Raw genomic sequence first — 57,671 nt, forward strand, 5'->3', positions numbered from 1 at the left:
CTTCCCTGGCACTATAAGTGCCCTAAAGGGTTGTTCAAGACTAGAACGTTGATAGGCAGGGTGTGTAAGTGCTGCGAGGCATTGAGCTAACCTGTACTAATTGCCCGTGAGGCTTAACCATACAACACCCAAGGGGTTTTGATGGACTCGATATATACAGACAAACTTGAATGAGTTTAGAGAACGAAAACAGCTTTCCGAATTTTAAGAATTTGCTTGGCGACCATAGCGTTGCGGACCCACCTGATCCCATGCCGAACTCAGAAGTGAAACGCAGTAGCGCCGATGGTAGTGTGGGGYTTCCCCATGTGAGAGTAGGACATCGCCAGGCTTTAAATTAAATCTTTAGGTTGACCGACCTGGAGATATGGACGCTCACATAGTGAGTTGACCACTGCGGAGTGGTAGTTCAGTTGGTTAGAATACCGGCCTGTCACGCCGGGGGTCGCGGGTTCGAGTCCCGTCCACTCCGCCACTTATTTTAAAAAGCCCTAATCGAAAGATTAGGGCTTTTTTACGTTTGTCGTTTGGGAAAATGGTATCAATCTCTTGTGCGCATTTTTGCGACTTGGCCTCGGGACTTCAAAAAGCCATTCCAAGCACGACATACCTGAGAAACAATATCGTCATAATCCTTGAAACTTTGGTTTGCTAGATAGTGCTGTCTCAACCAACTCCAAACTTGTTCAATAGGGTTCAGTTCGGGAGGATAGGGGGGAAGTTTAATGATACTGACATTATTAAATTCATTGCCAATGTCATCGCTATGCCAACTTGCGCCATCCATTGTCACGACGGCATGGCGACTTTGTTCAGTGGCTTTCGATATCTGCTCTAGATGACTTATCATGATGTCTTTGTTAACCCAAGGAACGACAATGGCCTCACCCATTCCTTTTACTGGGCAGACAGAGCCAAATAAATAAGCGTATTCAAATTGCTGTTGTTTAACGACTCTAGGCCTTGTGCCACACTCTGCCCAAAGTTGAGTCGTTGTATTCTGTTGACCAAACCTAGCTTCGTCTTGAAACCAGACATCTACGCTCTCTCGCCCAACGTGACCGGGAATTTTAAGGATCGTTCTATTTGGGATTTTTTAAAATCGTCTTGGGCCTTCTGCGATTGCTTAGAGGGTTTTGAACGAGAAGTTATCCAAGAAAAACCCATATGCTCAAGCAGGAAATAGATCGAATTAGGATGGTAGTGTTTATCAAAATGCTCAAGAGCCAGCAATAGCATTTTAATTTGAATAGTTTCTGTTGGCTCACAAGTTTTTGAAATAAGTATTATCAAGGCTATCCATCAATCGTTATTACAATAATTTGGTAGCCTTAATTAAAGAATAAATTACAGTTAGTGAATGTTGTGGAGTGTTTAAATTTATTCACTGACATGATTTTTTACAAAAGATCCAATCTCCATTGCATAATCATTACACGTTATTTGTCTCTTCTTTTTTCGCTTTCTCTATTAGTGGTGTAATCGTTGATCCCTGAATTAGAATTGAGAAAACGACAACGGCATATGTCATGACAAGTAGAATCTCTTTAACATCTATCATTTTATCTGGAATGACCATTACGCCCGATGGAATGGATAGTGCCATTGCAAGCGCAAGCCCTCCTCTGAGTCCACCCCAAGTCAGTATTTTTATCGACCATCGATTGTAAGTTCGAAAGCGACGAAAGCCTAAGTATGATATCCACACACTCAAATAACGACTGACAAGAACAAGAGGGATAGCGAATATCATTAAGAGCCAATCCTCTTGGTGAAACTCAAAAAGTAGCATCGACATACCAATTAATAGAAATAACACGCCGTTTAAAAACTCATCGACGAGTTCCCAAAAGTGATCGAGATGTTCTTCACTCTCTTTCGAAAAACCAATGTAGCGCGTCCAGTTGCCGATCATAATTCCAGAGACAACCATAGCAAGCGGCCCTGAAACGTGTATAACATCGGCAAATACATAGCCAGCCGTTGGTATGCCTATAGTCAGTAGCAGCTCCATAGAGTGATCATTAGTAGAGCTGATGAGGTAGTGAAAAAGAAGACCTAAGGCGAAACCGTAGATTATGCCCCCCAGCCCTTCTTGGATAAACAGCATGGTGACACTGCTAGCTGTTGGCTGTTCTGTGCCAAAAGCAATAGTGAATAAAGTGACAAAAATAACCAAGCCAAAGCCATCATTGAACAGCGATTCGCCCTCGATCTGAGTTGATATCCGCTTTGGCGCATCAAGCTTTTTCACTATAGCTAACACAGCGATAGGGTCGGTTGGAGATATTAGTGATCCAAACAAGAGGCAGTAGACTAAGTCAAAATCAATTCCAATGAGTTGACAGAATGTATATAGAATGAAGCCAATGAAAAATGTGGAGAATAATGTAGCACCTAACGCTAATGTCGTGATTTCCCACTTTTGATCTTTTAGATTCGGAAGTTTTATCCCCAAACCTCCTGCAAATAATAGAAAGCCTAAAATGCCCTTAAGTAGGAAATCTTCAAAGTTGATGGTTGCCATCGTATCTGTGGCGACTTCTGTTAATTGAAACCAATCATTTTGTCCTGCAATAATGATAAGCAAAGATAACATTAGAGCGCCAGCTGTTATGGCAATGGTGGTTTGCATCTTTCCTATCTTGCTGTTTATAAAAGCAATCATCATCGCAGCAGCGGATAAAAAGCAAAGAGTGTAATAGACAGACATTCACGGACCTATTTGTAACAAAATATGACTAATATTTTCAGCGGATAAAGCCCAAATAGCAAACAGTTTTTGTTAATGCTCTGTGAAGTTATTAGTTTCTTCTGAACAAGAATAAAGGAGTTATAGACGTCTAGATTTCTACTTTTTCTGTGATAGGATGTTAGAACAACTAAAGGAATGAGGTGGTATTGTGGGAAGCAATATAAGAAAACAGATAGAAGCTCAACTTAAGCAGAGGATTTTGCTTATTGATGGTGGCATGGGAACTATGATCCAGGGCTACAAACTCGAAGAACAGGAGTATCGAGGGGAGCGTTTTTCTGAGTGGCATTGCGATCTGAAAGGAAATAATGACCTATTAGTACTTAGCCAACCTCAAATTATTAGTGAGATACATCATCAGTACCTAGAAGCTGGTGCTGATATTTTAGAAACTAATACCTTTAATGCGACGACCATTGCCATGGCTGACTATGACATGGAATCGCTGAGTCGAGACATTAACTTTGCTGCGGCTAAACTCGCTCGAACTGCAGCTGACGAATGGACTAAAAAGACACCTGATAAGCCGCGATACGTGGCAGGTGTATTAGGTCCAACTAACCGAACTTGTTCCATTTCGCCAGATGTGAACGATCCTGGCTACCGAAATGTATCTTTTGATGAATTAGTAGAAGCATACTCTGAATCGACGCTTGCCTTGATTGAGGGAGGGAGCGATCTCATCCTGATTGAAACTATATTTGATACTCTGAATGCTAAAGCATGTGCATTCGCGGTTGAAACGGTTTTTGATGAGTTAGGTTATTCGCTTCCTGTCATGATCTCAGGAACTATAACAGATGCATCTGGGCGTACTTTATCAGGACAAACTACAGAAGCTTTTTACAACGCACTAAGACATGTACGACCTATATCGTTCGGTTTGAACTGTGCTTTGGGGCCAGATGAACTTCGCCCTTATGTTGATGAATTGTCGCGTATTTCTGAATGTAGTGTTTCTGCTCACCCTAACGCAGGTCTCCCTAATGCATTTGGCGAATATGATTTGTCACCTGAAGACATGGCTGAACATGTCAAAGAGTGGGCTCAAAGTGGATTTTTGAACCTTATTGGTGGCTGTTGTGGCACAACGCCTGAACATATTCGTCAGATGGCTCAGGCTGTGGAAAATATTACGCCAAGAGCTTTGCCAGAGCTTCCTATTGCTTGTCGACTTTCTGGTTTAGAACCTTTAACTATTTCAAAAGAATCATTGTTTGTAAACGTTGGTGAGCGTACCAATGTGACGGGTTCTGCTCGCTTTAAACGTCTGATTAAAGAAGAACTTTATGATGAAGCCCTAAGTGTTGCGCAGGAACAAGTTGAAAATGGTGCCCAAATTATCGATATCAACATGGATGAAGGAATGCTTGATGCCGAAGCGTGTATGGTTCGCTTCCTTAATTTATGTGCTTCTGAGCCCGAGATATCCAAAGTCCCAGTGATGGTTGATTCCTCTAAATGGGAAGTGATTGAAGCCGGACTTAAATGCATTCAGGGTAAAGGTATTGTTAACTCGATCTCTCTTAAAGAGGGCAAAGAAAAGTTTGTAGAGCAAGCCAAGCTCGTTCGTCGCTATGGTGCTGCTGTGATTGTGATGGCATTTGATGAAGTTGGGCAGGCCGATACTCGTGAACGTAAAATAGAAATTTGTACTAACGCCTATAACATTCTTGTCGATGAGGTTGGCTTTCCACCTGAAGACATTATATTCGATCCCAATATCTTTGCCGTTGCGACAGGGATTGATGAGCATAATAACTATGCGGTCGATTTCATTGAAGCGGTCGGTGATATCAAACGAACACTTCCTCATGCCATGATCTCTGGTGGTGTTTCAAACGTCTCATTTTCATTCCGCGGTAATAATTACGTTCGTGAAGCTATCCATGCTGTTTTTCTATATCACTGTTTTAAAAATGGTATGGATATGGGAATTGTTAACGCAGGCCAGCTTGAGATTTACGACAATGTCCCTGAAGATTTACGCGAAGCAGTTGAAGATGTAGTCCTAAATAGAAGAGATGACTCTACAGAACGCCTATTAGATATCGCGACAGAATATTTGGAACGGGCTGTTGGAAAAGTTGAAGATAAGTCAGCACTTGAATGGCGAACTTGGCCTGTAGAGAAACGTTTAGAACACTCTTTAGTCAAGGGTATCACTGATTTTATTGTCGAAGATACTGAAGAAGCCCGAACAAATGCGAGTCGTCCTATTGAAGTGATAGAAGGCCCATTAATGGATGGGATGAACGTGGTTGGTGACCTCTTTGGTGAAGGGAAAATGTTCCTCCCTCAAGTTGTGAAATCAGCACGAGTGATGAAGCAAGCCGTTGCTCACTTAGAGCCTTTTATCAATGCATCAAAAGAAGCGGGAAGCACGAATGGTAAAATTCTTCTCGCAACTGTAAAAGGAGATGTTCACGATATCGGTAAAAACATTGTAGGGGTTGTGCTGCAGTGTAATAACTATGAAATTATCGATTTAGGAGTAATGGTTCCTTGCGAAAAAATACTGAAGGTCGCCAAAGAAGAGAATGTCGATATCATCGGATTATCAGGTTTGATCACGCCTTCGCTTGATGAGATGGTACATGTGGCAAAAGAGATGGAACGACAGGGATTTGATTTGCCACTATTGATTGGTGGCGCGACAACGTCAAAAGCACACACTGCAGTTAAAATTGAACAGAACTACAATCAGCCAGTTGTCTATGTCAACAACGCTTCTCGTGCGGTTGGGGTTTGTACCTCTTTACTCTCTAATGAACTAAAACCAGCCTTCATTGAAAAACTTGATCTAGATTATGACCGAGTTCGAGACCAGCATAATCGCAAAACACCACGAACGAAACCTATTACCCTTGAAGAAGCAAGAGCGAATCGAGTTGAGATTGATTGGCAAGCTTATACACCGCCAGCGCCTAAAAAACCGGGAGTCCATATTTTTGATGATGTAGACATTGCCACACTGAAAGATTACATCGACTGGACGCCATTTTTTATGACGTGGTCATTGATGGGGAAATATCCTGCAATTCTTGATCATGAAGAAGTTGGTGAAGAAGCGAAGCGCTTGTATCAAGACGCGAATGAGTTACTTGATCGGGTAGAACGAGAAGGATTGCTCAAAGTTCGTGGTATGTGTGCACTTTTCCCTGCAAATAGTGTTGATGATGACATTGAAGTGTATTCAGATGAATCACGCACTGAAGTCTTAGATATCTTGCATAACTTACGTCAACAGACGGCTAAACCGAAAGGGTTTAACTACTGCCTGTCAGATTACATTGCACCAAAATCGAGTGGTAAAGCGGATTGGATTGGTGGTTTTGCGGTGACTGGAGGGATTGGGGAGCGTGAACTGGCTGACGATTATAAAGCTAAAGGCGATGATTATAATGCCATTATGATTCAAGCTGTGGCTGACCGTTTAGCTGAAGCTTTCGCTGAATATTTGCATGAGAAAGTACGTAAGGATATTTGGGGTTATGCGGTTGATGAGAATTTATCGAATGATGAATTGATCCGTGAAAAATACCAAGGTATCCGACCTGCTCCTGGTTATCCAGCATGTCCTGAACATACAGAAAAAGGGACATTATGGACGTTGATGAATGTAGAAGAAGCGATTGGTATGTCATTGACGTCTAGCTATGCAATGTGGCCGGGCGCGTCGGTTTCGGGGATGTATTTCTCACACCCTGATTCTCGCTATTTTGCGATTGCGCAGATCCAACAAGATCAAGTGGAAAGCTATGCCGATCGTAAAGGGTGGGATAAGTTGGAAGCCGAAAAATGGCTTGGGCCTAATATCAATTAGAAAAGTGTCTTAATAAAATGCCCGCTGATCATCAGCGGGCATTTTTGTTCGTGGTCGTATTAATTATGACTCTTCAAATAACTCTTGATGGAGTTTTTGAATGGCGCTTTTGGCAACCGACTCGTGGAGTAAGAAGCAAAGATTATGCGGGCTGGCACCGTAACAAATCATGCGTAAATTAAAGTCTTCCAGCGTGCTGAATACCTGTTTCGCGTATCCTTTACTTTCACTCATATTATTACCAATAAGAGCAACAAGGCAGAGGTTGTGCTCTACATCGACGGTGCACAGTGCTTCAAGTTCTTGTTTTACAATGCTTGGTAATTGAGGTGCTCCGCCTGCGGTATCTGTTTGATCAAGAGTGAGAGAGACACTTACTTCAGATGTGGTGATTAAATCAACAGAGATTTTATGCTTAGCTAGAATCTGGAAAACATCGGCCAGAAAGCCGTAAGCATGAAACATGTTTGGGCTGCGCAGTGTCACCATGGTTTGATTGCAGCGTAACGCGAGAGCTCTAAAAAGAGGTGCGCTGGCGACCTCTTGACGAATCCATGTCCCTCCTTTCTCTGGTTCTTTTGAGGATCCAACAAAAACGGGGATCTGGTGTCGCAATGCAGGTAATAAAGTTGAAGGGTGGAGGATTTTGGCCCCAAAATTGGCCATTTCAGAGGCTTCACTAAAACTAATTTCTGGAATTGGGGAGGCTTTTTGCGCAATACGAGGATCTGTAGTGTAGATACCTGGGACATCTGTCCAAATTTCTAAACCTGATGCTGAAACTGCTTCAGCAATAAGTGCGGCACTATAATCACTGCCTCCTCTTCCAAGTGTAGTAGTTTGGCCGTTTGAATCAGATCCAATGAAGCCTTGAGTGACAACAACATGTTCTTGGCAAAGAGGAGAGAGTTTCTTACTTGCAAGTGAGGAAATGATGTCTAATTGAGGTTCTGCTTTTCCAAACGCACTATCAGTTTTTAGTATTTCGCGAATATCAAACCTTACCGCATGAATTCCACGCTCTCGCATTAGTTGAGTCAAAATGTGCGTCGACATTAACTCGCCACAAGCAACAAGATTATCGGTGAGTCTCGCGGAAGGCTGAGATGCCGATTCTTCAGCCAAACTTGCAACATCACTCAATATGGTATCGATTGATGGTTTAATAGACGGAGCGTCAGTCAATTGCTCAAGTATTGCTTGGTGAATCTTATCAATTTTATTAATCAACTCTTGGCGACGTGTTGAATCGGTAACGCCATTCGCTAATTCAACTAATAGATTCGTCACGCCAGAACACGCACTGCTGACGATGAGTTTAGTGTTTGGGTTGTTTTCTACAACTGCAGCACAACGGTTCATTGCTTCAAAGTTAGCGACACTTGTTCCGCCAAATTTTGCAACGTTAAAGGAACCAGCTACATTCAATGTACTCACGATATATCTCCCACGACTTCCTGATAAATAATTACGGATTGGTAATCCAACATCCAATGTTTGAAGAGAGAATTGAGCAGAGGCAATAATAGAATAGAACACCTCAGAAGCTCCTCATCAGATAGAACTGATGACAGTCGAAGGGATTCAGCCCGTTCAACCGACAACTCAAAGCCACAACTTTGAATTACCTCGGCATTGCTCCCCATGAATGGTTTGTATTGGAGTTGAGGCTCCACAAAACATCTGCCTGGGCAATGCTCCTCTTCTGCTAGATAGCTTAGACATTGAACGTTTTTAGGGAAGAAAAGTCAATTACTATGCATAAAATAAATTTAACATTTTTGTGACACTGGTTTGACCTCATACTTGAGTCGAATTGTTGTTCGCTGAAAATTCGATTAACCTATTCACTCATATAGCCATTCGCAAGGAGCGTTTATGCCAATTCAAAGTTTTTTTCCACCACATCGAACATTGATGGGGCCGGGACCATCGGATATCTCACCGCAGGTCTTACAAGCGCTTAGTCGTCCAACTGTTGGTCATCTTGACCCACTTTTTATTCAAATGATGGATGAACTTAAACAACTACTAAAGTATGCCTTTCAGACTGAAAATGAGTTCACTATTGCTGTTTCAGCTCCAGGCAGTGCGGGCATGGAAGCTTGCTTTGTTAACCTCATCGAGCCAGGCGATAAAGTGATTGTTTGCCGCAATGGAGTGTTTGGCGAACGAATGCGTGAAAATGTGATCCGTTGTGGTGGTGAAGTAGTCCTAGTGGACGATGAATGGGGTAAACCCGTCTCCATTGGTAAAGTTGAGCAGGCATTATTTGAAAACCCGGATACGAAGATCCTCGCTTTTGTCCATGCAGAAACGTCCACAGGAGCATTGAGTGATGCTCAAGCGTTAGGTATGTTAGCAAAAGATTACGGTGCTTTAACGATTGTCGATGCTGTTACCTCTTTAGGTGGTGTGCCTTTGCTGGTGGATGAATGGCAGTTAGACGCGGTTTATTCAGGAAGCCAAAAGTGTCTGTCTTGTGTTCCTGGCCTATCCCCTCTGACTTTCTCTGCTAAAGCCATTGAAAAAATTGAATCGAGATCAACGCCGATTCAGAGTTGGTTTCTTGATCAAAGTTTAGTGTTGGGCTATTGGAGCGGAGAAGGAAAACGTAGCTATCACCACACTGCACCTGTCAACAGTTTGTATGCACTGCATGAAGCGTTAGTGTTACTCCAAAATGAAGGGCTTGAACAGGCTTGGAAGCGTCATAAACAGATGCATGAAAAACTGAAAAGTGGCCTTGAGCGACTGGGTTTCACCTTTGTGGTTGATGAAGCGAGCAGATTACCTCAGCTTAATGCCGTGTTTATCCCAGAAGGTATTGATGAAGCGGCGGTTCGAGGGCATTTATTGAATGAGTATAACCTTGAGATTGGTGCTGGCCTTGGCGCTTTGGCGGGTAAAGCTTGGCGAATTGGTTTGATGGGTTATGCAGCACGCAATGAAAATGTGTCGTTATGCTTACGAGCGTTAGAAGAGTCGCTGACTTAAGCTGTATTGAGTTAGTGCGATTTAAAATGGCGAGCTATTAACTCGCCATTTTTGTGTCTATTGTTTCGCTGCAGGAGATTGAGAGACGGCTGACGATGGCGGAGTGTATTGAACCTTCGAGAAGTCTTTATTTGGAAACAAGAAACGAGCTTCGGCCCTGACTTGCTCAGCTCTACTTGGGTCGCTAAGCCCCTGATAAGCCAAAATAAGATTGCTGTAGAAAGCTGGACGCGGCTTGGTTTTAATAATATCTAAAGACCAAGATACATATGGTTTTATCAAAGCTGAATCTTCTGTGTATAACCCAATATTGAGATAAGTGCTGTAAACATCCCAATCAAAACGGTCCTTCCAAACTACGGGGTTTGTGACTTGCTTTAAAATATCAGGATCTTTGGGAGCTGAACGTTCAAATTGAGTCAGTATGTAGTTAGTGTGCAAAGCACTGAGCATATAAAAACTGGTCAGAATTGGGATAACCAAGCTCAAGACTCTGAATAATGTTTTACTGATTACTGAAAAGGGCTGAGTTTTATATTTGGATACGCGTTGATCAACCCAAAAAATGAGAATAATGAAAATCAGCCAATGCGCGGCTGAATGGTAAAACGGATATTCTAGCTGGGAGTGCAATACAATGGGAATAAATAGTGCGAACAGTGCCAGCCTTGTGCCTCGTTTTGCCGTATAAATTCGTGACAACACAAGCATTGCGGCAAGTAAAATACCAATAACTGGAACAACGCCACCTTCGACACCCCATAATAATAGTTCATTATGAGGGTGATCCATCGCTGGCAGACCAGGAGCATAACCTTTGTTTAATTGATGCTGCCTTGCGGTATACAAAATATATTGAGATTCAAACTTACCATAGCCGTAACCAGTGAATGGCTTCTCTATCACCATATCGAGTGCTTGTGGAAACGTATAAGTTCTTGGTGTTTCTAAATCTGCTTTCGCGGTGACAAAATCGTCCGTGCCTTCCGATTGAATGAGCATTACACCGAGAGCGAGACCAATCAATACGGATATGCACCAACCAACGCAGCGTTTTAATGTGGAGAAGCGGTAAAGGTAGGGCAGAATACATATCGTTCCGAAAATTGCGCCTAACCAACCAGTTCTTGACGCCAGCGCAATGAGTAGAGGAACGGTTAAAGCAGGAACAATATAAAGCAGAGCGACTTCATTCAGTTTTTTGTTGTACTTGTGCGGCTGCGTAGTAATAAGGTAACCAGATAGAATCAGCCCTGTAGCCAGAAAACTGGCCATAACATTAGGTTGTTGGAAAATACCATATGGACGATTCGATAGAGTGTTATAACCAAAGATATTCCCCGGTTCTAACAGAAGGTATTGGTATAACCCAAAAATAGATTGGATCACGATAGCAAGAACGATAAGCCAGAGCAGTCGCTGTTTATGACGATTACTAAACATGAATTGCTGTAAGATCACAAAAAATACGAAGCCAGCCCAAAGGCCAAGTAAGCGATTACTAACACTTTCAATATTCGCATTGAGATAAAAGATAGGCACGGTTAGCAGAATGCAGCAAAAAAACAAGCCAATGGTTAGCTTTGAATACCTTAGGACTCGATTGGTCGCAAGTTGATAGAGCCCAATAGCGACGCTGAAACTAAACGCCATCCATGTAGTCGGGTTGAAAGAGAGTGCTAATCCCGAACCGCCAGGATTTGGCATGAAAAAATGCATTGCCAATAAGAAAACGACACCTAGGGAGAGTGTGAAGATACGGTTCAAAGGAGCATTGACCATTTTCGTTTCTAATTGTGTTCCGCCTACATGCAATGTGGCCATAATGCTTTTATTCCAATCAATAAGAAGAAACCAACCGTCGCTTACTTATTATTAAGATAAGCGACTATTGCTCTTACTTTACCGTTTTTTTCTATTTCAACATAGGCTTAAGAAAGCGTGCAGTGTGTGAACCTTCGACTAGGGCGACATTTTCAGGCGTGCCTTCTGCAACAATTTCTCCACCGCCTTGGCCGCCTTCAGGTCCAAGATCGACAACCCAGTCAGCAGTTTTTACCACATCTAAGTTATGCTCAATGACAACTACCGTATTACCTCGATCTCTAAGGCGATGTAAAACGGTCAATAGTTGTTGAATATCATGAAAATGAAGGCCTGTTGTTGGCTCATCAAGAATATAGAGTGTTTTGCCTGTATCTCGTTTAGAAAGTTCACGGGCTAGCTTGATACGCTGTGCTTCACCGCCTGACAGTGTCGTTGCTGCTTGGCCTAATCGAATGTAAGACAAGCCAACATCCATCAGCGTTTGCAGTTTACGAGCAATAACGGGTACAGGTTCAAAGAACTCGCGTGAATCTTCAACCGTCATATTGAGCACTTCATCGATGCTCTTTCCTTTATATCTAACTTCCAGAGTTTCTCGGTTATAGCGTTTACCGCTGCATATATCACAAGGAACATAGACATCAGGTAAAAAGTGCATCTCGACTTTGATGACACCATCACCCTGACATGCTTCGCAGCGACCACCGCGAACATTAAAACTGAATCGTCCTGGCTTATATCCTCGGGAACGTGATTCTTGAGTCCCTGCAAACAGTTCTCGAATTGGGGTAAAGATCCCCGTATAAGTCGCAGGGTTAGATCGAGGCGTTCTTCCTATCGGGCTTTGATCAATATCGATGACTTTGTCGAAGTGTTCCAGCCCTACTATTTTCTTATAAGGCGATGGAACAGCCGTTGTTGCGCCATTTAATTGCGTGTGGGCGATTTTAAAGAAAGTATCATTGATTAGCGTTGATTTACCTGAACCTGAAACACCAGTAATACAAGTGAATAAGCCAACTGGGATGGAGAGATCGACAGATTTTAGATTGTTCCCCGTAGCCCCTAAAAGTTGAACGGTTTTCTTAGGATCCATTGGTGTTCTTTCTACTGGTATAGGGATCTCTTTAACACCGCTGAGATATTGGCCTGTGAGAGAATTTGGGTTGGCAATGATCTCATCCATCGTGCCTTCTGCAACCACTTGTCCGCCATGAACACCAGCTCCAGGGCCGATATCAATGACATGATCAGCGCATCTAATTGCATCTTCATCATGCTCAACCACAATCACGGTATTACCTAGATCTCGTAAGTGAACCAGAGTTTTTAACAGACGTTCATTGTCTCGTTGATGTAGTCCAATAGAAGGTTCATCGAGAACATACATGACGCCCATTAATCCGGCACCAATTTGACTTGCAAGACGAATACGCTGTGCTTCACCACCTGATAGAGTTTCAGAGCTACGGGAAAGGTTCAGATAATTTAAACCGACATTAACTAAGAAATGCAGGCGGTCGTTGATCTCTTTCATCACCTTATCTGCAATTTGAGCTCGTTGGCCAGTGAGTGAAAGGTTTTGGAAAAAATCCATAGCTTCACTAATGCTCATCTCAACGATTTCCGGTAGGGGAGTATCATTTAAGAATACATTACGCGCTTCAACTCTTAAGCGAGTGCCATGACAGCTTGAGCATGACTTGGTGGAGATGTATTTCGCGAGATCTTCACGAACCGAGTTGGATTCAGTATCGCGATATCGGCGCTCAAGTGTATTGAGTATGCCTTCAAAAGGATGGCGTTTTACTCGAATATCGCCTCGATCGTTGATGTACTTAAACTCGACTTCAGTGCGACTGGAACCTGACAAAATAATATCGCGAGTTTTCTTTGGCAGGCTTTTAAATGGAGCAAAGAGATCAAAGCCAAAGTGTTCTGCGAGAGAGTTCAGCATTTGGAAGTAGTAATAGTTTTTCTGATCCCAACCTTTTATCGCACCTTCGGCAATACTTAAGCTGTCATCTAAGATCACCCTGCTAGGATCAAAATATTGTTGTACGCCTAATCCGTCACAAGTCGCACATGCCCCTGCGGGGTTATTAAAAGAGAATAAGCGGGGTTCAAGCTCTTGCATGCTATAACCGCATTGAGAGCAGGCAAAGTTAGCAGAGAAAACAATATCTTCTTGAGTATCGTCATCCATCCAAGACACGGCAACAATACCGCCAGAAAGCTCCAATGCTGTTTCGAAAGATTCCGCTAAACGTTGCTTAAGATCATCACGAACTTTAAAGCGATCAACGACCACTTCAATCGTATGCTTTTTATGGAGTTCCAGCGTTGGAGGATCGGTAAGATCACAAGTTTCACCATCGATACGAGCACGAATAAATCCTTGAGCAGCTAAGTTTTCCAATGTTTTTACATGCTCGCCTTTTCGTTCCTTAATGATAGGAGCAAGCAGCATCATTTTTGATCCTGATGGAAGCTCTAAAACCTTATCAACCATCTGACTGATGGTTTGTGCGGCAAGAGGTGTTTTGTGTTCCGGACAGCGAGGTTCACCAACACGAGCGTATAGAAGACGTAAGTAGTCATATACTTCGGTAATGGTACCGACAGTTGAACGAGGATTATGGCTGGTGGATTTCTGCTCGATAGAGATGGCAGGAGATAAGCCCTCAATATGATCGACATCCGGTTTTTCCATCAAAGAGAGAAATTGGCGAGCGTACGCAGACAAAGATTCAACATAGCGTCGCTGACCTTCCGCATACAAGGTATCAAAAGCGAGTGACGATTTACCCGATCCTGATAACCCAGTAATTACGATTAACTTATCTCGCGGAATAGTAAGATTAATATCTTTAAGGTTATGAGTGCGGGCGCCTCGAATTTCAATTTTGTCCATCTTGAATGCTCATGTAATACCAAGTGAAGCAAGTATTACATAGTGTGAGATTTGTGCAAAGTTTTACTGGATAAAAAAACAGTATCTAAAAACAAATAATGCGGCATAAAAGCCGCATTATTTAGAATCAAATGGAGAGGTTAATCTTCTTTTTTCGTCGAGTGTTTATCCAGCTCTACTTTTTGAATGTCTTTCTTATATTGATGTTCAAAACAGTAGTTGGTTGCTTCAATATAGCCTTCTACACTACCGCAATCAAATCGTTTACCTTTGAATTTGTAGGCAAGTACGCATCCAGCTTTCGCTTGCTTAAGTAGAGCGTCGGTGATTTGAATTTCGCCGCCTTTACCTGGTTCGGTTTGCTCAATCAATTCGAAAATATCTGGAGTTAAGATGTAGCGGCCAATAATTGCTAGGTTGCTTGGTGCGGTGCCTTGTTCTGGTTTTTCAACCATATCATCAACACGGAAAAGATCATCTTTGATCATTTCACCTGAGATCACACCATACTTGTGTGTTTCATCTTCTGGCACTTCTTGGACGGCAACGATAGAGCAACGGAACTGCTTATATAGCGCAACCATTTGAGCTAACACACCTTGATCTTCATTTACACAGAGATCATCAGCAAGCACGACAGCAAAAGGTTCATCGCCGACTAACTCACGGCCAGTCAGAATTGCATGTCCTAAGCCTTTCATTTCACGCTGACGGATGTAAGTGAAGTTTGCAGATTCGATCGTCTCACGAATATTAATTAACAGCTCTTCTTTGTTAGTGCCGCTAATCTGATGCTCTAATTCATAGTTTTTATCAAAATGATCCATGATCGAGTGCTTGCCACGTCCTGTAACAATACACATCCCCGTCATTCCTGCTTGTATTGCTTCTTCAACGCCATACTCAATGAGTGGTTTATTGACCACTGGCATCATCTCTTTAGGCATTGATTTTGTTGCAGGTAAAAAACGAGTGCCGTAACCCGCTGCCGGAAATAGGCATTTCTTGATCATGGTAAAACCCTTTATCTGTAAGATTATATATTTTGGCCAACTGTAGCATGAATTGATATCTGAAATATGACGCTATCTAGAATTTGCTAACTCATAAGTGAGAATCTTTAGCATGATAAAAGATTTTGGTTGGCCCAGGCTATAGCTTGGACTCTATTTCTAACCGAGAGCTTTTTAAATATTTGATAAACGTGTGACTTTACGGTGTATTCACTAATAAAAAGGTCATCTGCAATTTGAGTATTTGATGAACCAGACTGTAAGCAACGTAGAATTTGAAGCTCTCTTAACGTTAGATCGACAGAGACTGGAGTGGTGTGAGAATGAACCATATGGCGATAGTAGTGTAGAAGTTGACTGCTCACTTTTCTTGGTAACCAATTTTGACCATTGATAATTTCGCCAAGGCCTTGGGCTATTATTTTAGGATTATCATTTTTATAGAACACGCCCTTAAGGCTGCCAAAAGTGAGCAGCTCATCGGTCGTTAAGCGTTTCTCAACATTAATCAAAATAGTTTCGAAATTCTTGTTGGTTAATGGTAAACCCTGAACTTGTTGGGTAATTTGACGATGGGTTTGATAATCCAATAATAGAATCTTATGTTTATGGCTTTGAAAAGCTTCCATAAGCTCAATGGGGGAGATTCGTGGGATCGTCAACCTCAACTTCTGTGCTATGAGGTCAACATCTGGATGAATAAGTGTTGGCTCAAGGCATAGGAAGTAGATCGTTCTGGTGTAGCTGGTATTTTTCATAGGGAGCCTCCTGTTGACTTGTTTAAACAGTGGCACCTTTGATTTATGTGTTCTATTGCTTATATTCTGGTTTGCGTTAGGCTTCAAATTGATAAGTAACTAAGCGATTTGTTAGCAGGCAAAAAAGTAAGATTGCTCCGAAACTCAGCGACTTGATGGCGGCAAAATCAAATCAAACCGGGAAGTTTAAGCTTTGAGATTTGTCCTAGGGGTAAAGCGTGTTATTCTTGTGGGCTGAATTTTTAATACGTATGAATCTAGACGGAGCAAAACATGGCCAGCCGTGGAGTAAACAAAGTAATCTTAGTGGGCAACCTAGGTAATGACCCTGAAATTCGTTATATGCCAAATGGTAGTGCAGTAGCGAATATCACCATTGCAACGTCTGAATCATGGCGTGATAAAGCAACAGGCGAGCCGCGTGAAAAAACAGAATGGCACCGTGTTGCATTATTTGGAAAGCTTGCGGAAGTAGCAGGTGAGTACTTACGTAAAGGCTCACAGGTTTACATTGAAGGTCAATTACAGACTCGTAAATGGCAAGATCAAAGTGGACAAGACCGCTACACAACAGAAGTAGTTGTACAGGGCTTTAACGGCGTAATGCAAATGCTTGGTGGCCGTGGTCAAGGTGGCGCTCCTGCACAAGGTGGTCAGCAACAACAAGGTGGATGGGGACAGCCTCAGCAACCTCAACAACAGGCACCGCAGCAGCAAGCTCCACAAGCACAACAGCAACGTGCACCGCAGCAAGCGCCACAACAAGCTCAGCCTCAGTACAATGAGCCACCAATGGATTTCGATGACGACATTCCGTTCTAAACAGAACGGACGCTAAATCGTATTAGATAAAGTGGGTTCACCTGCATTTATGAAATAAAAAACCGCGCATGTCGCGGTTTTTTTCATTTTCTAGAGAGTTAGCGAATTCTGTTTCTAATTCATCGTTTACAATATTATTAAGATAATTATTTGTGTGGATTGATAATAAGTGAATAAAACAGGGATTCTGTATTCATGAGGTATACCCCTACTCTCAAGTTAAGTACTCGCTTAGTTGCTTTTGTGACGGTCATTGTGATCAGCGCAATGTTCATCCTGTTTATTGGTGGCACATTATCATTTAAACGTATTGGTCAGGATTATCTTAATCACTACCTTGAAGGTATTGTTGAGGTTGTAGATAAAGAGATGGAATCACCCGATGCTGCATATTCAATGCAGGGGTGGATGCCCAAAATGTTACAAGCATCTAATATTGTCGAGATGCAACTCTCCTCTTCTGCTGGTGTTGTTTACCGCTTTCGGGATACCTCCCCACAAGTCGCCGCCGATCGCCTCCATGAGCGTACATTTCAGTTGAAACGAAGCCCCGGTTATAGCATTACCTTTAAAGCGCTTCCTCCGTATCTTGGTCATAGTTATTCATTTGAAGCGATGTGGTCGATTACCTTAGCGGTGGGATTAGTTATATTTTGTCTGATCCGTGGCGTTCATTGGCTGAAAGCGCAGTTAGTAGGATCAGAGTTATTAGAAGAGAGAGGGCGAATGATCCTTGCGGGTCGTGTGGAAGAGCACGCAAAAGGTGACCATAAAGAGTGGCCTTATACTGCAAGCGAAGCTCTGGATGTTTTAATTGAAGAGTTGCAAGATGCTCGGCAAGAGCGCAGTCGTTTTGATACCTTTATTCGAACTCAAACCTTTTTAGACAAACTGACTGGAACGGCAAATAGAGTACTTTTTGACAGTAAGTTAGAATCAGCACTGCACGAGAGTGGCGCTCGTGGCGGGGTGCTACTCATTCGCATCGAGGAGTGGGAGCAGGTACTTGAAGAGAACGAAAAAGAGGTATGTGATAATTTTATTATTGACGTCGGTAACGTACTTTCAAATATTGTCCAGCGTTTCCCTGATGTTATATTTTCTCGTTATTACGATGCTGATTTTGCCATATTAATTCCGCAAAAAGGTCTGAAAGAGATCTCCGTTGTTGCATCGCAGTGTATTCGTCAGCTAGAAAAAATTACACCACCAGAGCCATTAGAAACTGAAAACTGGTGTCATATTGGCGTGTCTATGTACGTCGACGGTGAGCGACATAGCCAGATTATGGATGAAGCGGAAACCGCATTAAAAGGTGCTCAACTGCAACGAATTAATAACTGGAGTCGCTTTAAAAAGCAAACTCAGGTTGAAGAAGAGAGAGGAAGTGTTCGTTGGAGAACCCTGTTTGACAAAGCTTTGTTGCCTGAAAATCTTCATTTATTTAAGCAAGCTTGCTTTTTAAAATCAGATTCCGGTAAGCAGGAGTTGCTGCATCATGAAATTTATTCCCGTATCACCGATCCTGAAAAAGGGATAATTAAGACCTCTCGTTTTATTGCTGCAATCGAATTAGTGGGCTATGAACAGCAAATGGATCAAGCAGTTATTACCTCAATAGTCAATTTTTTGAAAGCGTCAAAGGACCCAGTATGCTACTCTATTAACCTGAATGTAGTTCCATTTTCAAATAAACAGTATTTCAAGTGGTTTAGATATGAGCTATTACAACTCCCGACAGAGTTACGAAGTTCATTGAGTTTTGAGTTTGCAGAAGGTCGGCTCGTAAAGCATTTAGATTATATGAGACCAGTTGTTAAAATGTTATCTGGTTTAGGGTGTAAAATCATCGTCGGCCAAGCGGGTCGAACGATTGTAAGCACTCACTATATTAAAGATCTCAATGTCGATTACCTTAAACTACATCGAAGCCTTATCAAGAAAATAGATCAAAGACATGAAAACCAACTCTTCGTTAGAAGTATGATTGGCGCTTGTGCTGACACCAATGCTCAAGTTATTGCCGTTGGCGTCGAAAATAAACAAGAGTGGCAAACATTAGGTGAGCTAGGTGTGCATGGATTACAAGGACGCTATGTTGGTGTTGAAGAGTCTTTAATGCCCGCTAAAAGCGTTAAAAATGACACGACAGTTAAACCTGGTAGACGAAATCGTTGGCGACAGAAGTAACAGTATTCGATATGAAATTAAAGTCCTTATTAGAAAAATTTAGACCTGCTGCAGTTAATGAAAATCAGCTCTTTGCTGTCATTCAACCTGATGCAATTTATTTCTCAGCAGGCTCAAGCTCTGCCGCATCAGCGATCATCCCAATTGAAGGTTCAAATTGGGAAGGGGCATTTGAAAAAGCGCTTAAGCAAGTTGAGTTATCTGATGCCCCATTAAATGTGGTACTTAATGCGAATCACTATCAAACCTATCAAATAGAAAAACCAGAACTTCCTAAAGAAGAGTGGCCTGTTGCACTGCCATTTTTATTGAAAGAGCTTATCACTGAGCGAGTTACAGATATTGTAACGGATGCCATTGCTCTACCGACTGGCAACAAAGTGCAAGCTTATGTGTTGTCTAAAAAGTTACTGGACCGCTTGCTTGCATTGATTAACGCAGCAGGAGGAACGCTCAATGCGGTACTCCCTGAAGATGAATTATGGGGACACTCTGCGGGTGAGCTAGAAAACTTCATGCTTTTGCAGCGAAGTAAAAAAGGCAACTTTAAGATAGGTGCTTTTGTTAATCAGACGGTCTGTTTCCAGCGAACGATTCGAAGTGTGGCTCCGACATTAACGGGAGCGGCTTCTAGTTCTCTTCAACTTGACGGTTTAGCTTTAGAGTTACAGCGTTCGATTGACTACTTGTCATCACAGCTGAAAGGTACTCAGCTCCATCAGTTAAAAGTATGTTGTGATGATGAAGATGAGGAGGAGCTTGCTCGAGAACTTAATGATCGCTTAAGTGCTAAGGTTTCTCGCCTTTTTGAGGGAGAACAAGAGCTATCTGGCCACATCATTGAGCGCATTGCAACTCAGCTAAAAGGGTTCTCTGTAAACCTTTATCCAACTCACCTCAAGCCGAAAAAAGAGTATTTCAGCCTTGCTAACGTTGTCGGAACTTGGTGTGTTATCTCCGCTATTATGCTTGGAACATATGGCTACTATCGCTATGAAATCTCAACGTTGGAAGTTGAACTCGCTCAACAGCAGCAGCAAGCCGCGCAACTCAATAAACAAACCACTGAGCTTAAGAAGAAGCTTGAGCGTCATGTGCCGACACCCGAAAAAATCGCGGCTATTAATCGTTTAAAAGCTGAAATTTCTGCGAAACAAAGTTCTCTATCTGCGGTTGGAGAGTATGACCAATCGCAACAAGTTGGATACTCAGGAGTGATGAGCTCACTGGCAACATTAGGTCGCCGAGATATATCACTAAGTCATATTACCATTAATGCTAACACCCTAGATTTAAAAGGTGTCGCAAGAAATGCCAGCGTGATTCCAAACTGGATCAGTCAGTTCAAACATGAATTGAATTTGGTTGGACGTACCTTTGATAAACTTAAAATTGGTAGAAACGAACAAGATATTGTGACATTTGAATTGCATACTCGTGGAGGCACTAAATAGTGAAGCAACAATGGCTACTCCTAAACGATAAATTCATGGCGTTAAGCTCGCGTGAAAAGTGGTTGATTTTACTGTGTGGCGCGGTGGGTTTCTTCTTTGTGTTTCTGACTTTCCTAGTGGAACCTAGCCTCCAAGATTATAATAATTCAAAAAATCAGCTACGCCAGATAAAGCAAAACAATCAACTTGCTGAGAGTGAGTTAATGGTTTTAACTGCGAAATTAAGTAAAGATCCGGATCAAGATATTGATAAAGAATATCAAAGCTTAATTGTTCAAAGTCAGGAGCTCTCTCTTCAATTATCTGAAATTATAGAAAGCTTAGTTGCGCCAAGCCAAATGTCTCATTTATTGGAAAGTGTTTTAGTGAGTGGTAAAGATCTTAAGCTAATCTCGCTGGAATCACTAAATGCAGAACCAATTGTCAAAAATAACGATCAAAGTGAAGGCCATTACTCTGGCTACTTTGTACATCCTGTTCGGATAGAACTGACAGGAAACTATTTTGCGATAGAAAAGTATCTAAATGCTCTAGAAAACTTACCCGTAAAATATTACTGGAGACACTTTAACTACTCTGTAGAGAAGTACCCAGAAGCTCGTTTGATCTTAGAAGTTTACACATTGGGGACTAGGCAGGAGTTTATCGGTGGTTAAATCTATCATTGTATGTCTTATGGGCATTTCATTATCTGCTTTTGCTGCTCAAGATCCAACGGCTCCACTTGGTTGGATGGCACCAGCAGATAAGGTTGTTAAGAAAAAGAGGGTGCTCACATATCGTTTACCGACACTTCAAAGTATTGTGTGTAAAGATGAGGCTCCATGCTATGCCATCCTTAATGATCAAGTGGTCACTCAAGGAAATACAATTCGTGGTTACCGAGTGAAGCAGGTAAATGCAGAAGATGTCACTCTTCAACGTGGTAGCAAAACTTGGAAGTTAGAACTTTTCTCTCTAAATATTAAGCACTAAATATGAATCAGAACAAAAAAGGTTTGAGTGAGAATATGCGAAAAATCGTATTAGGAATTGTAGTGGCATCATTGGCTGGCTGTTCAATGGGGCATAGAGATCCTGTTGAAGTGAAACAAGCGCTGAATGAAGCGATTAATGAATCCAATAGTCGCAATTTGGAAGAGTTGCCTGATTCTGTTCAAGATGACCTCATGCCTGATCTGAATAACTCAGCGTTAGCGATTGGCGGACCAGTAAAACGTTTCCGAATTCAAGCTGATAATGTTGATGCCAAGGCCTTTTTTACTAGTTTAGTTAAGGGGACAGAGTTTAGTGCTGCTATTCACCCTAGCGTTAATGGCCGAATCACGGTAAACCTGACTGATGTCACACTGGATGAAGTGTTAAACGTTGTTCGCGATATGTATGGCTATGATGTTGAAAAGCAAGGCAAGGTACTTCAAGTATTTCCTGCTGGCCTGCGTTCAGTGACGATCCCTGTGGATTACTTGCAAATGAAACGTGCGGGTAGTTCATTAACTTCAATAAAAACAGGTTCAATTACTGAGAATGGCTCAAGTTCTTCTGGCAGTTCTTCTGATTCATCAAGCTCAGATTCATCAAGTTCAAGCTCAACAACAAGTGGTGGAACTGAAATTGAAACCACAAGTGAAAGCGATTTTTGGCCTCAGCTGGAAAAAGCCGTAGCTCAATTAATCGGTTCAGGTGACGGGCAAAGCGTGGTTGTTACACCGCAAGCCAGTGTGATCACCGTTCGCGCTTACCCTGATGAAATTCGTGAAGTGAGACAGTTCCTAAATATTTCACAACAGCGTTTGCACCGTCAGGTTATTCTGGAAACTAAAGTTCTAGAAGTCACGTTAAGTGATGGGTATCAGCAAGGTATCAACTGGAATAAGATGTTCTCTTCAAACGGGACAAATTACAGTATTGGTACCGGAACGATTACTAAGAATGCGGCCGGTTCAATTGTTCCTGGTGCTTTACCTGGTTTAGATTCTATTGGTTCTTTGTTAGGTGGGCAGTCAAACATTGTCGTTTCTAGCGGTAGCTTCGAAGCTGTATTGAGCTTTATGGATACTCAGGGTGATTTGAATGTGCTTTCTAGCCCGCGAGTCACGGCGGCTAATAATCAAAAAGCGGTGATCAAAGTCGGTACCGATCAATACTATGTGACCGAACTTTCGAGTAATGCGGGCAGTGGTGAGAACTCTCAGGCAGTACCTGAAGTCACGTTGACGCCATTCTTTTCTGGCATATCTTTAGATGTAACGCCGCAGATTGATGATAAAGGCAATGTGCTACTGCATGTACACCCCGCGGTTATAGATGTGGAAGAGGAAAATAAAGTGCTTAACCTCGGTGGCGACTTTAACGATATTCTTCTGCCGCTAGCAAAAAGTTCAATTCGTGAGTCAGATTCAGTGATCCGTGCTCGTGATGGTGATGTTGTGGTTATCGGCGGTTTAATGAAATCAGCCACTGTCGATCAAGTCTCGCAAGTTCCATTCTTAGGTGATATTCCAGCTCTTGGTCACCTATTTCGCAACACATCAAAAATTTCTAGAAAAACAGAGTTAGTGATCTTATTGAAACCGACAGTCGTCGGTGTTAATTCTTGGCAGAAAGAGCTAGAGCGTTCACGCGATTTACTTCAAGAATGGTTCCCTGACGAAGAATAACCCCTGTGTGGAGATATTATGTATCAGGCGCACTTTGGTTTTAGTTGTCAGCCATTTAGCCTAACCCCAAATACTGACCTGTTTTATGGTTTAGCACCTCACTATGAGGCGATTCAAACTGTAATATCGGCAGTCCAGATGGGGGAAGGTGTCATTAAGGTGACAGGTGAAGTCGGAACGGGAAAAACCATGGTTTGCCGCATGCTAGTCAATCATTTGCAAGAGCATGTGGCATTAATTTATTTACCTAATCCTATTCTGACTGGTAGTGAATTGCGTCAAGCGGTCGCAAAAGAGTTAGGGCTAGAGAAAGTGCCTGATGCCACTATCGTTGATGAAATCCAAACTAAATTGATAGATATTCACTCCAGCGGTCGTCGCGCGGTTGCGATTATAGATGAAGCTCAAGCACTGACTGATGAAACTCTTGAAACATTACGTTTGTTTGGCAATTTAGAAACCGAACAGAAAAAGCTACTGCAGTTGATCTTACTTGGACAACCTGAATTCGATGACCGATTATCTCAACATCACCTGAGGCAGTTTAGGCAACGAATTTCATTCAGTGCAAAACTTCGACCTCTTTCGCTTGATGAAACGGTCGCTTATATCGATCATCGTTTAGAAAAGTCATCAGGCAGTACATCGCTATTTAGCTTAAATCAAAAAAAAGCGGTTTGGCACTCTACTGGTGGTATTCCAAGATTAATTAATCAAATCTGCCATAAAGCGCTCATCTTGGCTTGTTGTGATCAAAGTAGTTCAACACAGAACCACCACCTATTTTCGGCGATGCATGACACCTTCGATGTGCTTAAGCCTAAGTTTAAAAACCCATTGATTTGGGGCTGGAGTAAATCATGAGTGCAATGAACAATGCGCTGTCAGAGTTAGCGAATAAAGACCAATCACTATCGGCTCCTATTGAGAAGGCTCAAGTCAATAAAGTGAAGTCGAGATCGCCTATTGTTTGGGTTGCGTTAGGCTTCTCTCTAAGCTTAGCGGTCGGTGGATGGGCGGTATCTCAGCAATCCGATATGATTGTGACTTCCGAAAATACGGTTAATCTGCGTGACGACTCTAAATCAGGGAAAGAGAGTGATATTCGCACATTAGCTGAAAAAAAAGTGGCTGATAAAAAAGAGTCTGATTTCACGCCTGTGACGCCAGAAAAAACGATTCAAGCTGTGACCATTTTCGAACCCGTCAATGACGAGAAAAAGAAATCGGTGAGCGTTTCATCTCAAAAGCCTATTCATGTCGCAAAAATTAATCAGCCTCAATCAGTAGAGAGTCAGTCGGCAAAGGTTCAGCTGGTAAATAGCCAAATAGCTGAGCGTAAGTCATCTCAACCGACTCGTGCTGTTAAAGCTAATGAGTCAACGAAAGAAACCAATGTGAAAACCGCCCCAACATCGGCAATGGTAGTGGAGCAAGTTGAGCTTACTCCTGAAGCTTTGGCTCAAAATGCGCTGAGTCGTGCTAAAAAATCGCTAGACAGTAACGATATGAATGGGGCTTTGAGTAACTATTCCGAAGTATTGCGCTATACGCCAAAAAATGAAGTTGCTCGTCAAAAATTAGCGGCCCTATATTACGGTAAAGGTGATGCGCGTAAAGCGTATGATATACTTCAGTATGGAATAAAATTGTCACCGGATAGTGAAGATCTACGTCTAGGGCTGAGTAAGTTGCTGATTAAAGAGAAACAGCCTGACGTGGCATTAAGCCCGCTGATTCATTTACCACCAAACCCTAGTATTCGCTATCTTGCAATGCGCGCAGCGTTAGGGCAAAAGTCTAAGCAAAGTGAAGTTACTTTAGAAAGCTATCAACAGCTTGTCGGCCTTGACCCTGAAAATGGTCGCTGGTGGTTAGGCTTGGCGATTCAACAAGAACGCAATATGGATTTTGACTCAGCGTTTAATTCATATCAACAAGCATTATCTCTTATTGGAATTTCAAAACAGTCTCAAAATTTTGTTCGTGATCGCATGAAAGTTCTGCGCACAATACAGGAGTCAACAAGTGCAAATTAAGTTAAGAAAAAGACTCGGTGACTTACTCGTTGAAGAGGGGATCATTACCGAGCAACAAGTTGAGCAAGCTCTGTCAGCGCAGCGAAGCACAGGTCAAAAGCTGGGTGATACATTAATCGAACTTGGTTTCTTATCTGAACAGCAGATGTTGATGTTCCTATCGCAACAGCTTGATTTACCGCTCATTGATTTGAGTCGAGCCGCGGTTGATATTGATGCAGTTCAATTACTACCAGAAGTGCATGCTCGACGATTACGTGCACTTGTTATTGGCCGAAACCAAGATACTTTACGGATTGCGATGAGTGATCCTGCGGATTTGTTTGCCCAAGAATCACTATTAGACCAACTTGGTCAGTATGGGCTGGAATTTGTCATAGCACCTGAAAGGCAGTTAGTTGAAGGCTTTGATCGCTACTATCGCCGAACAAAAGATATCGCATCCTTTGCCGAACAACTTCAAGCTGAGCACCAAGTTAATGAAGCCTTTGATTTTGATATCGGAGATGAAGACAGTGATGAAGTTACGGTTGTTAAACTAATTAACTCGCTGTTTGAAGATGCGATTCAAGTTGGGGCGTCAGATATACACATTGAGCCAGACTCTAACGTACTGCGCCTGCGTCAACGTATTGATGGTGTGCTCCATGAAACTTTATTAAATGAAGTGAATATCGCATCAGCGTTGGTGCTTCGTTTAAAACTGATGGCGAACTTAGATATTTCGGAGAAACGATTACCACAAGATGGCCGTTTTAATATCCGAGTGAAAGGCCAATCGGTAGATATCCGTATGTCGACGATGCCCGTTCAGTATGGTGAATCAGTGGTAATGCGTTTGCTTAACCAAACCTCTGGTTTACGTAAGTTAGAGGAGTCTGGTTTACCTGCCGATCTTCTGGCTCGTTTGCGGGATCAACTGCGTCGGCCACATGGCATGATTTTAGTAACAGGCCCGACGGGTTCAGGTAAAACGACAACGTTATATGGCGCACTGTCTGAGCTGAATGTTCCAGGCAAGAAAATCATTACAGCCGAAGATCCGGTTGAATATCGTCTTCCGAGGATCAACCAAGTTCAAGTGAACAGTAAGATCAATTTGAACTTCTCTACCGTACTTCGAACTTTTTTACGTCAAGATCCCGATATCATTCTAATTGGTGAGATGCGTGACCACGAGACGGTTGAAATTGGTCTGCGAGCGGCTTTAACCGGTCACTTAGTGCTGAGCACGCTCCATACCAATGATGCGATTGATAGCGCCTTGCGTATGATGGATATGGGGGCTCCGGGTTACCTTGTTGCCAGTGCGGTTCGTGCTGTTGTTGCACAACGTTTGATCAGAAAAGTGTGCCCAGACTGCAAAGTAGACGACCAAATTGATGAGGCAAGAAAGCAGTGGCTCAGCGTCCGTTTTCCTAACCAAGTTGAACAGACGTTTACCAAAGGTCGTGGCTGTCAAAACTGTAACCTGACAGGCTACCGTGGTCGTATTGGTGTTTTTGAAATGCTTGAGTTAGAGCAACATATGATGGATAGCTTACGCTCAAGCGATGCGGTTGCTTTCTCTAAAGCGGCACGAGCTTCTAAAAACTATAAACCTTTACTCGCCTCTGCTATGGAGTTGGCGATAGAAGGTACAGTCAGCCTTGATGAAGTCATGAACCTTGGTGAAGGTGACGCATCAGGTATGGCTGATGCTATCTTGATTTAGGAAAAAATATGGCTACATATCGTTATCAAGGTCGAAACTTAGATGGGAGTAAAGCCTCAGGTAAAGTTGACGCATCAACAGAAGAGCTTGCGGCGGATGTTTTGATGAATAAAGGGGTCATCCCTACATCGATCCAACCAGCTAAAGAGGGGGGCGGCTCCCTTAATGTTGATCTCTCTGTGCTTATGGGAAAGCCGGTTCCATTAGAAGTTTTAGTGATCTTTTGTCGTCAGCTGTATAGCTTAACCAAAGCAGGGGTTCCACTCCTACGTTCCATGAAGGGACTAAGCCAAAACTGTTCCAATAAACAGTTACAAGATGCGCTTGAAGAGGTGACCGCAGAACTGACCAATGGGCGTGGTTTATCGGCTTCAATGCAGATGCACCCGAAAGTGTTTAGTTCACTGTTTGTCTCTATGGTTAACGTTGGTGAGAATACCGGTCGTTTAGACCAAGCTTTGCTTCAACTTGCAGGCTATTACGAGCAAGAAGTAGAGACTCGGAAAAGAATTAAAACAGCGATGCGTTATCCTACGTTTGTTATCAGCTTCATTATGGTGGCGCTGTTTATATTGAACGTGAAAGTGATCCCACAATTTACCAGCATGTTCAGTAAATTCGGTGTTGAACTGCCTTTGCCGACGCGAATTCTTATCGGCATGTCCGACTTTTTTGTGAACTATTGGGGGGCGATGATTGGTCTGCTGCTTGGAATGATCTTTGCTTTTAAAACTTGGGTGAATACCGATAGTGGCCGAGAGCGATGGGACCGAATGCGCTTAAAAACCCCTGTCGTTGGTGGTGTGATTAATCGGGCACAACTGTCTCGTTTTTCACGTACCTTCGCCTTGATGTTGCAAGCAGGTGTACCTCTAAATCAATCTTTAGCCTTAGCGGCAGAAGCCTTGGGTAATCGATATTTAGAGCTCAGAATTCTAGAAATGAAAGCAGCAATTGAAGCGGGTAGTACCATCTCTTCGACAGCCATTAATTCAGGGATTTTTACACCACTGGTTATTCAAATGGTGAGCGTAGGCGAAGAAACAGGTCGTATTGATGAGCTATTGTTAGAAGTAGCAGATTTTTATGATCGCGAAGTTGATTATGATTTAAAAACATTAACCGCCAGAATCGAACCTATTCTCTTAGTGGTTGTTGCTGGCATGGTGTTAGTGCTTGCTCTTGGTATCTTCCTGCCAATGTGGGGAATGCTTGACGTGGTGAAAGGTTAGCATGACCAATAATGAACAACGGTCTCGATTTGTGATTTGGCTATTGGCCATTATCATTATCGTGATGAGTTTTTTGATTGCTTGGAAGCCTGTAGAAGAAGAAGCAGAAAATACCGCCCTATTTTTGGCAAGCAAACGAATACTCGAAAGGGCGAATTACTATAAACAAGAGTGGCTACTAAAAGGGCAACTCGAAAAGTTAACCATTAATCGTCATGAGCTTACGTTTAGCGAGTCTGGTTGGGCATTGCCTATTCAGAATGGAAAACTTGATTGTGCTTATTGGTTAGACTTGCTTTATCCGGAACAACAATTGCTTGGGATAGATGACGCAGAAAGTAATATTTATAAAGAACAGAATGGTTACCGCTGCCAATATCGCTATGTGAGTAACATGAGTATTATCCTACAGCTAAAAAATGAACGCTTTAGTGTGAATGTCGAATTTTTGTCATTATGATTTTTTGACTCCAAGCCGATGTTCATCCTTAATTGAACGATGTATAATATGCAATACCGATAACAGAAGTGAGTTAAAAATGTACAAGAAACAGATGGGTTTCTCTTTAGTTGAATTAGTGGTTGTTATTGTTGTTGTCGGTCTGCTAGCAGCCGCAGCTTTACCTCGTTTTCTCGATGTGACAGATGAAGCAAAAAAAGCCAGCATTGAGGGCATTGCGGGCGGCTTTGCCACTGGTGTCCTTTCTGCTCGTGCGCAATGGGAAGCGGAAGCTCGCCCATCTGCAACCATTGGCAATGAACGCTATAATACTGTCGATTATGACGGCGTTGATTTTTGGCTAACACGTTCAAAAAGCAACAGCGGAGTGAGCACCGATTTTCGTGATGGATACCCTTATGGTATTAACACGGATTCTAGTACTTACCCAACAAGCGTGGATGATCAAGCTTGTGTTGATTTAATGGAAAATCTTTTGCAGAATCCGCCAAAGGTAGCGAAATCAAGCACTGCGGCTAGTGATTCAAATAATAAATACTCAGCAAAGGCTGATAATACGAATTCGACGTGCACTTACACCCAATTAGAGGGCAGTACAGCGCACAATTTTATGTACGAAATTAAAACTGGTCGTGTGACCGTAACTTTGCAGTAGCCCTGCAACTTTAACCAACATAGAGAGAAGTAACTATGAAAAAACAAGGCGGTTTCACCCTAATTGAATTAGTGGTTGTAATTGTAATTCTAGGCATTTTAGCGGTAACCGCTGCGCCACGTTTCTTGAACCTGCAAGACGATGCTCGTAATTCAACGCTTGAAGGCCTAAAAGGAGCAATTCAAGGTGCTGCTGGTATCGTTTATGGTAAATCAGCAATAGATGGTAAAGAAAGTGTATCATCGGCAACCGTAACTATTCCTACTGGTAATGTTGATACAGCTTTTGGTTACCCGAAAGCGACTAGCACCGCTATTTCAAATACTGTTTCAGGTATTGATGGCAGTGATTTTGAATTTATTAAAGTTATTTCTGGTACTCCTCCTAAAGCAACATTTGGTATTCCAAACTACACTAGCAACTGTGTTGAATATACCGAGGCAGAAAGTGCGACAGTAGTAGCAACGGTTAACGTTGTTTCTGGTGCAAACTGTACAAAGTAGTAAATAACATTTGAGAAAGACCAGCCTCGGCTGGTTTTTTTTTGCCTTCTCAAAATTCGACACAAAGTGCTGTATAGCGCTCACATCGTTATCGCTTTCCTATATACTAGTCAGTAGGTTACTTCAAAAGGCTGAGTTATGCGTGGGAATCGATTGGGGTTTACATTGATTGAACTTATCGTGGTGATTATTCTGATCGGGATAGTTTCCTCTTATGCCGCCAGTCGTTATGTTGGGGTCGGTAGTTTTTCAACTTATGCCGCGCAAGAACAAGCCATTTCAATTATTCGTCAATTGCAGGTATATCGCATGCAATCGAATGTCAGCTCCGCAAATACAAGTTTTCAACTTACCGCTAGTGATGGCTGTATTGGCTCGACTGAAGGGTGCGCTGCTGCAAGCTCACCAGCAGAAGCCAATGAACGAGGTGACGTTATGCGTATTGATGGCGTTACTGTCACTTCAACCACTTCCCCTATTGATTTTGATCTGCTTGGAAATCCGTTAAATGCTGCAAGTGCAGGAGTCTCAATTAACCTAACAAACGGCAGTGAAACCACCTCCGTATGTATTAATAGCCAAGGTTATGTGAGAAGAGGGGCGTGTTTATGAGTGTTATGCTTAAGTCTCATCAACGCGGAATGACGCTCATTGAGAGCATTATTGCCATTGTGATCCTTGGCATTGCAATGGTGAGTTTAACCAGCCTGTTATTTCCTAACATTCGTGATTCAGCCGCCCCTCACTATCAAACTCGTGCGATTGCGTTAGGGCAAAGCTTTATGAGTCAAATCCTCGCCCGTAATTTTGATCATAATAGTGATTATGACGGGGGCGTTCGCCGTTGTGATGGTTCTGGTAGTGAAGGATTAACATGTACAACAACATTGGGGAGTGATACTGGCGAAACAAATGCTGGAAACTTCAATGATGTTGATGACTACATTGGATGCTGGTATACCGATAACACTCAAGCCGACTGTATCTCGTCTACAACACATCCATTAGCTGATGTTTTTGGTAGTTCAGTGAATAGTGATTACCCCAATTTCCGTGTTGAAGTTGATGCTTTCTATGACGCCAATATGGATGGTAACAACGATGGCGGCATTGGTGTTTTAAAACGAATCGAGATATCCGTGACTGCTGGGCAGTATGGCAGTTATCCACTCGTTGCCTATAAGGGGAACTACTGATGAAAAATCGTGGTTTTACTCTTATCGAAATGGTACTGACGATGGTGGTCGGTGGGATCATTGTACTTGGCATTGCTGGCTTTGTTGAGTTAGGTACCAAAGGTTATGCCGACTCGATTGATCGCCAAAGAATGCAAACTCAAGCTCAGTTTGTGATTGAAAAGCTTTCTCGAGAATTTCGTCATGCAGTGCCTAACTCGTTTGAAGTACCTACAACGATTGCTGATCTAAAATGCCTCTCTTTTTACCCGATTAAGTATTCCGGTTTTTATGCCAAAATTGGCGATGATATTCAGTTTCTAATTGGTAATTCTGACCTTGCAGCAAACCATACCTTAACTGAAAATTTGCGTCTAGCAATCAACCCTACTCGTCGAGCGGACCTGTTTGGCGAAAATACGTCTATTGATGTCTCAGGCCAAACCGCGACAGATAACATCTATACTCTAGCGGGTGCGACAGCTACATTGAACAGCTCTTCAATTAGTAATCGCTTCTATATTGTTGATACCAATGAGCGTGTAAATTACTGCATGTCACTCACCGGACGTTCTATTGTTCGTAATGGCGTACAAGTGTCTGATAATGTAGAGTTTAATCAAAGTGGCTTTAGCTATAAAGAGCCGACATTACAGCGTGGCGGGTTAGTTTATATCGATTTATTGTTCGAACAAGATGGTGAGCAGAGTGCTTACAAACAAGATGTGCAGGTGCTCAATGTCCCATAAAAAATCAAGACAGTCAGGTAGCGTATTAGTGGTCGCTATTTTTGTGATCGTTGTGATGGGTTTTCTCGCCTCTTCACTGACGCGCGTGAATTGGTCCAACAGTGATAATCAAACCCGTGAGCATCTCGGCACCCAAGCGTGGTTGCTGGCTCATTCGGCTAATGAATGGGCGTTGACTCAGTTGTACCCAATACCATTGCCATCAGTTTCTAATGCTGTGAGCGCCGCATGTTCTGGGTTGAATGTGCCTTCTGCCGTGAGTGATGATGGTATGGCAACAATTTGCAAAGTGAACAGTATAGCGTGCACACTTGAAGGCGAACTCGATAACGTTAAGTTTTACAAATTAAAGGCTATTACAAAGTGTGGTAGTGGAAAGCTACAAGTTCAGCGTTCGCAAGAAGTTTGGGTTAAGGAGTAGATGTGTATGCAACCGATAACAAAAAAGCTAATGAGAATTTTTTGCTTATTGATAGGTTTATTCTTTCAGGTTTCCGTATTTGCTGGCGCATGTTTAACCCCCGGTAGCCACCATGATCTAGATGCTCGGAATGGCTTCTGTTTTGTTTTTAATATTGAATCAGACGGCTCAAATAGAGCAAGAATAGAGCGTTCTCAGCCATGGTGGGATGTTGAGTATTTCCCTATCTGGACAGATGATAATTCTTATAGTGGTTACTCTCAGCAAATATTTGAACCAAGTTTTGTAAACGACGGTATCAAGCGACAGTTTGAAATCAAGTTTGAGCGAACCTCCAACTGGAATGCCCGCTTTATTGTTGGGACATTAACTTATTCAATCAACGGGAAGGTAAAGGAAGTCAACAATAGCTTTAGCTTGTCGGATGCTATTGGTGTTGATAAATTTAATCCGACAATGAGCTTGAACCTCGTTGGGGATCAGTTTGTGAGTAGCGGAGATTATTGTGTCTCTTCAGGGGCTTGTAATGCTTTACCTTTACCACCTCCCCCGACTCCTCCAATCAACACTAGCCCTAAATTTGAGTTTGGTACAATTGACTCATCAGCCTGTACGCTCAACTCTTTGGCTGGAAGCAAGCACGATCACAATGGCGATGGCAGCAATGACCACGATAATGCGACAGTTACCTGCGTACTGACATTTGATAAAACCTATACAGGTGAAACGCCATTGGTTTTTGTGATGCCGACGATTGATGCATCATTATCAAACAAAGATACAAAAACCACGGAGTATCCATCTACTCTTCGAGTACATGATGTCACAAATTCTCAAGCTGTTATCTCTCAAAAAATAGCGCCCCATAGGAAAGCAAGTTCATCGGTCAATTTTGTTCCTGCACCCATGCAGAATATAGATTACTTTGTAATTGAACCCGGGGTTCTCGATTTAAGTAATGGTTCGCGAATCGTTGCGGGTAGTGTGAATACAAATACTGCTTGTGGCAAAAAGAACGGCTGTAACAAAAAACTAATTAACTATACCGACTATGGAGCCCCTAACCCTTTCTCGGGGAGCGCGTCAGAGAATCCCGGAGTTTTAGTTGAGATCCAAACTCTAAATAACAAATTTGCGGACGGTGAACCTCGCTGGATCACTGGTGCGGCTGAGAGTGTCACAAAAAATTCGTTTAATTTGTTTCTTGAGCGTTCAGAAGTAGGCTCAAATAGCGATATCTCCAGTGATGAAAAAGTGGCGTTTGTTGCGGGTCTTGGTCAAGGCTATGTCTCAGGGTTAAAGTTTTGGTTAGGGAGTGCGACGACGTTAAATACCACAGGGTTTACTGAAAAAGTGGTGCAACCCATCGTTGATGGCTGTGCAATTTATACGAATTTTCCAGACACCACTTCTTTTGACTCGGTACCAACATTAGTGGGAACTAAAAACTCACGCGATGGTAATGACGGTGGGTGGTTACGCCGATGTGACGTAAAAAAAGATAAAGTTGCCTTTATTGTTGAAGAAGATATGGAAGATGTAGAACGAAGGCATAAACAAGAAGTCGCTTCATTCTTCATGTTTGAGAAGCCACCAGCTCAAGCTGTATGTAATCTATTTCCTTCTCCAGCCCAAACATGGAATGGCAACTCATCAGCGTCTCTATTGTTAGATAATAACGCGAAAATAATTGGCGCTCCGGTGACGAGTGGTAATCGTAATGTTGGATTTTATCAGGCGGATATTACCGGAACCAACCAGGGCATAGCTTGTGATGGAAAGGCCTGCGTTGGCTCATCAGGGCTTATGGTTGAAAAGCCTGAATTAGAGAGTTTTCAAATTCCAACCAATCCAGCTCTCGAAAATATCTCACTGTGGGATGAACCCTCACCTCGCGTCTTTAAAAATAATGAAGTCATTGGCTCACTCGCTGTTGGTCGCGGCTCAAAAGCCATTTTTAAATCCGGTGTCTATTGGGTTAAAAAAATCGATATCAATAATGGTGGGGTGATAGAAATACCGGATGGGGAAGAGGTACTTATTCATGTACAGCAACTCAATTTAAGTAGCCGAATTGAAAGGGATGCAAGTCCGAGTAAATTTGAAGAGACAGGTTCGGGCTCACTACAGGTATTTGTGCACTCATATACAGGTAGTCAGGTCGACTTTAACTCCCGCACTGAATTTACAGGGCTGCTATATAGTGAAGTTGCAGTGTCATTAAGTAACGAAGCGACGGTTAATGGTGCGGTTACCGCTCGTTCAATAGACATGCATAACGATGCTCAAATTATCGCAACGGACAATAAGTGCTTCAAACCGTTTGATGACTACAAAGTTACAATGACGCCAGATACAGATATTGCGCTAATGTGTGATGATGTGCCCGTGTTTACCATTAACACTACCAACAATGATGAAACCGAAAGCCTTCCTGTCACCGTTGAGGTTGATCCCAATGCTAATCGATTTAATGTGACGGCAGAGCCTGGTTTTGGTTCTGGCAGTTACCCAAACTTCACATCAAACAGTTCTGGCGTTCTTAAATTAAAAGTGACACCGAAAAATACGAGTAATATTAGCTTGTCGACGAATTATAACTTAAACGTGACGATGGTCGATGATACGAGTCAGAGCGTTCAAAGTCAGTTTACGTTCGTGCCATTTAAGTTTGAAGTACCAGAGCAAGAGGTTATCGCGGGTAAAGATAATGTCGTGACTACGACAGTTCTTGCTTGCAGTGATACTGGTAAAACCAAAGTTGAAACGTATAGTGGGACACCAAGCATTAGCTATGAAGTTAAAAAACCGGATCCAACTATCGCGAAGAAAGGTGTGTTGACTTATGCGCCAGTCTTTACTTCTGGAGATAAAGGGGCCCGGGAAGATACGCTTAAGATATCGGAATCAGGGGAGTTCTTGGTCACGCTGACAGATGATAAATTTGACTGTACCGGATTATCAGGTTGCCCAATCGATGGCGGTGGCAAATTGACGGGTAGCTTTACTATTAAATCGCGCCCTTGGAAGATTGCGATTTGTGATGTTAAAGCGTCTCTTGCTGGTGGAACTACAAAAAATAACCCAGGCGCGACAATTGAAGCGAACGGTGCATTTATTCCGTCTGGCGATCTATTTAATGCGTCTCTCAAGCCTGTCGTCTATTCTGATAGCAGCGGTGTTGATGAATGTACACTAGCGACAACATTTAACTATTTTACGGATACAAAAGGGCACTCCGCGCCATATGCGGCCTCTTTTGAGGTTGCCTATCCGAGTGGTGGAGTATTAGCTAACTTAGCGGCGCCTTTAATTGGCGAGTTTGCATCTACAGATAAAAATAGCACGAATGACCGAATGAAGACTCTGGAACTGCGTTGGAACGAAGTTGGCACATTGAAGATGAAGTCTAATGCACATTATCAGTCTACATCTTTAGTGGAAGACGAAGAGAGTATTGGCCGCTTCTATCCCGATTACTTCAATATCACTCAATCGACTTGGACTGCTCCTGATCAGCAAGGTGGGTCTACTTATATGGGGCAACCTTTCCAGTCAGTCGCTTTTGAGGTTAAAGCCTATAACAGTACTGGCGATGAAACGAAGAACTACGGTAGTTTCGATGAAGTATTGAAAGCCAGTTTTTACCTTCGAGGAGATAAATCTGATCGGGTGAGTATTTTAGACTCAGAGCTAGACGCCAGTCATTGGGGTAATAAAACAGGTATATGGAGTCGCTCATGGACTGATGCTAAGTGGAATCGAATTGGAGCGGGAGCCAAAATTACCACACCAGATGGTCCATACAATTCAACATGGGTAGGAGATGTGAAGACCACCACTGAACTTAGTTTGTCATTAGACAGCTCAGGAGATGGAAACAGCAATCATACAGATCCAACGTTATTTAAGGTTACAGGTACAGATGGGACGATATCTAAAGCGGCCAGTCAGTTGTTAGCAGCACAACCCGATGTGCGTTATGGCCGGATGAGATTGCAAGATGTAGGTGGAAATCAGGGTTACTCGGTAAGGGTTCCACTCAGCATTGAATATTGGCGAGCAGGGAGCTTTGTTCTCAATGCTAAAGATAGCAATAGTCGTTTCGATACGAGTAATAATATGCAGTGTAACCATATTGAATGGTCTGAGATTACCCCTGCAGTCAGTGATGCTAAGTTAGCGAATACACTAAACCCTGTTTCTGATGATGGTAGTGTAGATAAGGGGGAGTCATTAAGTATCTACGCGAGGCAAGCGACCAGTCGCCGAGAGCAAGTCCGTTTGTTCTTGCGTCAAGGTAGTATAGCGAATCCTGATGGTGTAACTTGCAGTTGGTCTACGGGTATTCAACCTTGGTTAATTTACAATTGGCGAAATAAAGGTGATGAAGATCCATCTGCCGTTGTTACTTTCGGCATCAATCGTGGTAATGACCGGATTATTTTCCGCAATGAACCTGGGTTGACTAACTAATAGAGGGGGGTTAGGTAGGATAAAAGTTTAGATTTACCTATCTAAGTTAGGAATCTGTAAGAAAATGCGGGTTTCTGTCCATGTTTATACTTCAATGCCTTGCTGTGATGGCAAGGCATTGGTACATTTAGTGCAATTTTTGTCTTCTAATTCTTGCAGGATGAGCGAAGAATATGTTTAAAAAACTTCGTGGCATGTTTTCAAACGACCTATCTATCGATTTAGGTACTGCCAACACACTTATATACGTTAAAGGCCAAGGCATCGTTCTCGATGAACCTTCAGTAGTTGCAATTCGTCAAGACCGTTCAGGATCAGCAAAGAGTGTTGCAGCTGTCGGCCATGAAGCGAAGCAAATGCTAGGTCGTACACCCGGTAATATTTCAGCAATTCGTCCGATGAAAGATGGTGTGATCGCCGACTTCTACGTAACTGAAAAAATGCTACAACACTTCATTAAACAAGTTCACGATAATAGCGTGCTTAAACCAAGCCCACGCGTTTTGGTTTGTGTACCTTGTGGTTCTACTCAGGTTGAGCGTCGTGCTATTCGTGAGTCAGCACTTGGTGCGGGCGCTCGTGAGGTTTACCTGATTGATGAACCAATGGCCGCAGCGATTGGTGCTGGTCTTCGAGTATCTGAAGCAACAGGCTCGATGGTTATCGATATCGGTGGCGGTACAACAGAAGTCGCGGTAATTTCACTGAATGGTGTGGTGTACTCATCATCTGTTCGTATTGGTGGTGACCGTTTCGATGAAGCGATCATTAACTATGTTCGTCGTAACTACGGCAGCTTAATTGGTGAAGCAACGGCAGAACGCATCAAGCATGAAATTGGTTCAGCGTATCCTGGTGATGATGTTGAAGAGATTGAAGTGCGTGGTCGTAACCTTGCTGAAGGTGTTCCTCGTAGCTTTACACTTAACTCAAATGAAATTCTTGAAGCACTGCAAGAGCCACTATCCGGCATTGTTTCAGCTGTGATGGTTGCGTTAGAGCAATGCCCACCTGAGCTGGCTTCTGATATCTCTGAAAATGGCATGGTTCTAACAGGTGGCGGTGCGCTACTGAAAGACCTTGATCGCTTATTAACAGAAGAGACTGGGATCCCAGTTGTCGTTGCAGAAGAGCCATTAACATGTGTTGCTCTTGGTGGCGGTAAAGCTCTAGAAATGATCGACATGCATGGCGGCGATCTGTTCAGCGAAGAATAACGGTTTAGTGCTAGGTTCTAGAAATGTTCTAGTGCCTAGGACCTAGATTCTAGGACCAAATATAAATGAAGCCAATTTTTGGTAGAGGCCCATCTCTACAACTGCGCTTGTTTTTTGCTGTAATTCTATCAGCCAGCCTTATGCTGGCTGATAGTCGTTTAGACACATTCTCAAGTGTCCGCTATTTCCTCAATAGCCTTGTTGCCCCTATTCAATATACAGCTAACTTACCGCGAGTCATGTTTGATGGTTTCTATGAGCGTTTGAATACTCGTCAAGGTTTGATAGAAAATAGTTACGCAATGAAGCGAGAGGTTCTGCGCCTCAAAAGTGACTTGATCTTATTGGATCAATATAAAGAAGAAAATCAACGATTACGTAAATTATTGGGTTCTCCTTTCGTTCGAGATGAGCGCAAGGTGGTAACCGAAGTGATGGCTGTCGATACGTCTCCTTACCGACATCAAGTCGTTATCGATAAAGGTCGGATTGATGGTGTATATGAAGGGCAACCTGTTCTGAATGAAAAAGGTGTTGTCGGTCAAGTGACGTTTGTTGCCGCTCATAATAGCCGTGTATTGCTACTGACTGATGCAAATAATGCCATCCCTGTTCAAGTGGTACGTAATGACATCCGAGTGATCGCTTCTGGAAACGGGAAAGTAGACCAAATTCAGCTTGAATATATACCCACCAGTACTGACATTCAGAATGGTGATTTTCTGGTGACTTCAGGTTTAGGCGGTGTTTATCCTGAAGGGTATCCTGTTGCCTATGTGACATCTGTTGAACACGATATGCGTCGTGAGTTTGCGGCCATTACCGCCGAGCCTGTAGTTGAATTTGATCGCTTAAGGTATTTACTCTTGATTTGGCCGAATGAAGAGCGCCGTCTTCAAGTTCAGCAATCTGCCCCAGAAAGTATGGCGAAGGAGCAGGTTAAGCATGAAGATGAAGCCGCAATAGCGAAAGATAAAGCAAAGAAAGATGATGTAAAAGTAGAGGCTAAAAATGGCGAATAGTGTATTAAGAAGCAAAATCGTGATTGGTACCTCTTTCATCTTTGCGTTAGTGCTACAAACTATTCCATGGCCTGGGCTCCTAGATTTATTACGCCCATCTTGGTTATTACTTGTGACGTGTTATTGGGTGCTCGCATTGCCACATAGAGTCAATGTTGGTACCGCATTAGTTTTAGGGCTACTTTGGGATTTATTGATTGGATCGACATTAGGTATCCGAGGGATGATGATGTCGCTCATCATCTACATCATTGCATTGAACTTTCTTGTCATTAGGAATATGGCATTGTGGCAACAGGCCATAATCATCGGTTTATTAACGATTCTAATGCAAGTATTGATCTTCTTTGGTGAATATTTGATCCAAGATGTCGTGTTTAACCCATTATCTCTGTGGGCAGGTATGATTAACTGTATACTTTGGCCATGGATGTTTTTACTAATGAGACGAATTCGTCGTCAGTGGCATGTGAGATAGTCTAATGCACAATGAAATAAACCTAGTACTAGCATCAGGCTCTCCAAGACGTAAAGAGCTACTTGAGCAACTTGGCTATCAGTTCAGCATTGTGAATGCGGACATAAAAGAAGAGAAGCAAGCTCATGAAAGCCCATACGAATATGTTCTTCGTTTGTCTCAAGATAAAGCTCGGGCAGGGTTAAGTTTATCTGCTCCGGACTCAATCGTGATTGGTTCTGATACTGTGGTTGTTTGTAATAATCAAGTATTAGAAAAGCCAGTTGATTATTCTGATTCTAGATCCATGTTGCTAAAACTATCGGCTAACCGCCATCAAGTGATGACAGCGGTTAGCGTGGTAACAGACACTAAACAATCGTCAGTAGTGGTGACTACTGATGTATGGTTCAAGCCCCTAACTGAATACGAAATAGAACAATATTGGTTGTCAGGGGAACCATGCGATAAAGCTGGAAGTTACGGAATACAAGGTTTAGGGGGGCGATTTGTCACCCGTATAGAAGGAAGTTATTACGCCGTTGTCGGTTTACCTTTATTTGAAACAGACCAGCTCTTGCACGAATTCTTATAAATTACATTGAGGTGCGCTTCATGAGTGCTGAGTTGCTATTAAATGTGACCCCGAGTGAAACTCGAGTGGCCATGATAGAAGGTGGAGTTCTTCAAGAAGTCCATGTCGAACGCGATGCTCGTCGCGGGATTGTTGGAAACATATATAAAGGCAAAGTAAGCCGTGTTCTACCAGGAATGCAGGCTGCTTTTGTTGATATCGGCCTTGAAAAGGCGGCGTTTTTGCACGCTTCAGATATTGTTCCGCATACTGAATGCGTCGCTGAAAATGAGAAAAAACAGTTCCAAGTTCGTGATATTTCTGAATTAGTTCGCCAAGGCCAAGATATCGTTGTTCAGGTGGTGAAAGACCCACTTGGCACTAAAGGCGCTCGTCTTACTACCGATATTACCTTACCTTCTCGTTACCTTGTCTTTATGCCGGGGGCGAGCCATGTTGGCGTCTCTCAGCGTATTGAAAGTGAATCAGAGCGTGGTCGATTGAAAAAAGTCGTATCACGTTACTGTGATGAGCACGGTGGTTTCATTATCCGCACCGCTGCGGAAGGGGCAGATGCGAAAGAACTGTCTCAAGACGCTGCGTTTTTGAAACGTTTGTGGCAGAAGATCATTGAACGTAAATCAAAATATAAAACTCGTACTACACTTTATGGAGAGCTTGGTTTAGCACAACGAATCTTACGTGATTTTGTTGGCACTGAACTGGACAAAATTCAAATCGATTCTCGTCAAGAGTTTGAATACTTAAAAGAATTTACTTCTGAGTATGTGCCTGAGCTAACGTCGAAATTAGAGCTGTATGAAGGTGACAAGCCTATTTTTGATATGCATGACACTGAGAATGAAATTCAGCGTTCACTGGACCGAAAAGTGGAACTTAAATCCGGCGGTTATTTGATTATCGATCAAACTGAAGCGATGACTACCGTCGATATTAATACGGGGGCATTTGTTGGTCGTCGAAACTTAGAAGAAACGATTTTCAATACTAACGTTGAAGCGACTCAAGCGATTGCTCGTCAATTGCGTCTGCGTAACCTTGGTGGGATCATTATTATCGATTTTATCGATATGATGTCAGAAGAGCACCGTAAGCGAGTATTGAATTCATTAGAGTTGGCATTAAGTAAAGATCGCGTTAAAACCAACATAAACGGCTTTACTCAACTTGGTTTGGTTGAAATGACCCGCAAACGAACTCGAGAAAGCATTGAGCATATTCTTTGTTCGAGTTGTCCTACTTGTGAAGGTCGCGGTTCGGTGAAAACTGTCGAGACTGTCTGCTTTGAAATTTTACGTGAAATAACGCGAGTAAATCGTGCTTATGATGCAGATAAATTTGTGGTTTATGCTTCACCTGCCGTCGCTGAAACGTTGGAAGGTGACGAATCACACGCTTTAGCTGAGTTGGAAGTCTTCATTGGTAAGCAAGTCCGCATTCAAGCTGAGTCACTGTATATTCAAGAACAATTCGATGTTGTTATGATGTAATGAGAGTTTTGTGAGTTCAACTTTTACACGCTTATGGCGAATTTTATTGTGGTTGTTAGTTACAGTGTTAGTGATTCTTGCTATCACTGTTACGGCCTTGCGCATTACGTTACCTCAGCTAAATCAGCATAAATCTGAGATAGAAGCTTGGGTGAGTAAAGGATCTGGTTTTGAATTCACCCTTTCTGGTGTTAGCGGCTTTTGGCGTAACACGCATCCCTCCATTTCCTTAAAAAATATCGATGCCAATTTAGCTGGGCAAGAGAATCATCTCTCTGTTGAGGAAGTCGAAATAGAATTCGATCTTATTCAATCGATGATTCACCTTAAGCCAGTTATCGCTGATCTCACTCTGAATGGGTTGAACTTAGATATTCGCTCGATCGGCTTGGTTCAGAAAGAGGGTAACAATCTTCCTAGTGATTCGGCCAAAGCGCCGCAGTCCAATGTGATACAAAAACTGGATTCGTTGCTGCTACGCCAATTAGAAGATTTCACCGTGGCGAACTCTTTGGTGCAGTACCAAGCGGTTTCAGGTGAAGAGCGTCAGCTTGATATTAGTCACCTGAAATGGCGTAACCAAGGTAAAAACCACAAAGTGGAAGGCGAAGTGAGCCTCGCGGACTCAAGTCTTAACTCATTGTTGGTAAGTGCTAACTTTATTGATCATGGATCGCTGCAAGTTGTCTCAGGGGAGTTCTATGTCAGTGCTGAAAACGTATTAGTGACTCCATGGTTAACCCGTTATCTACAAACAGAAACGGGCATTGATCAAGGTAAAGTGAGCTTAAATAGTTGGATAACATTACATCGCAGTAAACCCGTCGATGCTTATGTTGAAGTACTTCCGTCAGAACTGTCATGGACGGAAGGTTCAAAGCACGATCTAATTATTGAATCTGGCATATTTAAATTGTCTCCGTTGAAAAAAGGTTGGCAAGTTAATGGGCACTCACTTCAACTTAGAACTGACGACACGCCATGGCCTGAACTGGATATTGCATTTGAGTGGCAACCCGAACAGTGGCGACTTAATGTTTCACAGCTTGATATTGCTACGCTAAGTCCTATGGCTAAATTGCTCCCTGATTCTACAGAAATGACGCAATTGCTAGATAAGCTTTCACCACGCGGTCGAATTGAAGATATACGTATTGCACAAGGGCAAGACGCCGATTCTTTAACCTATTCAGCCTCATTAGTTGATGGCGCGATTAAGCAGTGGGAACTTCTTCCTGGTGTTAACTATGCGAATGCCACCATTGCAGGTTCGAAAACTCAAGCGACAGCCAAACTACAAATTATCGATGATGAACTCCCTTATGGGGAAGTATTTCAAGCGCCATTAGTGATTAAGCAAGGTGCGGTTGATGTGGTGTGGCAACGCCAAGATGACGGCTGGAGTTTATGGGCAGATAAAGTCACCGCAGCGACTCCGGATTTACAAGTACTAGGTGCTTTCCGTCTGGATTTTCCGAATAACGCTAGTCCATTTCTCTCTTTTTATGCGGAAGCGGATGTGTATAACGCAGGACAAACATGGCGTTATTTACCGACTCTTGCTCTTGGACAAGACCTTACAGATTATCTCTCTGCTGCGGTTCAGGCAGGGAAAGCCCATACTGCGAAATTGTTGTGGTATGGAGAGTTGGGCGATTACCCATATCAAAAAAACGATGGCATCTTTCAAGCTTGGGTTGGTCTCGAAGATGCGAAGTTTAGTTTTGATACCGCTTGGCCACTAGTGACTAATTTGCAGTTGGACCTTCTGTTTGAAAATGCGGCAATGCACTTAGATTCACGTTCTGCAAAATTGATGGGAGTCAACGCGCAACGTATTACAGGGCGTATCCCCAATTTAGGAGAAGGCGGGCATATCGAAATTGAAGCGAAAGTCAGTGCTTCAGGAAATGCAGTACGGGATTACATGACAGCCTCGCCATTGGTTGACTCTGTTGGTGCTGCTCTTACCGCGATTCAAGTGAGTGGTAAGGTATCGTCCGAATTTAAGCTAAATATTCCATTTGATGAAGGCAAAGATACACGAGCATGGGGCTTTGCTGATTTAAAAAATAATCACGTAGAAATGGCTGCGCCACCAATGACTCTGGAAAAAGTCACGGGGCGAATTAAATTTGATGATGATGTAATTATGGCTTCTGGACTGGGCGGTGAGATCTTAGATCAACCGGTATCCATTGATTTTACCGGTGAGAATGCAGGCCAAGGCTATGCCGTAAAATTGGATGCGGTAGGGGATTGGGATGTGAAGCCACTGACGCCATACCTTGGACAACGATGGTTAAAGCGATTGAGTGGCCACGCACCTTGGGAGCTTGGGGTAGACCTTCAACTTAATGATGTTGGATTTACTTATCAGCTAGATTTGCAATCAAACCTAACTTCTTTAGAGAGCCAGTACCCATATCCGTTAGCAAAATCTGCCGGAGATAAGGGTAAAGCTAGTTTACAAGCGTCAGGTAACCAAGAGTCCATAACCGCTCGTTTGCAATTGCCTAATACTAAGTACCAAGCAGAAATCGATATCACTCAAGATACACCAGTACTCACCGCCACTAACTTAGTGCTCGGGAATGGCGGCTTTAAAATTAGCCCTGTCGTTGGGCACCACGTTCTTGTTCGTACTGATACGTTTGATTTGGATGAGTGGATTTCTGTGGCTGATGAGCCTGTCGTCGGTGCAAAATCGGTGGTTGATACCATGAATACCCCGATTATTCCGTTGCCTAAACGTTTGAAAGTACAAAGCCAAGCTTTAACATTTGCAGGCCTTGAATGGCATGATGTGGACTTTAGTGCTCGTAAAAAAAACCTCGGTTGGCAGATGGATGTTGAGAGCCAAGAAATTGAAGGTCGAGTGAATTATCTTGAACCTTACGATCTGAGTGTATCCCTCGATAGACTGCACATCTATGTTCCTGCTATTGATAAAGTATTAGAAGAAAAAACGCCGGAAGAAGAAAAAGCAAAACAACTGAGGCCTTTAATCTCAGAGTTTGAACGGAAATTCCATAAAGCGATGCCGAACTTAACCTTAGTGATCAATGATTTTTGGCTGCAAGGTTATAACGTAGGTAAAGTAAACGTTGATCTCCAACGCCAAAATGATCGGCTTGAATGGAAAAAGGTTCAAGTGATCAGTGGAACGAATGAACTTAACATTGATGGCTGGTGGACACTCAAAGATGAGGTGAGCCACTCCAGTACAAATGTTCATATTAAAGGCGAAAATAATAGCGATTTGATGGAGCGATTCGGTGTTGATTCCGGTATTCAAAAAGCTCCATTTGAGATAACCACCCAAGCGAAATGGGATGGTTCACCTTGGTCAATGCAAGTGAACACCTTGTCAGGTAATCTTGATCTGACCTTTGGCGAAGGGGTGATTTCTGATGTGGGTGGTGCTGCTCGCCTACTCGGTCTATTTAGCCTTGATTCAATCATCCGTAAGATGAAACTCGATTTTAGTGACGTATTTGATAAAGGGATGGCATTTGCGAGCATCACTGGTAGCGGGAAAATCCAAGATGGTGTGTTTGTTACCAATGACATTAATATGGATGCGGTCGCGGGTGAGATGAATATTAAAGGCCTTGCGAATTTGAACACTCAGTTGGTTGATGCTGAAGTAGAATTCACGCCCGATATTACCTCAGGTATTCCGGTACTGACCGCTTTCGCTGTGACGCCACAAACCGCGCTTTATGTACTTGCGATCACCACGGTAATTTCACCCGTTGTTGAGGTAATCACTCAAGTAAATTATGAAGTGAAGGGACCGCTTGATTCACCTGTGGTAAAAGAGCTTTCACGGAGCAAAGGCGAATTTAAGCTACCAGAGAAGCTGTTGGAAAAATTAAAATAGAGACTGAAATATAGGTTTGAATAGCAAAAGGAATCGCTATGAGTAACGTTGGAATCATTCAAATGACATCAGGGGCGGATCCTTGGGTTAACTTGCAGCATATAGAAGATCAGCTAAACAAGTTCGCTCAAGAGAAGGTTACTTGGGTCCTGACACCAGAAAATTCGATTATTTTTGGTAGCAAAGAGGATTACCATCGTTATGCTGAGCCACTGAATCAAGGACCGATTCAGGAGAAACTGCAATCACTAGCTCGACGATTTAAGCTATGGCTAGTGATTGGAAGCATGCCGATTCGAACGGAAAAAGGTGTCACCACCACGACTTTAGTGTTCGATGATTTTGGTACGCTGGTGACACATTACGATAAACTGCATATGTTTGACGTGGATGTTGCCGATAAGCACCAATGTTATCGAGAATCTGAGACCTTTACTCCTGGTGATAGAGTGGTCACGCATGAGGCACCATTTGGGTGTTTAGGTTTGAGTATTTGTTATGATGTGCGTTTTTCACATCTATACTCAGAATTGAGGCGTAAAGGTGCTCAAATAATTGTCGTTCCTGCTGCATTCACAGCCGTGACGGGTAATGCCCACTGGGAGGTGTTACTTAGAAGCAGAGCGATTGAAAATCAGTGTTGGATAGTGGCTGCCGGGCAAGGTGGAGTTCATCCTTGCGGTCGAGAAACGTGGGGACACTCTATGGTGATAGATCCGTGGGGTAGAGTCACTCGTCAACTCGACCAACATGCGCAGAACTTAGTGGTTGAGATCGATCTATCTCAAATAGAACCGATTAGGCAACGAATGCCAATCCTCCAACACTCGCGTTTTAGTAATCAATTTTATTAGGATAATAAGAACCAAATATGACCATTAATCGTCTTGAAGAAGCACTACTTAACCCTACTGGTTTAACTGAGCAAGATATTGCAGACACCCTTGCGAGTATTGCGACTCGTCAAATTGATTACGCAGATATTTACTTTCAATCAAGCTGGCATGAATCTCTAGTACTAGAAGACAGCATCATCAAAGATGGTTCTTTTAACATTGATTGTGGTGTAGGTGTTCGCGCAGTCTCTGGAGAAAAAACGGGTTTCGCATACTCGGACCAAATTCAGCTTGATGGCTTAAAGCAGAGTGCCATTGCGGCACGTGGTATTGCTCAACAAGGTCAAAATGGTCAGGTTCAAGCATTTAAGCGTAGCTCAAACCAAGCGTATTACGGCGCAACGAACCCATTAGAGTGTTGGCAGAAGCAGCAAAAAACAGAGCTATTACAAGCGTTAGATGCGTATATCCGGACTAAAGAACCGATGGTTCAAGAGGTTTCAATTAGTTTGAGTGGTGTGCACGAGCAGATGCTAGTTGCCGCAACGGACGGGACTTATGCGGGTGATATTCGCCCACTAGTTCGTTTGTCTATCAGCGTGTTGGCGCAAAAAGGAGATCGTCGCGAGCGTGGTAGCTCAGGCGGTGGTGGCCGCTTTGGTTATGATTTCTTCTTAGGTGATGAAAACGGAACTCAGATCGCTTATCAATATGCTGATGAAGCGATTCGTCAAGCGCTAGTGAACCTTGAAGCGATTGCCGCACCAGCAGGCGCAATGCCAGTGGTATTAGGTTCTGGTTGGCCAGGTGTCTTGTTACATGAAGCGGTGGGTCACGGACTAGAAGGTGACTTTAACCGTAAAGAATCATCGGTATTCTCTGGTAAAGTTGGCGAACAGGTCACGTCAAAGCTTTGCACGATTGTGGATGATGGCACGCTGAAAGATCTTCGTGGATCACTAAATGTGGATGATGAAGGTGTCAATGGCCAATACAATACACTGATTGAAAACGGCGTACTCAAAGGCTACATGCAAGATAAATTGAACGCTCGCTTAATGGGTGTTGCACCAACAGGTAACGGACGTCGTGAGTCTTATGCTCATCTACCAATGCCGCGCATGACAAACACATACATGTTGCCGGGTGAGCACAGCCCAGAAGAGATCATCTCGACAGTGAAGCGAGGCATTTACGCTCCGAACTTTGGTGGCGGTCAAGTGGATATCACTTCAGGTAAATTTGTTTTCTCTGCATCAGAAGCTTACATGATTGAAGACGGTAAAATTACTCACCCAGTCAAAGGTGCGACGCTTATTGGCTCTGGTATTGAAGCAATGCAGCAAGTCTCTATGGTTGGTAATGATCTGAGCTTAGATCGCGGTGTAGGTGTTTGTGGTAAAGCAGGTCAAAGTGTACCTGTCGGTGTCGGTCAGCCAACATTGAAACTGGATTCATTGACCGTTGGTGGTACCGAGTAAGATTTAGCTAAACAGTAAACACCATAAATGATGATAATGAGCGCCTAGGTAACTAGGCGCTCATTTTTGTAAATGCGTAAGAAAATAGACAGAAAAAGAGTCAAGATAATGAGTGTTTGGGCGTGACCTAAATCACAGCATCAAGTAAGATTAGCGACCTTTTTCTGTTCCTATAACATTCGTACTGAATTATTGAATGTTGCCTTTAAAATGGGCAACAGAAAGAAGATTTATAGCTAAAATTAATAGACCAAATTCCATTTAATAGATGAGGTAGTCAATTCATGACATTTGCTTTGGGGCAACGCTGGATTAGCGATACGGAAAGCGATTTAGGTTTAGGTACCGTCGTAGCATTGGATGCTCGTACAGTGACATTAATGTTTGCCGCTTCAGAAGAGAACCGTTTGTACGCACGAACTGAAGCTCCCGTAACCCGAGTAACATTTAACGTTGGAGATGTTGTCGAAAGCCAAGAAGGTTGGTCTCTCAATGTTGAACAAGTCATCGAAGACAAAGGATTGTTTACCTATATCGGTAAGCGCGAAGATAATGGCGAAGAAGAGATCGCACTGCGCGAAATTTTCTTAAGTAACCAAATTCGCTTTAACAAGCCTCAAGATAAACTGTTTGCTGGTCAGATTGATCGTATGGATAACTTTGTTCTGCGCTACCGAGCGTTGAGCAATCAGTTTGAACAGCACAAGAGCCCAATGCGTGGTCTGTGTGGTATGCGTGCAGGTCTGATCCCTCATCAACTTTACATCGCACACGAAGTGGGTCGTCGTCATGCTCCTCGTGTATTGCTGGCTGATGAAGTGGGCTTAGGTAAAACCATCGAAGCGGGTATGATCATTCACCAACAAGTGTTGTCTGGTCGTGCTGAACGTATTCTTATTGTTGTTCCAGAAACATTGCAGCATCAGTGGCTCGTTGAAATGATGCGTCGTTTTAACCTGCACTTCTCTATCTTTGATGAAGAGCGTTGCATTGAAGCCTTTGCTGAATCAGACAACCCATTTGATACCCAGCAATATGTTCTTTGCTCATTAGACTTCCTACGTAAGAGTCGTAAGCGTTATGAGCAAGCATTAGAAGGTGAGTGGGATCTATTAGTCGTGGATGAAGCGCATCACTTAGAGTGGAGCGAAGACAAGCCGAGTCGCCAATATCAAGTGGTTGAAGGGCTTGCTGATCGCACTCCAGGCGTACTGCTATTAACCGCGACGCCGGAACAACTCGGCCGAGAAAGCCATTTTGCTCGTCTACGCTTGCTTGATCCTGATCGTTTTTATGATTATCAAACCTTTGTCACCGAAGAAGATCAATACGCACCAGTTGCCGATTCAGTAACGGCACTGTTTTCGGGTATCAAATTAGAAAATAGCGCGAAGAATCAGATTACAGAACTGCTATCAGAGCAAGATGTAGAACCTCTGTTCCGTATTATCGAAAGTGACAGTGACGAAGAAGAGAAAGCCGCAGCACGCCAAGAGTTGATTGACAACTTAATGGATCGCCACGGTACGGGGCGAGTACTGTTCCGTAACACTCGTGCGGCAATTAAAGGCTTCCCAGAGCGTAATGTTCACTTGCTACCAATGGATATCCCATCTCAGTACACCACATCAATGCGTGTATCTGGCATGATCGGTGGCAAAATGCCTCCTGAAGCTCGTGCAATGAAAATGCTCTACCCTGAAGAGATCTTCCAAGAATTTGAAGGGGAAGATGCATCTTGGTGGCAGTTCGATTCTCGCGTTAACTGGTTATTAGAGAAAGTTAAAGAGAAGCGCAGTGAGAAGGTGTTAGTCATTGCCTCTCGTGCAAGTACGGCATTACAACTTGAGCAAGCACTACGCGAACGTGAAGGCATTAGAGCGACTGTTTTCCATGAAGGCATGTCAATCATCGAACGTGACAAAGCGGCTGCATATTTCGCTCAAGAAGAGGGTGGCGCCCAAGTTCTGATCTGTAGTGAAATCGGTTCTGAAGGTCGTAACTTCCAGTTTGCTAACCAATTGGTGATGTTTGATCTTCCATTTAATCCCGATCTGTTAGAGCAGCGCATTGGCCGTTTAGATCGTATTGGTCAAGAGCGCGATATCGATATTTATGTGCCTTACCTAAAAGGGACTTCTCAAGCGATTCTTGCGCGTTGGTTTGATGAAGGCCTTGGTGCATTTTCTGAAACGTGCCCGACAGGACGCGCGGTATACGACAAATACGCAGCGACATTGATCGACATGCTAGCGACAGGTAACACTGAGCAGTTAGATGAAATCATTGATGAGTCGGCGAAGATGAACAAAGAGTTGAAATCTCAGCTAGAGCAAGGTCGTGACCGTCTACTTGAGATGCACTCGAATGGTGGCGAGAAAGCGCAAGAGATCGTCAATAAGATCGTGTCAACCGATGGCGATACAGGCTTGATCACTTTTGCTTTGAGCCTATTCGACACCATCGGCCTAAATCAAGACGATAAAGGTGAAAACGCATTGGTTGTGACGCCATCTGAACATATGATGGTGCCGAGCTACCCTGGACTGCCTTATGAAGGCGCGACGATCACGTTTGATCGTGAAACCGCATTGTCTCGTGAAGATATGAACTTTATCAGCTGGGAACACCCAATGATTCAAGGTGGTATCGATCTATTGATGAGTGAAGGTGTCGGTACGTCAGCGGTCTCTTTACTGAAGAATAAAGCGTTGCCTGTTGGTACGATCTTGCTAGAGCTTATCTATCTTGTTGATGCTCAAGCACCAAAACGCAGTGGCATCAGTCGCTTCTTACCGCCAACGCCAATCCGTTTAATGATGGATGCACGTGGTAATGACCTGTCTGCACAAGTAGAATTTGAAAGCTTTAACCGTCAACTTAGTCCAGTAAACCGCCATTTAGGCAGTAAGCTGGTGGCATCGGTTCAAAATGATGTTTATAAGCTTATTTCATTAGGGGAAGCTCAAGTTGTAGAGCGTGTAGAAGCGATCCGTGAGCAGGCTCAGCAAGATATGCAGTCTAACCTTAATGGTGAGTTAGAGCGTTTACAGGCACTTAAAGCGGTAAACCCAAATATCCGAGATGAAGAGCTTAAAGCGATTGAAACGCAAATTCAAGAGTTAACGGGATATATTGGTAAAGCCCAAGTGCAGCTCGATTCATTACGCATGATAGTGGTAAGCCACAATTAATATTGTTTATTCTTGAGGGTGATATTGAGCGACCAATGAGCCTGATAAAGAGATAGCATGATAGAGCTCGATTTAGTTTTTAGACTAAATCGAGTTTTTCTTTTTTACTAAATGAGATGTCACAATGGCGATGATTGAATACACTCCCCCGACCGAACCTTGGATTGATATTGTGTATCAAGATAATGATATTCTGGTCGCCAATAAACCATCGGGATTGCTTTCCGTACCCGGTAGGGCGCCTGAGCATTATGATAGTATGTGGAGCCGTCTAGTCGCTGAATACCCAGAGATACAAGTGGTGCATCGACTCGATATGTCGACATCGGGTTTAATGCTTTTTGCTATGCATAAAGAAGCTGAGCGTTCATTGAAGAAGCAGTTCCAATATCGTCTGACACACAAAATATATTACGCACGTGTATGGGGACTGGTTGAAGAGGAACAAGGCGAGATTGACCTGCCATTGATCTGTGACTGGCCGAATAGACCAAGACAGAAGGTGTGCCATGAAGATGGAAAGCCATCACAAACGCGCTATCAAGTGGCGAAGCGTGAAGAGAAAACGACCTTATTGAGGTTACTTCCTATCACTGGTCGTTCACATCAATTACGTGTTCATGCGATGGAAATAGGGCACTCTATTGTCGGTGATGAGTTTTACTCGTCAGGTGAGGCGCTAACTTTCTCTGATAGATTAGCGCTGCATGCTTGTGAGCTGAGTTTTTATCATCCAGCCACCGAAAAATTGTTTACGGTGTTTGTGCCATGCGATTTCTATCCAGAGGTTGAGCCTCAAGTTCTGCAACACTTTGAAGCGAGTGAATGCTTACCAGACTACAAAACCTTACCTAAAAATTAAAAAAACGGCCATTCATTGAATGGCCGTTTTCTATAGAAATCTGAATCGATCTTATATCGATAGAGATCATGTTACGAGTTCTGCGGTTTTACCACTAACACATTGATAGGTGAGTTTTGCACGACTTTACTCGCCACCGATCCTAGTACGACTTTGTCCATTCTTGACCGTTTATGGCTTGGCATAATGATTAAGTCGGCACCAAGTTTTGCTGCATACTCAAGGATGGTTGAGTATGGTTTTCCTTCAGCAACATGAACTTTGTAGATAACTTCATCATCGATATGTTGATCAGCAAAAGCTTTCAGCTGGTTTTTAACATCTAGCTTCATCTTGTGAGCCGCATCTTTAGGGAAGTAAGTCGCGACCATAGACATATGAATGCCAGGTAAAACATTCAATAGGTGAACTTCAGCGTTAGAGTGTTTCGCATGCCAAACCGCTAACTCAACGGCTTTATCTGAAAAGCCTTTATCATTTAAATCGACAGGAACAAGGATTTGTTTATACATTATTTATTCTCTTTAAATTGTGCAGCTAACGCTAATCGCTAGCTGCCGCCAATATCCTTTCCAGTAAGAAAGCCGATAGTACCACTTTCTCTATTAAGCGCTTAGTTCATCCTTACGAGCGCGTCTACGTTGGTTTAAGCCTAGTCCAATAAGAAGAAGTAGGGCAGGAACAAAAACCCACTCTTTCATCGGTCTATCTGCATCTTGAATAATGGATTTAATCTCCCAATCGAAATCAATACCAGAAGACTCCGCAGGGCTACCAAACTCAACCATATCAACAATCATTTTGCCATCAACCTGATTTAGCATTAGGCCCATTGACGAAATTCGCTCTTCTGCGCTTACCGCGTAATCATCAAATGGTAGGCGAACCGTTTTCTCAGAGTAGTCGCCTTCAAGGTTTTCACCAGCAACTCTCAGCTCAAGTGATTGTCCTACATTTAGTTTTTCAGTAATTTGAGCTATCTCAACTCCTGGCGAAAGAACTTTTGCAGGGTAAACCATGTCCCACCAAAAACCTGGGCGGAAGAAGGTGAACGTTAGTGCTAATAATAGGACGGTTTCCCACCATTTATTACGTGTAAACCACCAACCTTGTGTTGCGGCCGAGAAAATCAACATTGCAACGACAGATGAGAAGATGGTTAACGCTAAATGCCACCATGTATCAATGCCCATCAAGAGGAGTTGTGTATTAAACACAAACATAAATGGAAGAATGGCCGTTCGAATATCGTAGGTAAAACCTTGAATACCGGTTCGAATTGGGTCTGATTTTGCAATCGCAGCAGCCGCGAACGCAGCTAAACCTACAGGTGGCGTATCATCGGCTAATATCCCGAAATAGAACACAAATAGGTGGACCGCAATGAGTGGAATGATCAGCCCGTGAGCGGCACCTAAAGTCACAATTACTGGCGCCATCAAAGTAGACACAACGATGTAGTTTGCCGTGGTAGGCAACCCCATGCCCAGCACTAAGCTAATAACCGCAGTAAATAGCAGCATTAAAATGATGCTTCCGCCAGAGATGAACTCAACAAAGTCGGTCATGACTAAGCCGATACCAGTCAGCGTTACAACACCGACAACCGTACCCGCAGCGGCAGTTGCGACACCAATACCGATCATATTACGAGCACCAGAGACTAAGCTTTCGAGTAGATCGATGAATCCGGCTTTTACTTGCTCATTGATATCACCCGTTTTAGACATTAGAGCAATTAATGGACGTTGAGTGATCAAGATGAAAATCATGAACACGGTTGCCCAGAATGCAGATAACCCAGGAGAAAAACGCTCAACGGTTAAACACCAGACTAGAACAACAATAGGTAACAGAAAGTGCAAACCAGATTTCACGGTTGGGCCGGGATCGGGTACTTCAGTTAGCTCAGCATTAATATCCATGCCACCTTCCGCTGCATACTTTGCGGATACGCGGATCAGAGCCACATACGAGAGTAATAAAGCAACGGTCACAATCGGGGTTGCTGCCGCGCCAAATACATCTTTCGTCCAACCGACGCCGTAGTAAACCGCAGCACTTATTACACATAAACCAAGGATGGTTCCGGTGAAAGAGAGCAAGCTTTGGATAATTGTTGGTGTGTGGCGACGAGGTAGCCCGGTCATACCTGCTTTACAGGCTTCTAAGTGAACAATATAAATCAGAGCAATGTAAGAAATTAGTGCTGGAAGTAGAGCCGCTTTGATCACTTCTACGTAAGAAATACCCACATATTCCACCATTAAGAATGCAGCAGCACCCATGATTGGTGGTGTTAATTGCCCGTTTGTGGATGCGGCAACTTCAACTGCTCCCGCTTTTTCGCCAGAAAACCCGACACGCTTCATTAATGGGATCGTAAACGTACCAGTGGTGACTACGTTTGCAATTGAAGAACCAGAAACAAGACCGGATAAACCAGAAGCGACAACGGCCGCTTTTGCTGGTCCGCCACGCATATGACCAAGCAGTGAGAAGGCCACTTTAATGAAGTATGCACCTGCACCTGCTCGCTCTAGCATCGCGCCAAAAAGAACAAATAAGAATACAAAAGAGGTTGAAACACCTAGCGCTACGCCAAATACACCTTCAGTGGTTAGCCATAGGTGAGACATCGCTTTATTCAAGCTTGCCCCTTTATGGGCGATAACATCTGGCATGTGAGGGCCGCCAAATGTGTACAGTAGGAATACAGCTGCTACCACCATTAACGGTGGACCTAAAGCTCGACGAGTGGCTTCTAAAAGTAGAACCATTCCTGTAACGGCAGCAACGATATCAAAAGTCGTCGGTGCGCCTGAACGGTCGGCTAATTCGCTATAAAAAAGGTAGATATAAGCCGCTGAAAAACTACCTGCTAGGGCTAGTAACCAATCGACCGCGGGAATGCTATCTCGCGGTGAATTTTTCATTGCAGGGTAGGCGGTGAACGCCAAGAAAATAGCAAAAGTGAGATGGATTGAGCGTGCTTGAGTATCATTAAGTACGGCAAAATCAAAAATAAATGGCAGTGGTGATGCATACCAAAGTTGGAATAGCGACCAACAGAGTGGTACAAACCATAAAATTCTCCCAGAAAGACCGCTCGGGTTTCGCGCACCGGTGTCGGATTGGGCCACCATTTCTTGCACATCTGGAGACGGTGTGTTTGTCTGCGTCATGTACTTTATCCTTATTCTTGATGGTCTAGACTCATCGTTCACGACTTAGAATTCTATTGAGCACCTATCAGTGTAGTAAATAGATGAAAATTTGCTCTGAGTTTCGACTTGTCTTGGGTTTATAACGAAGGTTGGTTTTTCAAATTTAGAAAACCAAAAGTAGTTGTGTTTTGCCGTTATAGTAATTGGAATTAAATTGGCAAAAAATATCTCTGCATTCATCATGCGGAGTAAACAAATAAGGAGGCTGGAGCCTCCTTATTTTAGACGATGACTTGAAAATATTACTTCAAAAGACCGACTTCTTTGTAGTATTTAACCGCACCTGGGTGAAGAGGGATAGATAGACCAGCTTTTACCATCTCTTCTTTCTTCAGGTTTGCAAACGCAGGGTGAAGACGTTTGAAGGTATTAAAGTTTTCAAATACTGCTTTTGCAACATTGTAAGCAACTTCATCAGGAACGTCCGTCGTTGTTACCATCGTTGCGGCAACACCAAAACTGTTTACGTCACCTTCTGTACCGCGATACATACCTGCAGGTACATTGCTGTAGGCGTAGTAAGGGTTGTCAGCAACAATCTTGTCAATTTGAGGACCCGTAGCTGGAACTAGCTTCGCATCACAAGATGTTGTTGCTTCTTTGATTGATCCGTTCGGGTGACCAACCATGTAGATGAATGCGTCAATTTTATTATCACATAGAGCTTGTGAACGCTCAGAACCTTTAAGTTCAGACGCTAGTTTGAAGCTGTCGTTTGTCCAGCCCATCGCATCCATGACAACGCCCATTGTTGCGCGATCACCAGAACCTGGGTTACCGATGTTTACACGCTTGCCTTTTAGATCTGCAACGCCTTCGATACCAGCATCTGAACGAGCAATGATGTTGAATGGTTCTGTGTGAAGAGAGAACATTGCACGCAGTTTTTTGTACGGACCTTGCTCTGCAAATTTACTTGTACCGTTGTAGCCGTGGAACTGCCAGTCAGACTGAACAACACCAAAATCAAGCTCACCCGCACGCATAGTGTTAACGTTGTAAATTGAGCCACCAGTAGATTCTACTGAACAACGAATGTTGTGCTCTTTACGACCTTTGTTCACTAATTTACAAATAGCACCGCCAGTAGGGTAGTAAACACCAGTTACTGAACCTGTACCAATTGTGATGAACTCTTGTGCGTTAACTGCACCAGCACCAATTACTGCAGCTGCAATAGCGCTGACTTTAACAAGTTTGTTAAATGCCATGAATTTTCCTTCCTTATTCATTGTTAGTCCTGAAACAAGTGTAGCTGCTTCTGGAGTTTCCTATCTAAAAACGGCACCTTTTTCAATCCATCTGTTGAAAAAGAGGCTGAATAATAGCAAAAAATTGGTAGATAATTACAAGAATGTTAAAAGTTATAGCTAAATAGTCTAAGTGTATAACAAGAAAATAGCAGAAATGCGATGTTGAAATTCGATGAAAATCAATAACTTGAATTTAGCATGAGACTAGGAGATGAATAGCGTAAGATGTGAGCTAGGTCACAGCGAAAGAGTCTCACAGTGACCTATATAAGAATCAAATAGTTAGCCTGCGTAATCAAACAGATCGCATACTGAGTCGAATAATTGCTCAGTGGTAACGTTGAGAGTTGGAGTAATGAAAATAGTATCATCTCCAGCTACGACACCTAAAATGCCTTCTGACTTACCTAAAGAATCAAGTAAGCGTGCGATAAGTTGAGCGGCACCTGGTCCGGTATGAATAACAACAATCGCATTGTTATGATCAATATCGAGAACAAGTTCACGTAAGGAGCTTGATACCGTAGGGACACCCAACTCAGCAGGTAAGCAGTACACCATTTCCATTTTGGCATTGCGTGTACGAACTGCTCCAAACTTGGTAAGCATCCGAGATACTTTCGATTGGTTGATACTCTCAAAACCTTCATGTTTTAGAGCGTCTACGATCTCACCTTGTGAGCCAAATTTCTCTTCTTTTAGTAAGGCTTTGAAAGCTCGAACTAAGTTATCTTGTTTTTCTGTATTGCGCATAGTTCTGTCTTATATCCCGCTGAGAAAACACATATATCCACAGCCGCGCATTCTGACATAGATATGAGGGATTAACCAAACTATCCCTGAAATCTGTTATTAATATCACTGTAAAACCTTTATAAAATGCTTCTTTCCGTTCGGTGGTATTCCGTTGTGAGATTATTAATTTAAGTTCATAATCTCGTTCTTCTGTGTAGCACGTTTTTATTGCCTATATATTGGTTTGAGCGAGGTCGCAAAGCTGAAGTTAATTGATTGTAATCAGTATGTGATTACTATAATTTTCTATTCATCCAATATACAAAAAACCTACAAATATATTTATAAGAGATCCATTCTCAAGGAGAACTATAATGAAAGTTGCTGTTATTGGTGCCGCTGGTGGCATCGGTCAAGCTCTAGCCCTACTACTTAAGAACCGTCTTCCTGCTGGTTCAGATCTAGCCCTTTACGATATCGCTCCGGTTACACCTGGTGTTGCTGCTGATCTTAGTCATATCCCAACTCCTGTATCGATCAAAGGTTATGCTGGCGAAGATCCAACTCCTGCTCTTGAAGGGGCTGATGTTGTATTGATCTCTGCAGGTATCGCTCGTAAACCTGGGATGGATCGTGCGGATCTTTTTAATGTCAATGCCGGTATCGTTAAGTCTCTGACTGAAAAAATTGCACAAGTTTGTCCAAAAGCTTGTGTTGGTATCATTACAAACCCTGTAAATACTACGGTGCCTATTGCCGCTGAAGTGCTTAAAAAA

At 43.0% G+C, this 57,671-nt stretch carries 43 protein-coding genes, 1 tRNA gene, 2 rRNA genes and 1 riboswitch (1 of these 47 running past the window's edge); of the genes, 34 read left to right on the forward strand and 12 right to left on the reverse strand.

Annotated elements, in window-relative coordinates; genetic code table 11:
• From L4C39_RS12335 to L4C39_RS12345, 3 genes are all read left to right on the forward strand, one after another.
• Window positions 1-121 (forward strand): 23S ribosomal RNA (locus L4C39_RS12335); the annotation flags it as partial.
• Window positions 122-215: 94 nt separating this feature from the next.
• Window positions 216-331 (forward strand): 5S ribosomal RNA (gene rrf / locus L4C39_RS12340).
• Between the two features lie 67 nt (window positions 332-398).
• Window positions 399-475: transfer RNA gene (locus tag L4C39_RS12345), tRNA-Asp, on the forward strand.
• 66 nt (window positions 476-541) lie between these two features.
• Here L4C39_RS12345 and L4C39_RS12350 read toward each other — a convergent pair.
• From L4C39_RS12350 to L4C39_RS12360, 3 genes are all read right to left on the reverse strand, one after another.
• Window positions 542-1,093 carry an IS630 family transposase gene (locus tag L4C39_RS12350; RefSeq protein ID WP_429746355.1) on the reverse strand — a complete coding sequence of 184 codons (552 nt, stop codon included), beginning with the start codon at window positions 1,091-1,093 and terminating at the stop codon, window positions 542-544.
• Entirely contained in the window at window positions 1,039-1,239 is a 201-nt protein-coding gene (locus L4C39_RS12355) for a winged helix-turn-helix domain-containing protein (RefSeq protein WP_429746357.1), read from the reverse strand. The genes L4C39_RS12350 and L4C39_RS12355 overlap by 55 nt, the downstream gene beginning before the upstream one ends.
• Before the next feature lie 193 nt (window positions 1,240-1,432).
• Window positions 1,433-2,713: a cation:proton antiporter gene (locus tag L4C39_RS12360; protein WP_429746170.1), complete on the reverse strand. Its 1,281-nt coding sequence runs from the start codon at window positions 2,711-2,713 to the stop codon at window positions 1,433-1,435.
• A 190-nt stretch (window positions 2,714-2,903) separates the two neighbouring features.
• Between L4C39_RS12360 and metH the strand changes: the two genes are divergently transcribed.
• On the forward strand, window positions 2,904-6,581 hold the full coding sequence (gene metH, locus L4C39_RS12365) for a methionine synthase (RefSeq protein ID WP_136994214.1): 3,678 nt from the start codon (window positions 2,904-2,906) through the stop codon (window positions 6,579-6,581).
• A gap of 63 nt (window positions 6,582-6,644) precedes the next feature.
• On the opposite strand, the gene lysC is transcribed toward metH, so the two are convergent.
• Window positions 6,645-8,018 carry a lysine-sensitive aspartokinase 3 gene (lysC, locus tag L4C39_RS12370; protein WP_113799648.1) on the reverse strand — a complete coding sequence of 458 codons (1,374 nt, stop codon included), beginning with the start codon at window positions 8,016-8,018 and terminating at the stop codon, window positions 6,645-6,647.
• 99 nt (window positions 8,019-8,117) lie between these two features.
• Window positions 8,118-8,294, reverse strand: a riboswitch (Lysine riboswitch).
• 165 nt (window positions 8,295-8,459) lie between these two features.
• On the opposite strand from lysC, the gene L4C39_RS12375 reads away from it, so the two are divergent.
• Window positions 8,460-9,578, forward strand: a complete 1,119-nt coding sequence (locus L4C39_RS12375) for a pyridoxal-phosphate-dependent aminotransferase family protein (RefSeq protein ID WP_429746173.1) — start codon at window positions 8,460-8,462, stop codon at window positions 9,576-9,578.
• Window positions 9,579-9,635: 57 nt separating this feature from the next.
• On the opposite strand, the gene L4C39_RS12380 is transcribed toward L4C39_RS12375, so the two are convergent.
• The 4 genes from L4C39_RS12380 to L4C39_RS12395 form a co-directional block, all read right to left on the reverse strand.
• Window positions 9,636-11,402 (reverse strand): PglL family O-oligosaccharyltransferase, encoded by a 1,767-nt coding sequence (locus tag L4C39_RS12380; protein WP_429746175.1) that lies wholly within the window; start codon window positions 11,400-11,402, stop codon window positions 9,636-9,638.
• A gap of 91 nt (window positions 11,403-11,493) precedes the next feature.
• Window positions 11,494-14,319 (reverse strand): excinuclease ABC subunit UvrA, encoded by a 2,826-nt coding sequence (uvrA, locus tag L4C39_RS12385; protein WP_429746177.1) that lies wholly within the window; start codon window positions 14,317-14,319, stop codon window positions 11,494-11,496.
• Window positions 14,320-14,459: 140 nt separating this feature from the next.
• The gene (galU, locus tag L4C39_RS12390) at window positions 14,460-15,332 is read right to left on the reverse strand and encodes a UTP--glucose-1-phosphate uridylyltransferase GalU (RefSeq protein ID WP_113799620.1); all 873 of its coding nucleotides are present in this window, start codon (window positions 15,330-15,332) and stop codon (window positions 14,460-14,462) included.
• 107 nt (window positions 15,333-15,439) lie between these two features.
• Window positions 15,440-16,090: a LuxR C-terminal-related transcriptional regulator gene (locus tag L4C39_RS12395; RefSeq protein ID WP_429746179.1), complete on the reverse strand. Its 651-nt coding sequence runs from the start codon at window positions 16,088-16,090 to the stop codon at window positions 15,440-15,442.
• A gap of 273 nt (window positions 16,091-16,363) precedes the next feature.
• Between L4C39_RS12395 and L4C39_RS12400 the strand changes: the two genes are divergently transcribed.
• The 28 genes from L4C39_RS12400 (at window position 16,364) to L4C39_RS12535 (ending at window position 51,680) form a co-directional block, all read left to right on the forward strand.
• Entirely contained in the window at window positions 16,364-16,912 is a 549-nt protein-coding gene (locus L4C39_RS12400) for a single-stranded DNA-binding protein (protein ID WP_017051191.1), read from the forward strand.
• Between the two features lie 195 nt (window positions 16,913-17,107).
• On the forward strand, window positions 17,108-19,102 hold the full coding sequence (gene csrD, locus L4C39_RS12405; protein ID WP_113799615.1) for an RNase E specificity factor CsrD: 1,995 nt from the start codon (window positions 17,108-17,110) through the stop codon (window positions 19,100-19,102).
• A gap of 11 nt (window positions 19,103-19,113) precedes the next feature.
• Window positions 19,114-20,556 (forward strand): MSHA biogenesis protein MshI, encoded by a 1,443-nt coding sequence (locus tag L4C39_RS12410; RefSeq protein WP_429746182.1) that lies wholly within the window; start codon window positions 19,114-19,116, stop codon window positions 20,554-20,556.
• A 35-nt stretch (window positions 20,557-20,591) separates the two neighbouring features.
• A complete protein-coding gene (locus L4C39_RS12415; protein ID WP_429746359.1) occupies window positions 20,592-21,212 on the forward strand; it encodes an MSHA biogenesis protein MshJ in 621 nt (206 codons plus the stop codon).
• On the forward strand, window positions 21,205-21,531 hold the full coding sequence (locus L4C39_RS12420; RefSeq protein ID WP_113799608.1) for an MSHA biogenesis protein MshK: 327 nt from the start codon (window positions 21,205-21,207) through the stop codon (window positions 21,529-21,531). Before L4C39_RS12415 ends, L4C39_RS12420 begins: the two co-directional genes overlap by 8 nt.
• Before the next feature lie 35 nt (window positions 21,532-21,566).
• Window positions 21,567-23,216, forward strand: a complete 1,650-nt coding sequence (gene mshL, locus L4C39_RS12425) for a pilus (MSHA type) biogenesis protein MshL (RefSeq protein ID WP_113799646.1) — start codon at window positions 21,567-21,569, stop codon at window positions 23,214-23,216.
• Between the two features lie 18 nt (window positions 23,217-23,234).
• Window positions 23,235-24,080 carry an ExeA family protein gene (locus L4C39_RS12430; RefSeq protein ID WP_017051185.1) on the forward strand — a complete coding sequence of 282 codons (846 nt, stop codon included), beginning with the start codon at window positions 23,235-23,237 and terminating at the stop codon, window positions 24,078-24,080.
• Entirely contained in the window at window positions 24,077-25,255 is a 1,179-nt protein-coding gene (locus tag L4C39_RS12435; RefSeq protein WP_171756252.1) for a tetratricopeptide repeat protein, read from the forward strand. The genes L4C39_RS12430 and L4C39_RS12435 overlap by 4 nt, the downstream gene beginning before the upstream one ends.
• Window positions 25,245-26,969, forward strand: coding sequence for an MSHA fimbrial ATPase MshE (mshE, locus tag L4C39_RS12440; RefSeq protein WP_017051183.1), 1,725 nt, complete (start codon window positions 25,245-25,247; stop codon window positions 26,967-26,969). The genes L4C39_RS12435 and mshE overlap by 11 nt, the downstream gene beginning before the upstream one ends.
• Window positions 26,970-26,977: 8 nt before the next feature.
• A complete protein-coding gene (locus L4C39_RS12445) occupies window positions 26,978-28,201 on the forward strand; it encodes a type II secretion system F family protein (RefSeq protein WP_017051182.1) in 1,224 nt (407 codons plus the stop codon).
• Window position 28,202: 1 nt separating this feature from the next.
• Window positions 28,203-28,661, forward strand: a complete 459-nt coding sequence (locus L4C39_RS12450) for an MSHA biogenesis protein MshF (RefSeq protein ID WP_113799599.1) — start codon at window positions 28,203-28,205, stop codon at window positions 28,659-28,661.
• Window positions 28,662-28,740: 79 nt separating this feature from the next.
• Entirely contained in the window at window positions 28,741-29,316 is a 576-nt protein-coding gene (locus L4C39_RS12455; protein ID WP_429746186.1) for a prepilin-type N-terminal cleavage/methylation domain-containing protein, read from the forward strand.
• Window positions 29,317-29,351: 35 nt separating this feature from the next.
• On the forward strand, window positions 29,352-29,819 hold the full coding sequence (locus L4C39_RS12460) for a type II secretion system protein (protein ID WP_429746188.1): 468 nt from the start codon (window positions 29,352-29,354) through the stop codon (window positions 29,817-29,819).
• A gap of 138 nt (window positions 29,820-29,957) precedes the next feature.
• Window positions 29,958-30,431, forward strand: coding sequence for a prepilin-type N-terminal cleavage/methylation domain-containing protein (locus L4C39_RS12465; RefSeq protein ID WP_429746190.1), 474 nt, complete (start codon window positions 29,958-29,960; stop codon window positions 30,429-30,431).
• A complete protein-coding gene (locus tag L4C39_RS12470) occupies window positions 30,428-31,015 on the forward strand; it encodes a type IV pilus modification PilV family protein (RefSeq protein WP_017051177.1) in 588 nt (195 codons plus the stop codon). Before L4C39_RS12465 ends, L4C39_RS12470 begins: the two co-directional genes overlap by 4 nt.
• Entirely contained in the window at window positions 31,015-31,743 is a 729-nt protein-coding gene (locus L4C39_RS12475) for a PilW family protein (RefSeq protein WP_429746193.1), read from the forward strand. Before L4C39_RS12470 ends, L4C39_RS12475 begins: the two co-directional genes overlap by 1 nt.
• Window positions 31,733-32,164 (forward strand): MSHA biogenesis protein MshP, encoded by a 432-nt coding sequence (locus tag L4C39_RS12480; protein WP_371730196.1) that lies wholly within the window; start codon window positions 31,733-31,735, stop codon window positions 32,162-32,164. The genes L4C39_RS12475 and L4C39_RS12480 overlap by 11 nt, the downstream gene beginning before the upstream one ends.
• 6 nt (window positions 32,165-32,170) lie before the next feature.
• Window positions 32,171-36,640, forward strand: a complete 4,470-nt coding sequence (locus tag L4C39_RS12485; protein ID WP_429746195.1) for a DUF6701 domain-containing protein — start codon at window positions 32,171-32,173, stop codon at window positions 36,638-36,640.
• Between the two features lie 173 nt (window positions 36,641-36,813).
• The gene (locus tag L4C39_RS12490) at window positions 36,814-37,857 is read left to right on the forward strand and encodes a rod shape-determining protein (protein ID WP_017051173.1); all 1,044 of its coding nucleotides are present in this window, start codon (window positions 36,814-36,816) and stop codon (window positions 37,855-37,857) included.
• A gap of 65 nt (window positions 37,858-37,922) precedes the next feature.
• Window positions 37,923-38,879 carry a rod shape-determining protein MreC gene (gene mreC / locus L4C39_RS12495; RefSeq protein WP_017051172.1) on the forward strand — a complete coding sequence of 319 codons (957 nt, stop codon included), beginning with the start codon at window positions 37,923-37,925 and terminating at the stop codon, window positions 38,877-38,879.
• Window positions 38,869-39,357: a rod shape-determining protein MreD gene (gene mreD, locus L4C39_RS12500; RefSeq protein WP_017051171.1), complete on the forward strand. Its 489-nt coding sequence runs from the start codon at window positions 38,869-38,871 to the stop codon at window positions 39,355-39,357. Before mreC ends, mreD begins: the two co-directional genes overlap by 11 nt.
• A gap of 4 nt (window positions 39,358-39,361) precedes the next feature.
• A complete protein-coding gene (locus L4C39_RS12505) occupies window positions 39,362-39,931 on the forward strand; it encodes a Maf family protein (protein ID WP_017051170.1) in 570 nt (189 codons plus the stop codon).
• A gap of 20 nt (window positions 39,932-39,951) precedes the next feature.
• Window positions 39,952-41,421: a ribonuclease G gene (rng, locus tag L4C39_RS12510; protein WP_261888578.1), complete on the forward strand. Its 1,470-nt coding sequence runs from the start codon at window positions 39,952-39,954 to the stop codon at window positions 41,419-41,421.
• 10 nt (window positions 41,422-41,431) lie between these two features.
• Window positions 41,432-45,307 carry a YhdP family protein gene (locus L4C39_RS12515; RefSeq protein WP_429746199.1) on the forward strand — a complete coding sequence of 1,292 codons (3,876 nt, stop codon included), beginning with the start codon at window positions 41,432-41,434 and terminating at the stop codon, window positions 45,305-45,307.
• A 38-nt stretch (window positions 45,308-45,345) separates the two neighbouring features.
• The gene (locus tag L4C39_RS12520) at window positions 45,346-46,161 is read left to right on the forward strand and encodes a carbon-nitrogen hydrolase family protein (RefSeq protein WP_113799580.1); all 816 of its coding nucleotides are present in this window, start codon (window positions 45,346-45,348) and stop codon (window positions 46,159-46,161) included.
• Window positions 46,162-46,178: 17 nt separating this feature from the next.
• Window positions 46,179-47,624 carry a metalloprotease TldD gene (tldD, locus tag L4C39_RS12525; RefSeq protein WP_017051166.1) on the forward strand — a complete coding sequence of 482 codons (1,446 nt, stop codon included), beginning with the start codon at window positions 46,179-46,181 and terminating at the stop codon, window positions 47,622-47,624.
• 284 nt (window positions 47,625-47,908) lie between these two features.
• A complete protein-coding gene (gene rapA, locus L4C39_RS12530; protein ID WP_429746202.1) occupies window positions 47,909-50,818 on the forward strand; it encodes an RNA polymerase-associated protein RapA in 2,910 nt (969 codons plus the stop codon).
• 124 nt (window positions 50,819-50,942) lie between these two features.
• Window positions 50,943-51,680: a pseudouridine synthase gene (locus tag L4C39_RS12535; RefSeq protein WP_113799575.1), complete on the forward strand. Its 738-nt coding sequence runs from the start codon at window positions 50,943-50,945 to the stop codon at window positions 51,678-51,680.
• Between the two features lie 71 nt (window positions 51,681-51,751).
• On the opposite strand, the gene L4C39_RS12540 is transcribed toward L4C39_RS12535, so the two are convergent.
• The 4 genes from L4C39_RS12540 to argR all read right to left on the reverse strand — a co-directional run bounded on the left by L4C39_RS12540 (window position 51,752) and on the right by argR (window position 56,913).
• Window positions 51,752-52,192, reverse strand: a complete 441-nt coding sequence (locus L4C39_RS12540) for a universal stress protein (RefSeq protein WP_017051163.1) — start codon at window positions 52,190-52,192, stop codon at window positions 51,752-51,754.
• 93 nt (window positions 52,193-52,285) lie between these two features.
• The gene (locus L4C39_RS12545; protein ID WP_017051162.1) at window positions 52,286-54,865 is read right to left on the reverse strand and encodes a TRAP transporter permease; all 2,580 of its coding nucleotides are present in this window, start codon (window positions 54,863-54,865) and stop codon (window positions 52,286-52,288) included.
• Window positions 54,866-55,149: 284 nt separating this feature from the next.
• Window positions 55,150-56,118 carry a TAXI family TRAP transporter solute-binding subunit gene (locus L4C39_RS12550; RefSeq protein WP_113799573.1) on the reverse strand — a complete coding sequence of 323 codons (969 nt, stop codon included), beginning with the start codon at window positions 56,116-56,118 and terminating at the stop codon, window positions 55,150-55,152.
• Window positions 56,119-56,442: 324 nt separating this feature from the next.
• The gene (gene argR / locus L4C39_RS12555) at window positions 56,443-56,913 is read right to left on the reverse strand and encodes a transcriptional regulator ArgR (RefSeq protein ID WP_017051160.1); all 471 of its coding nucleotides are present in this window, start codon (window positions 56,911-56,913) and stop codon (window positions 56,443-56,445) included.
• A gap of 356 nt (window positions 56,914-57,269) precedes the next feature.
• On the opposite strand from argR, the gene mdh reads away from it, so the two are divergent.
• On the forward strand, window positions 57,270-57,671 hold the 5' portion of the coding sequence (mdh, locus tag L4C39_RS12560; RefSeq protein WP_017051159.1) for a malate dehydrogenase. The gene runs 534 nt beyond the window's last position; the window shows 402 of its 936 coding nt (coding positions 1-402); it begins with the start codon at window positions 57,270-57,272; the stop codon falls past the right edge of the window.

It is taken from the genome of Vibrio clamense (assembly GCF_050337905.1).
Taxonomy (GTDB): domain Bacteria; phylum Pseudomonadota; class Gammaproteobacteria; order Enterobacterales; family Vibrionaceae; genus Vibrio; species Vibrio cortegadensis.

What these genes read in the sequence shown, in the direction of transcription:
- L4C39_RS12355 (WP_429746357.1), bottom strand. Translation starts at nt 1,239, where the DNA reads ATGCTATTGCTGGCTCTTGAGCATTTTGATAAACACTACCATCCTAAT.
- L4C39_RS12360 (WP_429746170.1), bottom strand. Translation starts at nt 2,713, where the DNA reads ATGTCTGTCTATTACACTCTTTGCTTTTTATCCGCTGCTGCGATGATG.
- L4C39_RS12375 (WP_429746173.1), top strand. Translation starts at nt 8,460, where the DNA reads ATGCCAATTCAAAGTTTTTTTCCACCACATCGAACATTGATGGGGCCG.
- L4C39_RS12380 (WP_429746175.1), bottom strand. Translation starts at nt 11,402, where the DNA reads ATGGCCACATTGCATGTAGGCGGAACACAATTAGAAACGAAAATGGTC.
- uvrA (WP_429746177.1), bottom strand. Translation starts at nt 14,319, where the DNA reads ATGGACAAAATTGAAATTCGAGGCGCCCGCACTCATAACCTTAAAGAT.
- galU (WP_113799620.1), bottom strand. Translation starts at nt 15,332, where the DNA reads ATGATCAAGAAATGCCTATTTCCGGCAGCGGGTTACGGCACTCGTTTT.
- L4C39_RS12395 (WP_429746179.1), bottom strand. Translation starts at nt 16,090, where the DNA reads ATGAAAAATACCAGCTACACCAGAACGATCTACTTCCTATGCCTTGAG.
- L4C39_RS12400 (WP_017051191.1), top strand. Translation starts at nt 16,364, where the DNA reads ATGGCCAGCCGTGGAGTAAACAAAGTAATCTTAGTGGGCAACCTAGGT.
- csrD (WP_113799615.1), top strand. Translation starts at nt 17,108, where the DNA reads ATGAGGTATACCCCTACTCTCAAGTTAAGTACTCGCTTAGTTGCTTTT.
- L4C39_RS12410 (WP_429746182.1), top strand. Translation starts at nt 19,114, where the DNA reads ATGAAATTAAAGTCCTTATTAGAAAAATTTAGACCTGCTGCAGTTAAT.
- L4C39_RS12415 (WP_429746359.1), top strand. Translation starts at nt 20,592, where the DNA reads ATGGCGTTAAGCTCGCGTGAAAAGTGGTTGATTTTACTGTGTGGCGCG.
- mshL (WP_113799646.1), top strand. Translation starts at nt 21,567, where the DNA reads ATGCGAAAAATCGTATTAGGAATTGTAGTGGCATCATTGGCTGGCTGT.
- L4C39_RS12430 (WP_017051185.1), top strand. Translation starts at nt 23,235, where the DNA reads ATGTATCAGGCGCACTTTGGTTTTAGTTGTCAGCCATTTAGCCTAACC.
- L4C39_RS12435 (WP_171756252.1), top strand. Translation starts at nt 24,077, where the DNA reads ATGAGTGCAATGAACAATGCGCTGTCAGAGTTAGCGAATAAAGACCAA.
- L4C39_RS12445 (WP_017051182.1), top strand. Translation starts at nt 26,978, where the DNA reads ATGGCTACATATCGTTATCAAGGTCGAAACTTAGATGGGAGTAAAGCC.
- L4C39_RS12450 (WP_113799599.1), top strand. Translation starts at nt 28,203, where the DNA reads ATGACCAATAATGAACAACGGTCTCGATTTGTGATTTGGCTATTGGCC.
- L4C39_RS12455 (WP_429746186.1), top strand. Translation starts at nt 28,741, where the DNA reads ATGTACAAGAAACAGATGGGTTTCTCTTTAGTTGAATTAGTGGTTGTT.
- L4C39_RS12460 (WP_429746188.1), top strand. Translation starts at nt 29,352, where the DNA reads ATGAAAAAACAAGGCGGTTTCACCCTAATTGAATTAGTGGTTGTAATT.
- L4C39_RS12465 (WP_429746190.1), top strand. Translation starts at nt 29,958, where the DNA reads ATGCGTGGGAATCGATTGGGGTTTACATTGATTGAACTTATCGTGGTG.
- L4C39_RS12470 (WP_017051177.1), top strand. Translation starts at nt 30,428, where the DNA reads ATGAGTGTTATGCTTAAGTCTCATCAACGCGGAATGACGCTCATTGAG.
- L4C39_RS12475 (WP_429746193.1), top strand. Translation starts at nt 31,015, where the DNA reads ATGAAAAATCGTGGTTTTACTCTTATCGAAATGGTACTGACGATGGTG.
- L4C39_RS12480 (WP_371730196.1), top strand. Translation starts at nt 31,733, where the DNA reads ATGTCCCATAAAAAATCAAGACAGTCAGGTAGCGTATTAGTGGTCGCT.
- L4C39_RS12485 (WP_429746195.1), top strand. Translation starts at nt 32,171, where the DNA reads ATGCAACCGATAACAAAAAAGCTAATGAGAATTTTTTGCTTATTGATA.
- L4C39_RS12490 (WP_017051173.1), top strand. Translation starts at nt 36,814, where the DNA reads ATGTTTAAAAAACTTCGTGGCATGTTTTCAAACGACCTATCTATCGAT.
- mreC (WP_017051172.1), top strand. Translation starts at nt 37,923, where the DNA reads ATGAAGCCAATTTTTGGTAGAGGCCCATCTCTACAACTGCGCTTGTTT.
- mreD (WP_017051171.1), top strand. Translation starts at nt 38,869, where the DNA reads ATGGCGAATAGTGTATTAAGAAGCAAAATCGTGATTGGTACCTCTTTC.
- L4C39_RS12505 (WP_017051170.1), top strand. Translation starts at nt 39,362, where the DNA reads ATGCACAATGAAATAAACCTAGTACTAGCATCAGGCTCTCCAAGACGT.
- rng (WP_261888578.1), top strand. Translation starts at nt 39,952, where the DNA reads ATGAGTGCTGAGTTGCTATTAAATGTGACCCCGAGTGAAACTCGAGTG.
- L4C39_RS12520 (WP_113799580.1), top strand. Translation starts at nt 45,346, where the DNA reads ATGAGTAACGTTGGAATCATTCAAATGACATCAGGGGCGGATCCTTGG.
- tldD (WP_017051166.1), top strand. Translation starts at nt 46,179, where the DNA reads ATGACCATTAATCGTCTTGAAGAAGCACTACTTAACCCTACTGGTTTA.
- rapA (WP_429746202.1), top strand. Translation starts at nt 47,909, where the DNA reads ATGACATTTGCTTTGGGGCAACGCTGGATTAGCGATACGGAAAGCGAT.
- L4C39_RS12535 (WP_113799575.1), top strand. Translation starts at nt 50,943, where the DNA reads ATGGCGATGATTGAATACACTCCCCCGACCGAACCTTGGATTGATATT.
- L4C39_RS12540 (WP_017051163.1), bottom strand. Translation starts at nt 52,192, where the DNA reads ATGTATAAACAAATCCTTGTTCCTGTCGATTTAAATGATAAAGGCTTT.
- L4C39_RS12545 (WP_017051162.1), bottom strand. Translation starts at nt 54,865, where the DNA reads ATGACGCAGACAAACACACCGTCTCCAGATGTGCAAGAAATGGTGGCC.
- L4C39_RS12550 (WP_113799573.1), bottom strand. Translation starts at nt 56,118, where the DNA reads ATGGCATTTAACAAACTTGTTAAAGTCAGCGCTATTGCAGCTGCAGTA.
- argR (WP_017051160.1), bottom strand. Translation starts at nt 56,913, where the DNA reads ATGCGCAATACAGAAAAACAAGATAACTTAGTTCGAGCTTTCAAAGCC.